Origin of the sequence: Sphingomonas sp. C3-2, from assembly GCF_033025475.1 — a bacterium.
In the GTDB taxonomy this organism is placed as follows: domain Bacteria; phylum Pseudomonadota; class Alphaproteobacteria; order Sphingomonadales; family Sphingomonadaceae; genus Sphingobium_A.
In genome coordinates, this window is sequence record NZ_CP130322.1 from 1,300,720 (window position 1) to 1,356,951 (window position 56,232).

The window sequence follows — 56,232 nt, forward strand, 5'->3', positions numbered from 1 at the left end:
GCCCGCCCGTGCGGCACGGTCCGTCGCCCGCTCTATCGCGACCGGCTGCTCTTGAACTTCTGCGACTTGCCGAAGCGCGTCTTGCGCGTCCCCGGCTTGCCCTCGTTCGACCGGCCCATGCTCGGCGCCTTGTGCTCGGTATCGGGCAATCCCAGTTCCTCGCGTTCGAGCGCGCGGATCTCGTCGCGCAGCCGTCCCGCTTCCTCGAATTCGAGATCGGCGGCGGCCTTGCGCATCCTGGCTTCGAGTTCCTCGATATAGGCGCGCAGATTATGGCCCACCATGTGCTGCTTGTCGTCGTCGATCGGCACGGTCACCTGATCCTGCGACGCGACATGCGCGATGATGTCACCGATATGCTTGCGCACCGTCTGCGGCGTGATGCCGTGTTCCGCGTTATAGGCGAGTTGCTTGTCGCGGCGGCGATCGGTCTCGCGCATCGCGCGCTCCATCGACCCCGTGATCCGGTCGGCATACAGGATCACGCGCCCGTCGACGTTGCGCGCGGCGCGGCCGATCGTCTGGATGAGCGAGGTTTCGGACCGCAGAAACCCTTCCTTGTCGGCGTCGAGGATCGCGACCAGCCCGCATTCGGGAATGTCGAGCCCCTCGCGCAACAGGTTGATCCCGATCAGCACGTCATAGACGCCCAGCCGCAAGTCGCGGATCAGCTCGATACGCTCCAGCGTTTCGATGTCCGAGTGCATGTAACGGACCTTCAGCCCCGCTTCGTGCAGATATTCGGTCAGGTCCTCCGCCATCCGCTTGGTGAGCGTGGTCACCAGCGTGCGATAGCCCCGGCCCGTCGTCTCGCGCACCTCGTTGATCAGGTCGTCCACCTGATCCTCGACCGGGCGCACCTCGACCGGCGGGTCGATGAGCCCGGTGGGGCGGATCACCTGTTCGGTGAACACGCCGCCGGTCTGCTCCATCTCCCACCCGCCCGGCGTGGCCGAGACATAGACCGACTGGGGCCGCATCGCGTCCCACTCGTTGAAGCGAAGCGGGCGGTTGTCGATCGCGCTCGGCAGGCGAAAGCCATATTCGGCGAGCGTCAACTTGCGACGATGGTCCCCGCGCGACATGCCGTTGATCTGGCCGATGGTGACATGGCTTTCATCGACGAACAAAAGCGCGTTTTCGGGCAGATATTCGAACAAGGTCGGCGGCGGCTCGCCGGGCAGGCGCCCGGTCAGGAAGCGGCTGTAATTCTCGATCCCCGCGCAACTCCCCGTCGCCGCGATCATCTCAAGATCGAAATTGGTCCGCTGCTCCAGCCGCTGCGCTTCCAACAGCTTGCCCTCGCCCACCAGCTCCTTCAGCCGCTCGGCCAGTTCGAGCTTGATCGCCTCCATCGCCTGTTTCAGCGTCGGCCCCGGCGTCACATAGTGGCTGTTCGCAAAGACGCGGACATGATCGAGGCTCGCCACCTTCTTGCCGGTCAGCGGATCGAACTCGATAATCTCCTCGATCTCGTCGCCGAAAAAGCTGATCCGCCAGGCGGTATCCTCATAGTGCGACGGGAAAAGTTCCAGATTGTCGCCGCGCACGCGGAAGCTGCCGCGCACGAACGCCGCCTCGTTGCGCTTATACTGCAGCGCCACCAGCTTGCGGACGATCTCGCGCTGGTCGACCGTCTGGCCCTTGTGCAGATCGAAGATCATCGCCGAATAGGTTTCGACCGAACCGATACCATAGAGGCACGACACGCTCGCCACGATCAGCACATCGTCGCGCTCGAGCAGCGCGCGCGTGGCCGAATGGCGCATCCGGTCGATCGCCTCGTTGATCGAGCTTTCCTTCTCGATATAGGTGTCCGACCGCGCGACATAGGCTTCGGGCTGGTAATAATCGTAATAGCTTACGAAATATTCGACCGCATTGTCCGGAAAGAAGCTCTTGAACTCGCCGTAGAGCTGCGCAGCGAGGATCTTGTTGGGCGCCAGCACCAACGCGGGGCGCTGCAGCTTCTCGATCACCTGCGCCATGGTGAAGGTCTTGCCCGAACCCGTCACCCCCAACAGCACCTGATCGCGCTCGCCCTCGGCCGCCTGCGCCACCAGTTCGGCGATCGCGCCCGGCTGGTCGCCCGAAGGCTCGTAATCCGAAACGATACGAAACGGCCGCCCGCCCTCCAGCTTGGGGGGGCGTTCGGGGCGGTGCGGGACAAAGCTCTGTCCGGTTTCGGGCTCGTCGAGCGTGGTACGAATATGGATTGCCATTGGCCGTGAATATGGGTGATGCCGGTCGCGGGCGCAACGACCGCCCACGGAATCAGAGACTTTCGAAGGTCCAAAGGAGAGACAATGATCGGATATGTCACGCTCGGCGCCAATGATCTGGAAACCGCCCGCACTTTCTACAGCCAGGTGCTCGGCCTGATGGGCGCCGCTGAGATCATGCGCATGCCCAATGGCTACACCATGTACGGCACCGATTTCGGTACCAAGCCCGCGCTCGCCGTGACGCACCCGCACAACCAGCAGCCCGCCACCTATGGCAATGGCACGATGATCTCGCTTCAGGCCGACAGCCGCGATCAGGTGGACGCGGTGTACGGCAAGGCGCTCGAACTGGGCGGATCGTGCGAGGGCAAGCCCGGCCTGCGCGGCGATGAAGGCCCGCAGGCATTCTACGCCGCCTATTTCCGCGATCCCGAAGGCAACAAGCTCTGCGCCTTCCGCATCGGCGGCGCCTGAAAAGCCTAACCATCTTAAGCGCATGAAACCGGCTGTACCTGCGCGCGCGTGCGGGTACAGTCACCCCCCTGATCACCAATATATCTCAGGGGGATGAAGGATATGCGTCTTCGTTATTGCCTGCTTGCGGCGGCCGCCATGCTCGCCGCACCCGCCCAGGCCGAACCCGATTATGCGACCGCCGTCCGCGCGGATTACAAGGCGCAGCTCGGCAGCCTGTTCGACGAATTTCACCGCAATCCCGAACTCTCCTTTCAGGAAACCCGCACCGCCGCGCGCATGGCGGCCGAACTGCGCAAGGCCGGCGCCACCGTGACCGAGCGCGTGGGCGGCACCGGCGTCGTCGGCATCATGCGCAACGGCGACGGCCCCGTCGTGCTCGTCCGCGCCGATATGGACGGGCTTCCGGTCGAGGAACGCTCAGGCCTCGCCAACGCCTCCAAGGCCCGCCAGACGGGTGCCGACGGCGTCGACTATCCGGTGATGCACGCCTGCGGCCACGACGTGCACATCACGTCGATGGTGGGCACCGCCAACAGGCTCGCCGCGATGAAGGACCGGTGGAAGGGCACCGTGCTTTTCGTCGTCCAGCCCGCCGAGGAACGCGTGGGCGGCGCCAAGGCGATGATCGCCGACGGGCTCTATACCCGCTTTCCCAAGCCCGATTACGCGCTCGCCTTCCACGTCGCCGCGCAATTGCCGAGCGGCATGGTCAGCGCGTCGGACGGCATCCAATATTCCTCGTCCGACAGCCTCGATCTCACGGTATTCGGCGTCGGCACGCACGGCGCCGCGCCGCATATGGGCAAGGACCCGGTCTATATCGCGTCGCAGATCGTCGTCGGGCTCCAGTCGATCGTCAGCCGCGAGGTTGGCCCGCTCTCGCCCGCGGTGATCACCGTCGGCTCGTTCCATTCGGGCTCGAAGCACAACATCATCTCGGACCGTGCCGACCTGCAGATCACCGTCCGCGCCAATGACGAGACGACCCGCGCGCAGCTGATTGCCGCGATCGAGCGCGTGGCAAAGAATGTCGCCCGCGCGCACGGCGTGGCCGAAGATCGCCTGCCGAGCGTGAAGGTGATCGAGGGCACGCCCACCACGATCAACGACGCAGCCCTTGCCAAGCGGCTCAACGCCACGCTCGTCGAAACGCTCGGCGCCGATGCGTTCATGCCCTATCAGCAGGATTCGATGGGGGCGGAGGACTTCGCCTATTTCGTCCAGCCCGATACCGGCGTGCGCGGTTATTATTTCGCGGTCGGCGGCACGCCAAAGGCGGCGATCGACGCGGCGAAGGCGGGCGGTCCGCCCGTCGCCTCGCACCATTCGCCGCTGTTCAGGATCGATCCCGAACCGTCGGTGACGACGGGGACGATCGGGATGACGGCGGCCGTGCTCGAGCTGCTCAAGCCCGGCCAGGCCACCGCCGCTCAATAAGCGATCAGCCCCGGGGGGTGAGCTTCAGCAGCCTCCCGGTGGCGCCCTTCTGCCCGTCTTCCAGCAGCCAGAGCGCGCCGTCTGGCCCCTGCGTCACCGCGCGGATGCGCTGCCCCATGTCAAAGCGTTCGGCCTCGCGCGCCGACACGCCGTCAAACGCGATGCGCACCAGCGCCTTGGACGAAAGCCCGCCGATAAAGGCGCTGCCCTTCCATGCCGGGAACATGTCCCCCGAATAGAAAATGAGGCTCGACGGCGAGATCACCGGCGTCCACGAAATCACAGGCGCGGCGAATTCGGGCCGGGTGTCGTGGTCGGGGATCGGCTTGCCATCATAATGATCGCCGTTGGACACGATGGGATAGCCGTAATTGGCGCGGGGTTCGACGCGGTTGAGCTCGTCGCCGCCCTTGGGGCCCATTTCGACGTCCCAGAGCTGGCCGGTCGCATCGAACGCCAGCCCCAGCGGATTGCGGTGGCCGAGCGACCAGATCTGCGCCGTCACCCCGCCTTCGGCCGCAAAGGGATTGTCGGCGGGCACCGAGCCATCGTCGTTGAGGCGCACCACCTTGCCCAGATTGGACTTCATGTCGTGCGCCGGATCGAAATTCTGCCGCTCGCCCGAGGCGATGAACAAATGGCCGTCGGGGGCAAAGGCAATGCGGTGCGCATAATGCCCGCCGCCGTCCAGCTTGGGGACCTGCCGCCAGATCACCTTCAGCCCATCGAGCCGCGCGCCCTTGGCATCCTGCACCAGCCGCGCGCGCGCCACGGCGGCCCCGCGTGTCGCGCCCTCGCCCGGCTCAGCATAGCTCAGATACACCATGCCGTTCTCGGCGAATTTCGGGTGGAGGACGATATCCCCCAGACCGCCCTGTCCGCCATAGGCAACCGCGGGCACGCCGGCCACCTCCACCGTCTGCCCACCCAGCGTGAACAGCTTCAGCTTGCCGGCCTTTTCGGTCACCAGCAGCTGCGTGCCGCCGGGCAGAAACGCCATCGCCCAGGGTTCGACGAACACGCCCTGCTCGGTCGCAACGAAGGGCACGGGGTCAACCGCCGTGATCGCAGGCACGGCATTTCCTTGCGCGTTCGAATTGTCGGCGGCCGAACAGGCGGCCATCGCGGCGATCAGGGCCACGGAAAGGGTAAGGCGGATCATCGAGGGCGGCTCCGTCGTCAAAGGGGTGGATTGCGGCCGAATATGCGTCAGCCGCGTCCCCCGGGTCCACCCCAAAGCTGTAACGAATTCTTGCCGGTGCGCGCCCGAAGCCTGTCCGTTCAACGATTTGCGAACAGCCACACGCGAATGGCGCTGCCCAGATTGGGCGGCTCGTCGGCGAGGATGCGTTCGGAATCGATCCGCGCGATGAGCGCGTTCACCGGAATGTCGAGCCGTTCGGCATGCGCGCGCAGCGCCTCCCAGAAAATCGGCTCAAGGCTTATCGATGTCTGGTGCCCGGCGATGGTGACCGATCGCTTGATCGGTCCGCGCCAGATAGGGTCCTGCGTCGTCATGTCGGGGAAAAGCGCGTGCGGCGCGGCGCGGGGCACAAGCCCCGGCCGCGCCGACACCGATCCTTAGTACATGTGCTGGCCACCATTGATCGACAGCGTCGATCCGGTGACGAAGCCCGCGTCTTCCGAGCAGAGGAACGCCACGCCGCGCGCAATTTCCTCGGCATGGCCCAGCCGGCCGACGGGGATTTTCGCGACGATCTTGGTCAGCACGTCCGCCGGCACCGCCGCCACCATGTCGGTGTCGATATAGCCGGGGGCGATCGCGTTGACGGTCACGCCGAAACGCGCGCCCTCCTGCGCCAGCGCCTTGGTGAACCCATGGATGCCCGATTTCGCTGCGGCATAATTCACCTGGCCATATTGGCCCGCCTGGCCGTTGATCGATCCGATGTTGACGATGCGGCCCCACCCGCGATCGCGCATCCCCGGAAAGCTCGCCTTGGCCATGTTGAAACAGCCGCCGAGATTGGTGTCGATCACGGCCTTCCAGTCGTCATAGCTCATCTTGAGCAGCGTGCCGTCGCGCGTGATGCCCGCATTGTTGACCACCACATCGACATCGCCCACCTCGGCACCGACACGGCTCACCCCGTCCTGACAGGCGTCATAGTCGGAAACGTCCCATTTATAGGCGCGAATGCCCGTGCGCTCGGTAAATTCCCGCGCCCGGTCATCATTTCCGGCATAGTTCGCGACCACTGTCATTCCGATATTCTTGAGCGCGAGACTGATGGCCTCACCAATACCACGGGTCCCACCAGTCACGATCGCTACTCTGGTCATAAAATGGTCTCCCTGAAGAATGACAGATCGATGCTATGCGGAGCGTTGCCATCCCGCAAGTTCGCGTCCGATAATTTGATTGAGCATTGTGACGCCTTCGGGACTGTCATTGAGGCAGCGCAGATACGCAAAATGCGTACCGCCCGCGCCAAGGAAATCCTCGCGCCCGCGCAGCGCGATTTCCTCAAGCGTCTCAACGCAATCGGCCGAAAATCCGGGGGCGATCACCGCCACCTTGCGTACGCCCTTTGCGGGCAGGCCCTTCAGCACGACATCGGTCGCCGGCTCCAGCCATTTGGCGCGGCCGAAACGCGACTGAAAGGCCAGTTCGAGCGGCCGGCCGAGCGCCTCGCCCAAAAGCCGCGCGGTCTTCACGCAGTGGCAATGATAGGGATCGCCCAGATGGAGCGTGCGTTCGGGCATGCCGTGAAAGCTCGCGACGATCTCATCGGGCACGAAATCGAGGCCGGCCACCCCCTGCTCCACCGATTGGCGCAGCGCGTCGATATAGGCGGGGTCGTCGTAATAAGGCGGCAGCGTGCGCAGCGCCGGTTGCCAGCGCATCGCGCCCAGCGTCTCGAACACCGCGTCATTGGCGGTCGCCGTCGTCGCGCCGCTATATTGCGGATAGAGCGGGGCGAACAGGATGCGGTCGCACCCCGCCTCGCGCAGCGCCGCCATCCGCGCGCCGATCGATGGATTGCCGTAGCGCATCGCATAATCGACGATCACGTCGGGGCCAAAGGCACCGCGCAGCGCCGCCGCCTGATCGGCGGTGATCGCGGCCAGCGGCGAACCCGTGTCGGTCCACACCTGTGCATAGGCATGCGCCGATTTCTTGGGGCGCAGCGGCAGGATGATCCCGTGCAGGATCGGCTTCCACAGGATCGCGGGTATCTCGATCACGCGCGGGTCCGACAGGAACTGCTTCAGATAGCGCCGCACCGCCTTGGGCTCGGGCGCGTCGGGTGTCCCGAGGTTGACGAGGAGAACGCCGATCCTTGAGGCGGGCAGCGCAACATGGTCTTGGGGCTTGGGCATCAGGAGGTTCCGGAACTAAAAGGGCAGGCTGCGCGGGCGGCGGCCATTCGCCGCGAACAGCGCATTGGCGATGGCGGGGGCAACGGGGGGCAATGCAATCTCGCTCACCCCGCCGGGGTCGGCCTGGCTGCGGATAAGCTGGACCGTGATTTCGGGCATGTCCGCCAGCTTCGGAAAAGCGAGCTGCGCGAAGTTGCGCGGCACCGCCATGCCGCCCTGCATGTCAATGGGCGCGCCCAGCGCCGCCGCGACGCCGAAACATATCCCGCCCTCGATCTGCTGCTTCACCAGATCGGGATGGATCACCCGGCCGCAATCGACGACCGCCGCGATCCGGTAGACGCGTATCCGGTCTCCCTCGATCCCCGCCTCGGCCATCAGCGCGACATGGCTTCCCGCCATCGAATGACAGGCCAGCCCCTGCCCCGTGCCAGGCCCGCCGCCTTCCCAGCCGCCCATGCTCGCCACCGTCGTCAAACAGCGCGCCAGACGGACATTGTTGCCCAGCAGCTGCATGCGAAAGGACAGCGGCTCGACACTCGCGGCATGGGCCAGCTCGTCGATGAAGCTTTCGGTGAAAAAGGCGGTGTAGCCATGCGCCCCGCCGCGCCAATAACCGGTCGGCACGCCGATATCGGCGGGGTGGTGATCGATCGCATAGGCCGGCAGCGCATAGCTGGGCAGCGCGCCCGCCACTTCATTGTCGCTGCCGCCGCCGAACAGGGTGAGGATATGCTCACCCGTGCGGTTGTCGGCGAACATCCGTTCCATCTGCGCCTGGGTGGACAGGGGAGAGGCGATCCGCGCCTGCCAGCCCTGGATCAGCCCGGTCGGCCCCAGCTTGGCGCTCATCCGCGCCAGCGCGGGCGGGCGGAACGGATCGTGGATGATATCCTCCGCGCGCGACCAGCTGAGCTGCACCGGCCGCTTCATCCGCGCCGCGAGCACCGCCACCTGCGCCGCCGCCTCATTTTCCAGCCGGCGGCCGAACGATCCGCCGCCCATCATCTGGTGGAGCGTGACGTCGCTTTCGCGGATGTTGAGCGCCGCCGCCGCCGCCCGCCGCGCGAGCGCGGGGGTTTGCGACGCGATCCACAGCTCGAGCCGCCCGCCGCGAAGCCGCGCGGTGGCAGACATGGTTTCCATCGGCGCATGCGCGGCCAGCCCCGCGCTATACGCGCCGACATGGACGCTCTGGTTGGCATAGACCGCGCCCAGATCACCCTTGCCCGCCACGCGCACGCCGTCCCCGGCCAGCGCGGCGTCCAGCGCCTTGGCGATGCTCTGGCTCGTCGGGCGTGCGCCGTCGACCGCAAAGCGCGGTTTCATCTTGTCGAGCGCCGTGTTCGCGGCCCACCAGTTATTGGCCACCGCCGCCACCCAGGCGGGGGTGTCGACGATCGCGAGCACGCCGCGCACCGCATCGGCCGCCTTGCGATCGAAATCGAGCAGCTGGCCCGTGCCCGCCGGCGCCTGCCGGATCGCCGCGAACACCATGTCGGGCAGGCGGATATCCCCGGCAAACTGCGCAGAGCCGTCGATCTTCGCGGGCAGGTCGAGCCGGGGCAGGCTCTGCCCGGTCAGCCGGTTCTCCGCGCCGGTGCGCAGCGGCACCGGATCGGGGATCTTGAAGGCGGGCGCCTCGGCCACCAGCTCGCCGAAACGGATCTTTTCCTCGCCGCGCACGACAAAGCCCTCGGCGGTGTCGCAGGCGAGCCAGTCCGCCTCCCAGCGCCGCGCCGCCGCCTTGCACAACAGCACGCGCGCGCCCGCGCCCGCTTCGCGCAGCGGCTGTTCGAACGCACGCACCGAACTGGAAAAGCCCGAAATCATCAGCGTGTCGCGCGTCGCATATTCCTGCGCCGCCCAACGCGTCACGCCCTGCAGAAATGCGGGTGCATCGTCCGCCGCCCAGTCGCCCGCGAGCACGCGGTTGGCGTAAAGCGGGCTGACGGGTGCGGCCTCCACCGCAATCGTCCGCCAGTCCGCGCCCAGTTCGTCGGCCAGGATCTGGGGCAGCGCGGTATAGCTGCCCTGCCCGAATTCGGCCTGCGGCACGGCGATGGTCACGCGCCCGTCGACGGCGATCTTCAGAAAGGCGTTGAAGACCGTTTCATCGGCCTCGACGACCAGCGCGGGCCGGTAGCTGCGCGGCCAGACCGTCCAGCCGATGACCAGCCCCGCACCAATGCCGCCGCCCACCAATAGCTGGCGGCGGCTGATCCCCTGCCCCCGTCGCTGACTGCTCTCGTTTTTCGCCATGGCCCCCTGATAGGCAGGCGCTTTCGCTCAGTCCACCGCCTGCAACGCGGCAAGGGAACGGTATTTCTCGCGAATGGACACCTTGTCGATCTTTTCGGTCCCCAGCCTAGGCAGCGGATCATCGACGAACCAGTATCGGCAGGGCAATTTGAACGCCGCCAGCCGCTCGCCCAGAAAGCCCTTCAGCCCATCGTCGGTCAGCACCCGGCCGGCATGGAGGTGGATCACCGCGCCGGGCACCTCGCCAAAGCGCGCATCGGCCAGCCCGAACACCGCCGCCTCGGCCACATCGGGATGCGCATAGATGGCGGCTTCGACTTCCTGGCAGGAAATATTCTCGCCGCCCCGGATGATGATGTCCTTCTTGCGGTCGACGATGAAGAGATAGCCGTCCGCGTCGAGATAGCCGATATCGCCGGTGCGGAAATAGCCGTCCGCCGTCATGCACGCGCGCGTCGCGGGCTCGTTCTTCCAATAACCGCGGAAATTGCAGATCGATCGGATCGAAACCTCGCCGCGCATGCCCTGCGGCACCGGGCGCCCGTCATCGTCGAGAATGGCGAGATCGACGAGCGGCTTGGCCGCCGGCCCCGTACTTTCGGGCTTGGCAAGGTAATTCTCGTTCACATTGCCGCAGCCGACCGCGTTGGTTTCGGTGAGGCCATAGCCCAGCAACGGCTTGCCGCCGCCCATTTCATCATTCAGCCGCTTCACATGCTCGGGCGGCCGGGGGGCGCCGCCCGCAGCGAAGGACGCGACCGTCGAAAGGTCATAATTGCCGCGCTTGGGATGGGTCAGCATCTCATAGCTCATCAGTGGCACGCCGACAAAATAGGTCACCTTTTCCTGTTCCATCAGCCGCATCGCCTCTTCGGCGTCCCATTTGGGCATCAGCACCAGCTTGCGCCCCATCGCAAAGCTCTGGAGGAAAACCGGCACCTCGGCGGTGACATGAAACAGCGGCACGTTGAGCAAGGTCGCGGGCTGCAGCGTCGGCGGCGTCCCGTCCTGCGTCATGATGTCGAGCATGGCGAGCGTCTGGACGAGATAGTTGAACGCCCCCTGGATCACGCCGCGATGGTCGGAATAGGCGCCCTTGCACTGGCCGGTCGATCCCGATGTGAACAGGATCGTCGCCAGATCGTCGCCGCTGAGCTGCGGCAATTCGCCCCTGATGCCGCCCTCGATCAGCGGCGCGATCGCCGCGCCGATCGGCTGGTTGACGTCGAGCGGGATCACGCTCGCCCCGTGCGCGTCGGCATGGGCGGCCAGCCGCTCGGTGCGCAGCGGATCGGCAAGCACCAGCCGCGTGCCGGTCGAGGCTATCCCCTCAGCCAGTTCGTTGCCCTGCCACCAGCCGTTGAGCAGCGTGGCGACGCCCCCCGCCATCAGCACGCCCATATAGCAGACGATCCAGGACGGGCAGTTGCGCATCGCAATCCCCACCCGGTCGCCGCGCGCGACGCCGAACCGGCCGACCAGCGCGTGCGCCACATCCTGCGCGGCGGCGTAGATGGCGGCGAAACTCAGCCGCTCCTCGCCCGCCACCAGAAAGTCCTTTTCGGCGTGCAGTGCGCAGAAATGCGCGAAATAATGCGACAGCGCGGGCGGCGCTGCCGCGATCATCGGCAGCGTCTGCCCATCGCGCTCGAAGCTGGTGAGCGGCAGCCGTCCTTCGGGGCCGGTGATCCGGCCGACAGCTTCCTGGATTCGACGATCAAGCACGGACGGCATCAGGCTGCTCTCCTCTTGGTCTAGTCTGTTTCACGCTATATGAAGGCCACGAACATCAGGGGTAAAGAGCTTGTTTCTAACCTATTCGGCTGCCGCTACGGCATACTTGCATTTCGACAGCCTCGGTCTTTCACCGATTGCGCTCGACCTCGGATTTTTCAAGATTCGCTGGTATTCGCTCGCCTATATCGCCGGCATCGTCATTGGCTGGTGGTACCTTCTGAAATTGCTGGCCCAGCCCGGCGCCCCGATGGCGCGGCGCCATGCCGATGATCTTGTTTTCTACGCAACGCTTGGCATCATCCTCGGTGGGCGTATCGCCTATGTGCTCTTTTACCAACCGTCGATCCTTGCCAATCCACTAGACGTGCTGAAGCTGTGGGAAGGGGGAATGTCCTTCCATGGCGGTGCCATAGGCGTTGCGCTCGCGATCATCTACCTCGCCCGCAAGAACGGCCTCAACTGGCTGCGTATCCATGATTATGTCGCGTGCTGCGTACCGTTCGGGCTGTTCTTCGGGCGGCTGGCGAACTTCGTGAACGGCGAATTGTGGGGCCGCCCGACCGATGTGCCCTGGGCGATCATCTTCCCCGCCACCGGCGCCGATGTGCCGCGCCATCCCAGCCAGCTCTACGAAGCCGGGCTCGAAGGCCTCCTCCTCTTCGCGGTGCTCTGGTTCATGTTCTGGAAGACCAAGGCGCGCTACGAACCCGGTAAGCTCGTCGGCACCTTCCTGCTCGGCTATGGCCTCAGCCGCTTCCTTGTCGAAATGGTCCGCCAGCCCGATCGCGGACTCGAGCATCTGGCCTGGGGCCTCACCATGGGGCAGACGCTGACGCTGCCGATGATCCTCGGCGGGCTCTATCTGATCCTGACCGCCAAGGGCCGGCGCCAGCGCGTGGAGCCTGTCGCCGGAGACGAAAGCATCGCGTAACATGACGCTGCTCGCCGAAAAGCTCGCCCGCGCCATCGATCATGGCGGGCCCATGCCCGTGGCGCAGTTCATGGCGCAGGCGAACGCGCATTATTATGCGACGCGCGATCCGCTGGGCGCGGCGGGCGATTTCACCACCGCGCCCGAAATCAGCCAGATGTTCGGCGAGCTGATCGGGCTGTGGCTGACCGATCTCTGGCTGCGCGCCGGGGCCCCGGCCAACGCCGTCTATGTCGAGCTTGGCCCCGGACGCGGCACGCTGGCCGCCGATGCGCTCAGAGCCATGCGCGCGGCGGGGCTCAAGCCGCCGGTCCATTTCGTCGAAACCAGCCCGGTGCTCCGCGCCGCGCAGGCCGAACGGGTGCCCGGCGCCAGCTGGCACGAAACGCTCGACAGCCTGCCCACCCATGGCCCGCTGCTCATCGTCGCCAATGAATTTTTCGATGCATTGCCGATCCGGCAGGTGATCGCCACCCCTGCGGGCTGGCGCGAACGGGTCGTGATCCGCGACGGCGATCGCTTCGCCGCCGTCCCCGGCCCGCTGCCGATGGACGCCGCCGTGCCCGATGCGCTGCGCCATGCGCCGCCGGGCACGATCATCGAAAGCTCCCCCGCCACGACCGCGATCGCCGCCGATCTCGCGGCGCGCGTCGCCGATCAGGGCGGCGCGGCGCTGCTCATCGACTATGGCTATATGGGCCCGGCCATCGGCGAGACGCTGCAGGCGGTGAAGGCGCATCAATATGCCGATATCTTCGACGAGCCGGGCGAGCGCGACCTGACCGCGCATGTCGATTTCGCCGCGCTGGTCGATGAAGGCCGCGGCGCCGGGCTCCATGTCCACGGCCCCGCGCAGCAGGGCGACTGGCTGATCCAGCTCGGCCTCGCCGCGCGCGCCGCCTCGCTGGTGAAAGCCGCGCCCGAACGTGCCGAGGAAATCGCCGCCGCGCGCGATCGCCTCTCCTCCCCCAAGCAGATGGGCCAGCTGTTCAAGGTGCTCGGCTTCGTCTCCCCCGAATGGCCCCAACCCGAAGGATTTTGATGACCCAGGTCGACGTCACCCGCGCCCGGCTGCTCGGCGCCGTGCCCCATGGCTTTCTCGGCCGGCGGGGCGGCGTGTCAGAGGGCGTGCTCGCCGGGCTCAATGTCGGGCTGGGCAGCGAAGATGAACCTGCGGTCGTATCCGAAAACCGCCGCCGCGCCGCCGAGGCGGTTCTCCCCGGCGCCGCGCTCACCACGGTATATCAGGTTCACAGTCCCGATGTCGTCATCGCCGATCATGCCTGGCCCGACGCCGATCGCCCCCATGCCGATGCGCTCGTCACCAACCGCCCCGGGCTGCTGCTCGGCATCGTCACCGCCGATTGCGTCCCCGTGCTCTTCGCCGATGCCGCAGCGGGTGTCGTCGGCGCGGCGCATGCCGGCTGGAAGGGTGCGATCGCGGGCGTGACCGACAACAGCATCGCCGCGATGGAAAGCCTCGGCGCCGATCGCAGCCGCATCGTCGCCGCCATCGGCCCGTGCATCGCGCGCGCTTCCTATGAGGTGAGCGACGCGTTCGTGAAAACCTTCGACGACGCCGATCCCGCCAATGAGCGCTTCTTCACCGCCGGGCGTGCCGGCCATCACCAGTTCGATATCGAGGCCTATGTCGTCGCGCGGCTGGCGGCGGCGGCGATCACGCAGGTCGAGGCGCTTGGGCTCGACACCTATGCCGATGCCGATCGCTTCTACAGCTATCGCCGCTCGTGCCACCGCGGCGAACCCGGCTATGGCCGCCAGATCTCGCTGATCGGCCTGCCCGGATAGGCCCAGGCCAAATCGGCCATGGATTCTCGGCTGCAATGGGCTAATGTCTAGTCATAATAGCGGCTTTTGGAGAGGCCCTGCATGACTGACGAGACCGACAAGCCTGATATCAGCGGCACCACCCCGCGCCGTCGTTCCAAGCCCGATATTCTCGAAATCGGCGGGCGGCCGCTCAAGCCGTCGACGCTGATGATGGGGCATGGCTTCGATCCGATGCTGTCCGAAGGCTCGCTGAAGCCGCCGATCTTCCTCACCTCCACCTTCGTCTTCGAAAGCGCCGCCGCCGGCAAGCGCCATTTCGAAGGCGTCACCGGCAAGCGTCCCGGCGGTGCCGAGGGGCTCGTCTATTCGCGCTTCAACGGCCCCAATCAGGAAATCGCCGAAGACCGGCTGGGCGTGTGGGAAAATGCCGAGGAAGCGCTCACCTTCTCCAGCGGCATGTCCGCCATCGCCACGGTGCTGCTCACCTTTGTGAAGCCGGGCGACGTCATCGTCCATTCGGCCCCGCTCTACGCCGCCACCGAAACGCTGATCGGCCGCATCCTCGGCAAGTTCGGCGTGTCCTGGGTCGATTTCCCGGCGGGCGCCACCCCCGATGAGATCGACGCCGTGGTCGACAAGGCCAAGGCGATGGGCCGGGTGGCGATGATCTATCTCGAAAGCCCCGCCAACCCCACCAATGTGCTCGTCGATGTCGAGGCCGTGAGCACTGTCCGCGACACGCATTTCGGCACCGGCGAGGATCGCCCGCCGATCGTGATCGACAACACCTTTCTCGGCCCCCTCTGGCACCATCCACTCAAGCACGGCGCCGATATCGTCGTCTATTCGCTCACCAAATATGCGGGCGGGCATAGCGATCTGGTGGCGGGCGGCGCGCTAGGCACCAAGGCGCACATGACGATGGTCCGCGCAATGCGCAACACGATCGGCACCATCCTCGATCCGCACAGCGCATGGATGCTGGTGCGCAGCCTCGAAACGCTCGAACTGCGCATGGAACGCGCGGGGCAGAATGCCGAAAAGATCTGCACCTGGCTGCGCGATCAGCCAAAGGTCGAAAAGGTCGTCTATCTGGGCTTTCCCGAAACCGAGCGGCAGGCCGATATCTATCGGCGCCATTGCCACGGCGCAGGATCGACCTTTTCGCTCTATCTGAAGGGCGGTGAAAAGGAGGCCTTCGCCTTTCTCGATGCGCTCCGCATCGCCAAGCTCGCGGTCAGCCTTGGCGGCACCGAAACGCTGGCGAGCCACCCGGCGGCGATGACACACCTGTCGGTCCCCGACGAACGCAAAAAGGCGCTCGCGATCAGCGACAATATGGTCCGCATCTCGATCGGCGTGGAAGACGCCGACGATCTAATCGCCGATTTCGAACAGGCCCTCGCCGCGATCTGACCAAAGGGCCGCCCCTTCCCGCTCAGGCGAGGCGGGGGTGGCCGCTCCCACAAACAGCTGGTCGATCAGGCCGGCTGGGGCGTGCAGTCGAAACCGAATAATTGCCGGACGCTATCCGGAATGCGCATTGGCCGCCCCGTGCCGAGGTCGACATGGACATGCACCAGCTCGATCCGCGCGCGCAGATCGGGGCCGTCCGCCCCGTGCAGTTCGATGATCGTCGTCATGCTGCTGTTGCCGATGGCGGCGACATGCGCAAAGGCATCCACCTCCTCATCGGCACGCAGCGGGCGGGCATAGTCCACCAATGCCCGCACCACGTGGAATTCCAGCGCCGCCTCACCCGCGATCGGCAGGCCGATGGTGCGCCAGAATTCCGTGATCACCAGATCGGCATATTCGAGATAGCGGGAATTGAAGACGACCCGCTGCGAATCCACCTCCGCGTAACGCACGCGGAACCGGCAGATCAGCTCGCCCGTCTTCTTCGCCGTCTCGAACATGGGATCAGCCCGCCTTGGCCGGCGTGTTGACCCCCATGGACTGGAGATATTTCTTCACGTTGCGCGCCGCCTGGCGGATGCGCTGTTCGTTCTCGACCATCGCGATACGGACGAAACCTTCGCCGTCCTCGCCGTAGCCGACGCCCGGCGCCACGGCGACGCCGGCATGGGTCAGCAACTGCTTCGAGAATTCGAGGCTGCCCATATCCTTCAGCGCAGGCGGCAACGGCGCCCAGGCGAACATCGATGCGCGCGGCGGCGGAATGTCCCATCCCGCACGGCCAAACGCCTCGACCATCACGTCGCGGCGCTTGTGATACAGCGCGCGGTTCATCTCGACGATGTCCTGCGGACCGTTGAGCGCGGCGCAGGCTGCCGCCTGAATCGGCGTGAACGCGCCGTAATCGAGATAGGACTTCACCCGCGTCATCGCCGCGATCAGCTGCTTGTTGCCCACCGCGAAACCGATGCGCCAGCCCGCCATCGAATAGGTCTTGGACAGCGAGGTGAACTCGATCGCCACGTCCTTCGCGCCCGGCACCTGCAGGATCGAGGGGGTCGGCTGGCCGTCATAATAAAGCTCGGAATAGGCCAGATCGCTGAGGATCCAGACCTTGTTCTCCTTCGCCCAGGCGACAAGGCGCTCGTAAAAGGCCAGGTCCACGGTCTCGGCCGTCGGGTTCGACGGATAGTTGACGACCAGGATGCTCGGGCGCGGCACGGTGAAGGCCATCGCGCGGTCGAGCGAGCGGAAATAATTCTCGTCGGGCGTCGTCGGCACCGCGCGGATCGTCGCGCCCGCGATGATGAAGCCGAAGGTGTGGATCGGATAGCTGGGGTTGGGTGCCAGCACCACATCGCCCGGCGCGGTGATCGCGGTGGCAAGGCTGGCCAGCCCTTCCTTCGACCCCATCGTCACGACGACTTCGGTTTCAGGATCGACGTCGACGCCGAAACGGCGGCCATAATAATTCGCCTGGGCGCGGCGCAGGCCAGGAATCCCCTTCGATGCCGAATAGCCGTGCGCATCGGGCTTGCGCGCCACTTCGCACAGCTTGTCGATCACGTGCTGCGGAGGGGGCAGGTCGGGATTGCCCATGCCAAGATCAATGATGTCTTCGCCTGCCGCGCGCGCCGCCGCTCGCATCGCGTTGACTTCGGCGATGACATAAGGCGGCAAGCGTTTGATGCGGTAGAACTCTTCAGTCATTGAACTTTCCTTTTATGGATGCACCATGTGAGTCCCGATAGGACATCGCCACAGCACCGTTTGCCGCTATAACCTTACGCACGCGGGCTTGCCAACGCAGACAAGTGGGGATTCGCGAACTTTGCATCGGGTATCGAGGGGAAGATCTGGCGATGAATGACACCGGGACCACGCAGCAACACGCTCTTCCGTCGCTGGCCGACATGCAGCAATGGACCTGGGTGATCGGTCGCGCCCAGCAAATGATGCTCGAATTCTCGATGGATGCGGTGAAACAGGCCGCCTCCCCCGCCACCGCCGCCATCCCCGGTCTCGCCGAAACCGCACAGGCACAGCAGGATTTCTGGGCCAGCAACCTCGCCTTGTGGCAGCGTTTTCTGCCGGGTGCGGAAAGCGCGGCCGCGCCCGAATCCGATCGCCGCTTCGCCGCGCCACAATGGCGTGACAATCCGATGTTCGATCTCATCCGGCAAAGCTATCAGCTGGTCTGCAATCACCTCCTGAAAAGCGTCGACCAGCTGGATTCGGTCGACCCCAAGCAGAAGGAACAGCTTCGGTTCGCAACGCAGGGGATGCTCGACGCGCTCAGCCCCTCGAACTTCGCCTTCACCAACCCGGTCGTGCTCGAAAAGGTGATCGAGACCGGCGGTCAGAACCTCGTCCGCGGGCTGGAGAACATGCTCCGCGATCTCGCCAAGGGGCAGCTCACCCATACCGATCCGGACGCGTTCGAGGTGGGCCGCAATATCGCCGTCACCCCCGGCAAGGTCGTCAAGGAAACCCCGCTCTATCAGCTGATCCAGTACAGCCCGACCACCGAGACGGTGTATCGCACCCCGCTCGTGATCTTCCCGCCATGGATCAACCGTTTCTACATCCTCGATCTCAACCCGCAGAAAAGCTTCGTGCGCTGGGCGGTTGAACAAGGCCTCACCGTGTTCGTCGTGTCGTGGAAATCGGCCGATGCCAGCATGAAGGACACCGTGTGGGACGATTATGTCGTGCGCGGGCAGATCGACGCGATCGACACCGTCCGCGATCTGCTGGATGTGCCCGCGGTCCATGCCATCGGGTATTGCGTCGCGGGCACCACGCTCGCCGCCTCGCTCGCCTGGCTGGCCGCCAATGGGCGCGCCGATGCGGTGAGGAGCGCCACCTTCTTCACCACCCAGGTCGATTTCACCCGCGCGGGCGATCTCAACCTGTTCATCAGCGATGATTATATCGCGCTCATCGAGGCGCTGTCGGCGCCCGGCTATCTCGACGGCCGCTATATGGCCGCGACCTTCAACCTGCTGCGCGGGCGCGATCTGATCTGGAGCTATGTCCAGAACAACTATCTGCTCGGCCAGGATTATGCGCCGTTCGACCTGCTCCACTGGAACGGCGATACGACCAACCTGCCCGCCAAATGGCACAAGGCCTATCTGAGCGATCTCTACCGCGACAACCGCCTCGTCCAGCCGGGCTCGATCGCGATCGACGGTACGCCCATCGATCTCGGCCGGATCACCACGCCCGCCTATGTGCAGGCGGGACGCGAGGATCATATCGCCCCGCCCGAAAGCGTGTGGAAACTGACCGAGCATCTTGCCGGCCCCGTCCAGTTCGTGCTCGCGGGCTCGGGGCATATCGCCGGGGTGGTGAACCCGCCCGCCGCGCGCAAATATCAATATTGGCTCAACGATGCCGCTGTCGGCTCGCTCGACGAGTTTTCCGCCGGCGCGCGGGAGATCGCGGGCAGCTGGTGGCCGCATTGGCTCGGCTGGCTCGAATCGCACGAGGCCGAGCGCGTCGAGGCCACCGGCGCGCGCATTCCGGGCGCGGGCAAGCTCAAGGCGATCGAGGATGCACCGGGGCGCTACGTTCGCGGCCAATAGAAAACGGTCCGTTTTCTGCCCTTTTTCCAGATGATGTGACAAATTTGTTGCACTGCACAATTTGCTTGCGCAGGCGCTGGGAAATGCTATTGTGCATTGCAACATTATGGAACAGGGGACGTTCAATGAGCGCCACCACGACCACGCCGAAGGCACGCGCGATCAAGACTGGTCCGGATGAGAGCAAAAGCCTGAAAAGCGTACCCGAGGCGGCCCCCGCCGCCGCGATCGATGAAGGGAAAAGCGAAATGACCGACACCGTCAAGGAAAGCGTGAAGGAAACGACTGCCGCCGCTTCGACGATGTTCAACGAATTCAACGAGCGCGCCAAGGCCGCCGTGGAAAAGAGCCAGAAGCTCGCCGAAGAGCTGGTCGAATTCCACAAGGGCAATGTCGAGGCGATCGTGAGCTCGGGCAAGCTTGCTGCCAAGAGCTTCGAAACCATCGGCCAGGACGCCGCCGAACTCGGCCGCAAGAATTTCGAGAGCGCGCAGGCCGCGTTCAAGGGCTTTTCCGCTGCCAAGTCGCCCACCGAACTGCTCAAGCTCCAGAGCGATTATGCCAAGTCGTCGTTCGACTCGATGGTCGCGCAGACCTCGAAGAACACCGAAGCGACGCTGAAGCTCTTCGGTGAGATCTTCCAGCCGATCTCGAACCGCTTTGCCGTGGCAGCCGATCGTTTCAAATCGGCGATGTAAGCCGTCAGTGCGTACCGCGTAACAACGGCCGCCCCTCACCGGGCGGCCGTTTGCATTGTGGACACCTACGCCGTCCACATGGCGCCTTTGTACCGGCGCCCCCTTGCCCCCGGCTCGGGGAATGCCATATCGTGTCGATGATCATGAAGCAGGCGATGACAAACAGGGGCGCAGGCCCGGTGGGCCCAGTGATGGCTGGTCGCAAGGAGAGCGACGACGACGATAGCGGCATCGGCGTCGCCACCCGCACACGTACCCAGACCAAGAAGCCGGCGCTTTACAAGGTGCTGATGCTGAACGACGATTATACGCCGATGGAATTCGTCGTGCTGTGCCTTCAGCGCTTCTTCCGCATGGATATGGAAGACGCGACTCGCGTGATGCTGCATGTCCATCAAAAGGGCGTCGGCGTATGCGGCATCTTTACCTATGAGGTCGCCGAGACCAAGGTCAGCCAGGTGATCGACTTCGCCCGCCAGAACCAGCACCCGCTTCAATGCACGCTGGAAAAGGCCTGATCGCTCAGGCCCCGATTGCTATGTCGAAGCGCCCTTCCGGGCCTTCATCCCCCGCCAGTTCCACCGCTTCGCGGCCATGCACGCAGGTCCGCCCCCGGCCATTGCGCTTGGCGCGGTAAAGCGCGGCGTCGGCGCCCGCCAGCAGATCGTCGAAATTCTCACCGGCGCGCGCCGCCATGATCCCCGCGCTGAACCGGACACGGAAATCCGCGTCGAATTCGAAACGCTCGCTGTCCAGCGCGGCGCGGAGCGCTTCGATCAGATCGAACGCCTTACCGGCCCCCACGCCCGGCAAGGTGACGAGAAACTCCTCGCCGCCCCAACGCCCGATAATGTCAGAGGGCTGTAGCAAAGCCGACGCCCTGTCGGAAAAACGGCGCAGCACCATGTCGCCGGCAGCATGGCCGTGAACATCGTTGATCCGCTTGAAATGATCGAGATCGATCAGGACGATGGCGAGTTCGGCGCGGACAAGCCCAGCGATCACCGCCTTGCTCAAATCCGCCGCCTTGCCGCGATTGTAGAGTCCCGTCAGCGCATCGCGGCTGGCAACCTGCTCCAGAGCACGGCGGTGCCGGCGACCGATAACCAGCGCAAAGCCAAGCCAGGCGATCGCGCCCGCCGCCAGCGCCAGCAAAAACGCGCCGCGGATCAACTGTTCGCGGCGGGCATCCTCGGCCATTTGCAGCTCATGCGCCAGCATGTCGCTGCGCTTCACCTCGCGCTCCATCTCGAACTCGGCACGCACCGCGATCATCTGGCGGTTGCGCTCGGTGTCGGAGAAAAGTTCCATCCGCCGCTGATGTTCCAGCAGATCCGCATAGGCGCTTTCGACGTCCCCCAGTGCCGCATGCGCGGCCGCCCGCAGCTTGTAGGCGAGCGCGGTGCTGACCAGCACGGAATCAGCATCGGCGGCGTCCAGCGTCGCGTCGAGCAACGATAGCGCCTTGGACGGCTTTTGTTGCCGCAAGGCGATATCGGCGAGGCGGATGCGCACCTCTCCCAAAGATACATCCCTGCCCCTGGCGAAAACGGTTGCCGCGCCGCTGCACAGCCCCCGCGCCTCATTCAACCGGTTCAGCTCGATCAACGCCATGCATTGTTCAAGATCGACATAGGCGTCGCCGATATCGTCATCGAACGGCGCGCTCAGCTCGCGTGCCTCGGTATAGCGTTGCAGCGCATCCTCGTGCCGCCCCGCCAGCCGCAAAAAGCGCCCGGCATAATATTGATCGGCGCTCAGCGCATGCGCATGGCCGTTGCGACGATCCCAGGCGATGCGTTCCTGCAACAGGTTGAGCGCCTGCAGATAATCACCCGCATAGCGCATGAAAAAGGCAAGGTTCATCGCGGCATAGGCGCGCTGCTGGGCAAATTCCGGCTTACGGCTGGCAAGATAGGACTGGCGCAAATTGACGATCGCGGGCTCGATCGCATCGGTCTGGCGCTGGATATCGCCGATCGCCGATTGCAGGCAGATATCCTCCGCCGACCCCAGAGGCTGCGCCTTGCGCGCCACCTCCAGCGGCGCAATTGCCGAACGCAGCGCCTCCGGCCGGAAATCCGCGAGCATCTTCTGGATCAGAAGCTGCACATAGACCGGCGCGCGCTGATCAGGCGCAAGCGCAAGCCCGGATGCTGCGGCCTGCTTCGCCTCATTCTCGCGCGAGAGCGCCCAATAGGCCGCCGACTGGACCGCATAGAGCCAGGCCCGCCGCTCGGGCGCGATGCTCCTATCGTCAACGCGCGGCGCCACCGCCGTCAATGCCGAACCGGGATTTTGCCCGACAAGGCGCGCATATCGATCGATTTCCGCGTCGGGCGAAGTAACGCACAGCGGGCTTGCCCCAGCCGCGATCGGCGACAACAGGGCACACAATGCCAATGCGGGCCAGCAAAGGCGGCGCAATCGCCAACGCCTCTTCCCGGACAATCCAGCCCCGCACTTCACAAACAGCCCCCCGGCCCCATCATCGATCATCCGGCCATAGGCCAAATATCCTTAGCGCAAGGTTATCGCTAACGGCTCCAATCGACAATCAACCAGCCCCGCCCCTTGGCAAGCCGGGCCAATTTGGGGCTCGGATTCACGGCAATGGGCACATCCGCCCAGTCGAGCACAGGTGCATCGGACACGTGATCCGAATAGAAGCGCACCGTGCAATCGCGCCGTTCAAGGCCGTGGACCGCAAGCCATGTGTTGATCTTCCGAAGCTTGGCATCGCCGTAGCAATTTTCGCCGTCGATCTGCGCGCGGATGCGGCCATCGACCAGACTGACGCTATCGGTCGCAATCACATCGTCAAAGCCCAGCCGATCGGCGATCGCGCGGACATAGATACGGTAGGATGCCGTCGCCATGACGAGCCGGTGCCCGTTGGCCCGGTCGGTTTCGATCTGCCGCAACGCGCCGGGATAAATGTTCCGGGCAAGCACCTTCTGCGCATAGGATTGCGCCAGCGGTTCCAGCGCGTCCGGGGCGATATGGCGCCCGATCAGCAGCGTCTGGTTGATCTCCTTCAACCGCGACCGACTGATCAGTTTCAGCGCATAGGCGAGCATGACGAGCGGCACCAAAGGCGCCAGCACCAGCCGCCACGGTGCACGGCGCAGCGCAAGGTGCACGAGAAAGGGCGTATAGGTTCCGGACCGCGTAATCGTCCGATCCATGTCATAAATTGCGAGCATCGCCATAATTCGGATCGCTTGCCGTGAGAGCGATTATGCCGCAAGGATTAAGTGCATGACTGCACAAGCCGAATTTACCGAGGAGCATACAGGCTCCGGACGCACCCTGCGTTTTTCAGGGCGGCTGGCCATTGCCGAACTGGGCGACGTGCCCAATCGCCTGGAGGCGATTGACGGGCCCATCGAAGAAATCCGCATCGACGATGTCGAGCATATCGACACGATCGGGGCCTGGGTCATCTATCGGCTGGCGCGCGATCACGATGCCGCAATTCACGGTGCCGATCCGGATGCGCAGCGTCTGTTCGATTATCTGGCAAGCACCGAGCGCACCGAAAGCAATCAGGTTCGGCGCACTGTCATCCCGCCTTTCCAGCGGGTTATGGGAGAGGTCGGTGACGCCACGCTCACCTCGCTCCAGACGCTTCTTGGCCTTGTCGGCTTTTTCGGTGCGACATGCGTTGCCATCTGGAACGTGATCCGGAACCCGGCACGTTTCCGCGTCAACGCCGTCGTCCAGCGGTTCGAGGTCGTCGGCGTCGCCGCGCTCGGCATCATCGGCTTGATGAGCTTTTTGATCGGGATCGTCATCGCGCAACAGGGTGCGGTGCAGCTTCGCCAATTTGGCGCGGAAATGTTCACGATCAACCTGATCGGTCGTCTCACCTTCCGCGAACTTGGCGTGTTGATGACCGCGATCATGGTCGCTGGCAGATCGGGCAGCGCCTTTGCCGCGCAACTGGGCACCATGAAGCTGACCGAGGAAGTCGACGCGATGCGCACGATCGGCGTTTCGCCGATGGAGGCGCTGGTCCTGCCGCGCCTTCTGGCCGCCGTCGTCATGATGCCGCTTCTCGGCTTTTATGCCTCGATCGTCGCCATCATCGGCGGCGGCATGTGGTGCTGGATCGAGCTTGGCATTCCACCGGTCACCTTCGTCCAGCGCCTGCGTGAAGTGGTGCCGCTGACCGATCTCTATGTCGGGCTGGTCAAGGCCCCCGTCTTCGGCACGATCATCGCGATGTCGGGCTGCTATCAGGGCATGCAGGTCAAGGCCAATGCCGAGGAGGTCGGTACCCGGACGACATCGGCCGTGGTGCAGGCAATCTTCCTCGTCATCGTCCTCGACGCCTTCTTTGCCGTCTTCTTCACTTCGGTCGGCTGGGTATGAGCATCGATCCCGACATGGCCGATGAGGCTCTGCCCGATATTCCGCTCGGCGAACCAATCATCCGCGTCAGCAACCTGAAAAACGCCTTTGGCAAGCAGGTGGTGCATGAAGGGCTGAACCTTGATGTGCGCCGGGGCGAAATTATCGGCATCGTCGGCGGATCGGGTACCGGCAAATCGGTCCTCATGCGTTCGATCATCGGGCTGCAGACGCCGGTAGAGGGCGAGATCACGGTCTTCGGTACACCAATGATCGGCCGCGACGATGACGAGGCGATTGCCATCCGCAAGCGCTGGGGCGTCCTGTTTCAGGGCGGCGCGCTGTTTTCCACCCTATCGGTGGCCGAGAATATCCAGGTCCCGCTCCGCGAATTTTACGGCAGGCAGTTCAATCAGGACCTGCTCGACGAAATTGCCGCGTACAAGGTGGTGATGAGCGGGTTGCCGATCGACGCTGCCCCCAAATATCCGTCCGAGCTGTCGGGCGGGATGAAGAAGCGTGCAGGGCTGGCCCGCGCGCTGGCGCTCGATCCGGAACTGCTGTTTCTCGACGAACCCACCGCCGGGCTCGACCCGATCGGCGCGGCGGCGTTCGACGAACTCACCCTCAAGCTCCAGAAGATACTGGGATTGACGGTATTTCTAATTACGCATGATCTCGATACGCTTTATGCTATCTGCGACCGCGTGGCCGTGCTCGCGGACAAGCAGGTGATCGCGGTTGGCACGATCGACGAATTATTGGCGACCGACCATCCGTGGATCCAGGAATATTTCAACGGCCCGCGCGGACGTGCGGCAGTAGCCTCGGCAAAGTCCGACGGCGGACAGGACTGAAAGGCGCGATGGAAACTCGTTCGAACCATGTGCTGGTAGGCGGCGTAGTGCTTGGTCTGCTCGTCGCGCTTGCCGCCTTCACCGCGTGGATCGCACAACTCGGCGGCGGCGGTGAGAAGCATTACGACATCTTCTTCAAACAGTCGGTCGAGGGGCTGGCCAAGGGGTCGTCGGTCAGTTTTTCGGGTGTTCCGTCGGGCCAGATCGATGAAATCGCATTGTGGCCGAAAGACCCCGAATTTGTTCGCGTCCGTATCCGTGTGAAGGAAGACACCCCGATCCTGCAGGGGACAACGGCGACGATCTCGGGCGTCGGCTTTACCGGCGTATCGCAGATCACGCTGGACGGCGCGGTCAAAGGCGCGCCGCCGATCACCGATATCGGCCCGGCGGGCAAACCCGTCATCCCCACCAAGCCGGGCGCGCTGGGCGAATTGCTGTCAAACGCCCCGCAGCTTCTGGAACGGCTGACCACCCTCACCGAGCGGCTGACCGAACTTCTGGGCGACAAGAACCAGAATTCGATCGCCGGCATCCTTGCCAATGTGAACCGCCTGTCCGATGCGCTGGCCGATCGCGGCCCCGAAATCGCCGCCACGCTCGCCCAAACGCGGGTGACGATCGAACAGGCGGGCAATGCGGTCGAGGAAATCGGCAAGCTTGCGGGCACGACCAACGAATTGCTCGACACGCAAGGGCGGCCGCTGATGGCGGATCTGCGCAAGACCGTCCAGTCGGCGGACAAGAGCATGCAGGCGCTCGACGCGGTCCTGAACGACGCCCGCCCGGGCATGCAGGCCTTTTCGCGCCAGACGATCCCCGAGGTCGGTCAGTTGGTCCATGACCTGCGTGAAATGTCCGAGGCAATGACCGCTGTCGCCTCCAAGCTCGATCGTGGCGGCGCGAGCGCGCTGGTCGGATCGAGCAAACTTCCCGATTATGATCCAAAGGGCCGCTGATGACGCTGCTTTTCAAAATTCGCACCCTTTCCTGCATCGCGGCGGCGCTGGCGCTGGGCGGGTGCATCAGCATCGGCAGCAAGCCGCCTGCATCGCTGCTCACCCTCACCTCCGATGCAGTGGCACCCGCCGGGGCCGCGCGCACGGTTGCGCCGGGCCAAGCAATCACCGTCCTGCCACCGCGCGTGCCCGCCGCGCTCGCCAATAACCGCATCCCGGTTCAGGCCGATGCAACGAGCATCGCCTATGTGAAGGATGCGCAGTGGGTGGACAGCCCCAACCGGCTGTTCCGCGCGCTGCTGTCCGAAACCATCGCGGCAAAGACCGGCCGCACCGTCCTCGATCCGCGCCAGTTCGGCGCCGATCCGGGTGTGCGCCTGTCGGGCGAACTCACCAACTTCGGCGTCGATGCGACGCGGATGGAAGCGGTCGTCACTTATGACGCAACCCGCACCATCCCTAATTCGCCTGCGGTGGAAACGCGGCGCTTCGAAGCGCGCGTTCCGGTTGTCGAGATCAAGGTCGGGCCGGTCGGCGTTGCGCTGAACCGTGCGGCCAATCAGGTGGCGGAACAGGTTTCCGGCTGGATAGCCGGCTAAGGAACAAAACCGATTTCAGAACAGACAGGGCACCCTGGCCGATGGGCCGGGCGTGTCTTCAATTGGATTTAACATGCGCTATTTTCTCGATACCGAGTTCAACGGCTTTGGCGGGCAATTGATGAGCGTCGCCCTTACGCCCGAATTCGGCAATCACGAATTCTATGCCGTCCTGCCGCTTCCCGAGATGATCGAGCCATGGGTGGAGCGCAACGTCGTCCCCTATCTGCACATGGTGCCCGATACGCTCGACTTGCGTGTAGACCCGGTTACCGCCGCGCACGAGGTGGCCGCCTATCTCTCCACCGATGACGATCCCGTGATCGTCGCGGACTGGCCCGAGGATATCGCCCTTTTCTGCCGCCTGTTGATGCCGGGACCGGCCGAGATCGTCGAACTGCGCGGCCTGCGTTTCGAACTGCTGCGGACGCCGGGGTTCAGCACCGCCCGCAACAGCAAGGTTCCGCACAACGCGCTGCACGATGCCCGCGCGCTGCGCGATTTCGTGCTCGACGGAGAAGGCATATGAGCGTCGCCTTCCGGCGCGATGTCGACGAGGAACATCTCGAGCCGCGCCCCGAACTGCCCATTCCCCCCGGCCCCAATCTGGTCACGGACCGCGGACTGGCGCTGATCTTCGACCGCATTGCCCAGCTGGAAGCCGATCTTGAAGCGGTGGCGGGTAAGGAGGAAGAAACCAAGGCAGTGGAACGCGACCTGCGTTACTGGCGTGCCCGCCGGTCGACCGCGCAAATCACGGTCTTTCCGGGTGGCGATACGGTGCGCTTCGGCGCGCGCGTCCGCTATGCCGATGCCGACGCGCAGGAACATGTCGTGGAGATCGTCGGCGCGGACGAGGCCGATCCCGCCCAAGGACGGATCGCCTTCACCGCCCCGCTCGCCCGCGCGCTGATCGGCGCCGGAGAGGGTGACATGATCGATTTCGCCGGAAAACCGGAGGCGATCGAGATACTGGAAGTCGGCCCGCTCAGCGCCTGAGCCGGGCCGATAGTTCAGCAATCAGACGAGGCTTTTCGACGCCTGCTCGTACACGTCCTTCGACAGCCCGGGCGTGTCGACGATCCGCTGCAAAGCCTGCCGCATCAGCGCGGCGCGGCCTTCGCCAAAGCGGCGCCAGCGCCCGAGCGGCGGCACCAGCCGCGCCGCCGTCTGCGGGTTGATCCGGTCCAGCGCGACGATGATGTCGGCCAGGAAAGCATAGCCCCGGCCATCCTCGGTATGGAAAGCGCGCTGGTTGACCGCAAACGCCCCGGCAAGCGCACGCACGCGATTGGGATTGGCCAGCGTGAAATCGGCATGTTTGGACAGTGCGATCACCTGATCGAGCGTATCGTCACGCAGAGACAGCGCCTGCGTGCTGAACCATTTGTCGAGCACGAGCGCGTTGTCGCGGTAGCGATCGTAAAAAGCGCCAAGCGCCGTAAGCCGCTCAGCGCTGTCGCCATTGGCAAGCGTGCCGAGCGCGCCCTGCCGATCGGTCATGTTATCCGCCGTTTCAAACTGCCCGAATGCCAGCGCCGCCGCATCCGGCGCATCGCTGACGGCGATATAGCCCAGCGCCACCGAGCGCAGCCGCCGCGCGCCCTTTGCTTTGGACGAATATTCGAAACGATTGGCCTGACAATCCGCATAGGCGGCGCGCCATTCAGCCATGAGGCCGGTCGCGATCTCACGGCGCAGCGCCTCGCGTGCAGCATGGATCGCGTCGGGATCGACCACGAGCATATGATCGCCGATAAAACCTTCTGACGGGAGCAGAACCGCCTCGGCGACGAACGCCTTGTCGAGTGCGGGGTCCGCCAGCGTATTGCGGATAGCGGCGATCACCGGCGCATGATCGGGCGTACCACCAGCAATCGCGCCGACAAGCGTATCGAGCATCAGCTGCTGCATCGCCTCGTACCGGGCGAAGGGATCGTCATCATGCGCCGAAAGGAAGGCAAGATCGGAAGGCGTACGGTTGGTCTCAACCGTGACGGGTGCGGAAAAGCCACGATTGATCGACAGCACCGCCCGGTCGGCGACATTTTCGAACACCACCGTCTGCTCGGCCACCGTCATCACGACAAGGCGCTCCTCGCCCAGCGGTTCGCCGCTGCGTTCGTTGAACAGCCGGACGCGGAGCGGCAGCACCATCGGCTGCTTGTCCGGCTGCCCCGGCGTGGCGGCGAGCTGCTGTTCGAGCCGAAGGCTGACCGTGCTGCCCTTTTGCGTGAGCGTCGCCGTGACGCGCGGGGTGCCCGCCTGTTCATACCAGCGGCGGAACTGCCCGAGGTCGAGCCCGGCGCCCTCTTCCATCGCCGCGATAAAATCGTCGCAGGTTGCCGCCTGCCCGTCATGGCGTTCGAAATAGAGATCGGTACCACGGCGGAAGCGTTCAGGACCCGCCATGACCGCCATCATGCGGATCACTTCGGCACCCTTGTTGTAGATCGTCGCGGTGTAGAAATTCGAAATCTCGATATAGGAATCGGGACGGATCGGGTGCGCAAGCGGACCGGCATCCTCGGGGAACTGCGCCGCGCGGAGCATGCGGACATCCTCGATCCGCTTCACCGCAGCCGAGCCCTGATCGGCCGAGAAGCACTGATCGCGGTAGACGGTGAAGCCTTCCTTCAGGCTGAGCTGGAACCAGTCGCGGCAGGTGACGCGGTTGCCCGACCAGTTGTGGAAATATTCGTGCGCAACGACGCCGGCCACCGCGTCATAATCCGCATCGGTCGCCGTATCGGGATCGGCGAGGATGTAGCGCGAATTGAAGATATTGAGGCCCTTATTCTCCATCGCGCCGAAGTTGAAATCGGAAACGGCAACGATGTTGAACACGTCGAGATCATATTCGCGGCCATAGACCTGCTCATCCCAAGCCATCGAGGCCTTGAGCGCCGCCATGGCATGATCGGTCTTGGGCAGATCATCCTTGCGGACCCAGATGCCCAGTTCAACCACCCGCCCCGAGCGCGTGGTGAACTCGCTGCGATTGACCTCAAGATCACCTGCTACAAGGGCAAAGAGATAAGAGGGCTTGGGATAGGGATCATGCCATTGCGCCCAGTGGCGGCCATCCGCCAGTTCGCCCGTGCCCACCGGATCGCCGTTTGAAAGGAGCACCGGATAGCGCGCGCGATCCGCCTCCATCCGCACCGTGTAACGGCTGAGAACATCGGGACGATCAGGGAAGAAGGTGATGCGGCGAAAGCCTTCCGCCTCGCACTGCGTGCACAGCAACCCGCCCGACGCGTAAAGCCCCATCAGTTGGGTGTTGAGTTCGGGAGACAGGAGCACCTCTGTCTCAACCCGGTGCTGGCTCCCCGGGAGCGGAACGACAAGCCTGCCGTCATCAAGCGACCATGCATCGCCGCCCAGCGTCACGCCATCGACGCGCACCAGTTCCGGCGTGATATCGTCGCCATCGAGCGTCAGTGGACGCCGATGATCGCCATTGCGCTCGACCTGCAGAACCGCACGCACACGGGACTTTACACCGTCCAGCGTGAAATCGAGTTCGATCTCGGGAACAAGCCAGTCAGGCGGACGATAATCCTGACGACGAATGACGGACGGCGCGGCGGCGGACAGGGCATCAAGCATGAAAGTGCCTTACGCCGGGCCGCCCAAGGGCGCAATCAGACCCGGCTCGGATGCGGCACATATACCTCCATCGCGCCTTGCGACTGAACCATAAGCAGCCCTATGCCCGGCGACATGCATGGGGAGCGTATATGATGGTCCGCCTTTTCATTTTCGGTCTCGGCTATAGCAGCGGCTATATCGCGGCGGCGGTCCGGCAATCGGGCGGCGAGGTGTTCGGCTGCACACGCGATGGGCGGGACGGCAGCCTGCGCTTCGATGATGCCGAGGCCTTACGCCACGCCATTGCGACATCGACGCATATCCTGTCGAGCGTGCCGCCGGGCGAGGACGGCGATCCGGTGCTCGAGGTCTATGGCGATGCGCTGCGGGGCGCGTCTGCGCGATGGATCGGCTATCTTTCCTCCACAGGTGTTTATGGCGACACGCGCGGCGCATGGGTGGACGAGACGGCGCCGATCGGCCTTGGCCGGCGATCGGCGCGCGCGGCCGCCGATATCGCCTGGCAGGCGCTTCGGGACGATGTTCGCGTGTTTCGCCTGCCGGGTATCTATGGGCCGGGGCGATCGGCGCTGGAGCGCGTTAGGACAGGCAAAGCGCACCGCATCGATGCCAAGGGGCAGATGTTCAGCCGGATCCATGTCGATGACATTGCGAGCGGCGTGATCGCGTCGTTCGACGGCTCGGCCGGCGTCTATAATTTGGCGGACGATAAGCCGGCGCCGGGGCATATTGTCACCGAATATGCGGCCACGCTGCTGGGTGTGGCCCCACCCCCACTGCAGACGCTTGAAGAGGCCGGGCTGTCGGAGCCTGCGCGCGCATTTTACAGCGAGAGCCGCCGGGTCGCGAACGGCAGGGCCAAGCGACAGCTTGGCTGGCACCCCGCCTATCCCGATTACCGTGCGGGGCTTCGCGCCCTCATGGCCACGACAAGCCCGCCAAGCGCCAGCGCACAGCCCGAGGCGGCGAGCAGCGACCAGTCATAGCCTTCGAACAGCGTGGACAAGAGCATGGCGATGATCGGCACGAGGACGCTCGAATAGGCGGCCTTGGCGGGTCCGATCTCGCGGATGATACCGAAATAGAGCGTGAAGGCGACCGCCGAGGCGACGACGCCTAGATAGAAAAGCCCCGCGACATAGCCGAGCCGCATCTCGAAAACCGGCGGGCCGACCGTGGCCCAGGCATAGGCAGCGTCGATCAACGAGCCGATGAGCATCGCCCAGGCGAGCATCGACGCCATGGGATAACGCCGCGACCGCTCGGTGGCCTGCATGACATTGGCGGTCGACGCACTGAGCACGCCCAACAGCGAGAGCCCCAGCCCAAGCGCCAGTGTTTCAACACCGCCGGCGCCGGCATGGGCTTCGTGAACGAAGAGCAGGCCAAGCCCGACCAGCGCGATGACCGATCCGACAATGAAACCGCGCGTCACCCTTTGCCCCAGAAAGAGGAAGCCGAAGAGCGCATTGGGCACCACGAGCAGCGCGTAGATCACCGCGACGATGCCCGAGGTGATGTACATTTCCGCGCGGTAGACGAAGTTGAAGTTGAGCACGAACTGCGACAGCCCGAGCCCGAGCGCGAAGAGGAAGCCCGCGCGGTCGAGCCGGAGCGAATGCCGCCGCACCACCGCGAAGGCGAGCATGGTGAGCCCGGCGATGAGGAAGCGATAGGCCACCGACCAGCTTGCCGGAACCACGCCCAATTGGTCACGGATGACGAGCCAGGTCGAGCCCCAGATGCAGGTTACCGCGATGAAGCCGAGGATGACGCCGCGGTGGCCGGCACCGCTTTCGGATACCGCAGTCACAGCGCGGCAATCGCATCGGCGAGCGGCGCGATGGCGGCGGCATCCTGATCCCAGCTGGTCACCAGCCGCGCCTCCCCAACGCCCCAGTCGTAGAAATCGAAACCGAGCGCGCGCAGCTTTGCGGCTTCGTCCGCGCGCAGCCGCAGGAACACTTCATTGGCCTCGACCGGATAGACCAGCCGATCGCCGGCGGCCCTGGCCAATAGCTGCGCCCCGGCATTGGCGGTGCGCGCATTGGCGAGCCAGACGTCATCGTCCAGCATCGCCAGCAGCTGGGCCGCGAGATAGCGCCCCTTGGACAAGAGGTGCCCCGCGCGCTTGCGCCGATAGCGCGAGGCGACGGCGAGATCGGGCCGGAAGAACACAAGCGCCTCGGCGTTCATGCCGCCATTTTTGGTGAAGCCGAAACTGAGGGCATCCACCCCCGCGCGCCAGGTGACGTCCGCCGGGCTGCATCCGAGATGCGCCACCGCATTGGCGAAGCGGGCACCGTCCATATGAAAGCCGAGGCCATGATCGCGGGCGATCGCGCCCAGCGCGGCCACCTGATCAGGCGAATAGACCGCGCCATATTCGGTGGCGTTGGTGATCGACAGCGCGTGCGGCTGGACCTGATGCACGTCGTTGCGGATGCCCGCCAGCAGGCCCCGTACCGTGTCCGGTTCCAGCCGCGCGGCCGCCCCGCCCGCCAGCATCAGCTTGGCCCCGTGGGTGAAGAATTCGGGGGCGCCGCATTCATCGACCTGGATATGTGCCTGATCATGACAGATCACGCCGCCATGCGGCGGGCACAGCGCGGCGAGCGCCAGCGCATTGGCCGCCGTGCCGGTGGACACCCAGAGCACGCTGACCGGGGTTTCGAAGAGTTCGGAAAAGCGCGCGTCGAGCGCCGCGCTCCAGCGATCGCCGTTATAGGCGGTGTCGAGCGTGTTGGCGGCCAGCATCGCATCGAGGACGGGCGGGCAGACGGCGGCGGCATTATCCGAGAAAAAGCGCATGGCGCCATGCTTTGCGGTGCGGCGCGACCGCCGTCAACGCCGGACGATGCTGGCCCGAATGCGACCAATCGTTGGAATGTAACAAATTATGGCTCGTCTTCGGCCAACGCACATCCTAAACCGATATATAACGAGCATATAAACGAGCCGAACAACAAGGTCGCGCGTGAACGAGTGTTCCGATCCACAGTCTGCCGATGACGGAGCGATGGCCCCCGCCGTGCGCGAACCGCGTACGGGGCGGCTTTTCATCGCCCAACTCGCGCTGGAAAACGGCACGGTGGTGAAAATCCGCATCCGCAACATTTCATCGGGCGGGATGGGCGGGATCAGCGAACCACCCCTTTCGCCGGGACAAAGGGGACATGTGCTGCTGGCCGGTGTCGGCTTGGTCACCGGCCGTGTCGCCTGGACGCGCGGGCCCAATTTCGGGGTGCAGTTCGACGCGCGGATCGAGGCGGAGCATGCACGGATGACGCCCGCCGCGATCGCCCCTGCGCCCAGTTCGGACTTTGTGGTGGCCGATCGTTTCCGCCCGGTGCACGATCACAAGCGGCCGGGCTTCAAACGCTGAACCCGGCTTAGCCGCGTCCGGCTTCGAGCATCTTGATGATGCCCGAAAAATCGCGGCCGCCCTCACCGTCATCGGCGAATTTCTGGTAAAGTTCGGCGGCCTTTTCCCCCATCGGCACATCAGCCGAGACGCTGCCCGCGGCTTCCATCGCAAGGCGCAGATCCTTGAGCATCAGCGCTGTGGCGAAACCGCCCTGATAATCGTGATCGGCGGGGGTTTCCGGACCCACACCTGGTACCGGACAGTAACTTGTCATCGACCAGCACTGACCCGAAGCGCGCGAGGCGATATCGAAGAAGGTCTGCGCATCGAGACCGAGCTTGTTGGCCAGATTGAACGTCTCGCAGGTGGCGACCATCGACGCGCCGAGGAGCATGTTGTTGCAGATCTTGGCGGCCTGCCCCGCACCATTGCCGCCGGCATGGATCACCGCCTTGCCCATGGCGGAAAGGAACGGTTCGGCGCGCGCAAAGGCATCGTCGGCGCCGCCCACCATGAAGGTGAGCGTGCCGCCCGCCGCCGCCGCGATGCCGCCCGAGACCGGTGCATCGACCGCGGCGAGCCCGCGCGCGGCGGCCGCCGCCGCGACGCGGCGCGCGGTATCGACATCGATGGTCGAGCAATCGAGCAGCAGCGCGCCCGGCGCGGCATGGGCGAAGACATCGCCTTCATAGACCTGTTCGACATGACGGCCGGCGGGCAGCATGGTGACGACGGCATCGGCCCCCGCCACCGCTTCGGCCGCGCTGGCCGCCGCCTGGCATCCGGCTGCCACGGCACGATCGAGCGCATCGGTCGACAGATCGAAGGCACGAACATCATGCCCCTTTGCGGCCAGATTGGCGGCCATGCCGCCGCCCATATTGCCAAGCCCGATAAACGCGATGCGTGCCATGTCAGATCTTCTCCTGCCGTGAATGCCGGGCCGGCGATGCGGCCCGGCTGTGTTTCCGACCGGACGTGGGGCGCTTAACGCCCAGTCCAGTTCCCCGGCCGCTTCTCGACGAATGCGGCCATGCCTTCCTTCTGGTCCTCGGTGCCGAACAACCCGTTGAACAGGCGCCGTTCGAACTGGACCCCCATCTGCAAATTGGTTTCGAACGCCGCGTTGACCATTTCCTTGTTGGCCTTGACCGCGAGCGGCGCCATTCCGGCGATGGTGGTCGCGGTCTTCACCGCATCCTCGACCAGATCGGCGACCGGCACGATGCGCGAGACGAGCCCCGCACGTTCGGCCTCGGCGGCGTCCATCATCCGGCCTGTGAGGCACATTTCCATCGCCTTGGCCTTGCCCACCGCGCGGGTCAGGCGCTGCGAGCCGCCCATGCCGGGCGCCACGCCCAGCTTGATTTCGGGTTGGCCGAACTTGGCATTGTCGCCCGCGATGATGAAATCGCACATCATCGCCACTTCGCACCCGCCGCCGAGCGCGAAGCCCGCGACCGCCGCGATGACCGGCTTGCGCGTGGCGGTGACCCGGTCATAGCCCGCGAAGAAATTGGTGCCGAACATATGGGCAAAGCCCTTGTCGGCCATTTCCTTGATGTCGGCGCCCGCCGCGAACGCCTTTTCGCTGCCGGTGATGACCGCACAGCCCTGGGTATCGTCGGCATCGAACGCTTCGAGCGCGGCGATCAGATCGGCGAGCACCTGGCTGTTGAGTGCGTTGAGCGCCTGGGGGCGGTTGAGCGTGATCAGCGTGACCGGGCCGCGGGTTTCGACAAGCAGGGTTTCGTAGGTCATCTTCGTCCTTTTCGTCATCGAGCCCCGACAGGGGCCATGAAATTGCACATGCGCCCTGCGCCGTCCGCCTTCATGGCGCGCGGGTCAACCCCGCTAGCCGATATTGGCCGCAGCCCCGGTTCAGGCCGGGGTCCAGGCATCCGCTTCGGGAAGCGGCGCAAAGATCGTATCGATCAGATGATCGCTGACCTCTTCGGGGGTGGCCGGGTTCCATTTGGGTGCATTGTCCTTGTCGACAATCACCGCGCGGACGCCCTCGATGAAATCATGACGCTGCACGACATGCGCGCCCACGGCATATTCCTGCCGCATCTCGGCGCCGAAATCGGCCATTTTCGCGCCATCGCGGAGCAAGCGGAGCGAGACCTTCATCGTCTGGGGCGACTTGGTCTTGAGCACCGCCAACTGCTGCAGCGCCCATTCGCCGCCATCGGCCGCAAGATCGGCATGAATATCTTCGAGCCGGTCCGACGCGAACAGCCGGTCGATATCGTCGCGGTGCGCATCGAGCCGCGCGGGCGGCGCGGCGACCGCGCGTTCGCGCAGAATTTCCGAAGCGCGCTGCGGATCGGCGGCGATTTCGGCCTTTACCGCCGCAAGCTCTTCAGACGCCAGATAATGGGTGGCGAGCCCGAGCGAGAGGCATTCGGCCCCGTCGATCCGTGCGCCGGTGAGCGCGAGATACTGCCCCACCCGGCCGGGCAGGCGCGACAGATACCAGCCGCCGCCGACATCGGGAAACAGCCCGATCCCGGTTTCGGGCATGGCGAACCGGGTATTTTCGGTCGCGACGCGATATTTGCAGGGGAGCGCAATGCCCACGCCGCCGCCCATGGTGATGCCATCCATGAAGGCGACAACGGGCTTGGCATAGGTGAACAGCCGGTGGTTCATCCGATATTCGGTGAAGAAGAAGCGGCGCGCCTCGACACCGTCGCCAGCGCCCGATTCAGCAAGCATGCGGATATCGCCGCCGGCGCAGAAACCGCGCCCCTCGGCATGGTCGACCATGAGCAGTTCGACCTCGTCATCCTCGCGCCACTCTTCGAGCGCAGCGAGGATGGCGACGCACATATCGGTGGTGAGCGCGTGGATGGCGCCGGGCCGGTTGAGGCTGATGATGCCGGCGCGCCCTGCGGTGCGGGTGAGGATCTGGTCGGTCATTGGCGGGTAAGCTCCCGTCCCACGATCATGCGCATGATCTGGTTCGTACCTTCGAGGATGGAATGGACGCGCAGATCGCGCCAGAAGCGTTCGATCGGATAATCCTGCAGGAAGCCGTAGCCGCCGTGCAGCTGAAGCGCGTCGTTGACGACCTTCGATCCGGTGTCGGTGGCAAGGCGCTTGGCCATGGCGGCGAACTTGGTCTTGTCGGGCGCGTTCGCGGTGACCTTGGCAGCCGCGATGTAGAGCAGCGCACGCGCGGCCTGAAGCTCGGTTTCCATGTCCGCGAGCATGAACTGGGTGTTCTGGAAATCGGCGATGGCCTTGCCGAACTGCTTGCGATCCTTGGTATAGCCGATCGCTTCATCGAGGCAGCGCTGCGCGCCGCCCAGCGAACAGGCGCCGATATTGAGGCGGCCGCCATCGAGCCCCATCATCGCGATGCGAAAGCCCTCCCCCTCGGCCCCGACAAGATTTTCGACGGGCACACGGACGCCGTCGAAATTGACCTGCGCGGTCGGCTGCGAATGCCAGCCGAGCTTCTTTTCGTTCGCGCCGAAGCTGACGCCGGGCATGTCCTTTTCGATGACGAGGCACGAAATGCCCTTGGGGCCTTCCTCACCCGTGCGGACCATGGTGACGTAGATCTCGTTCTCGCCACCGCCCGAGATGAACGCCTTGGACCCGGTGACGACATAATGATCGCCGTCGCGCACCGCCTTGGTCTTCAATGCCGCCGCGTCCGATCCCGAGCCGGGTTCGGTGAGGCAATAGCTGGCGATCTTGTCCATCGTGACGAGCTGGGGGAGATATTTCTCCTTCACCGCCGCCGCACCGAAGCGGTCGATCATCCAGCTCGCCATATTGTGGATCGAGATGAAGGCGCTGGTCGACGGGCAGCCATAGGCCATCGCCTCCATGATCAGCGCGGCTTCGAGCCGGCCAAGGCCGATCCCGCCCATTTCCTCGGACACATAGATCGAGGCGAAGCCAAGCTCGGCGGCAGCCTTGATCGTTTCGCGCGGGAAGATGTGCTTTTCATCCCATTCGGCGGCGAAGGGGGTGATCGCGTCGGCGGTGAACTTGCGCGCCATTTCCTGAATGGCACGCTGGTCGTCGGTGAGGTCGAACTGGTTGGTCATCATCTCGCTCTATCGTCATGCTGAACTTGATTCAGCATCCATGAACACGGCATCGTCAGAAAATGGAGCGCCTGCCCTTCGTCTATATCCTGAGCAGCGGACGACACGGAACGCTTTATGTTGGCGTGACGTCCGATCTGCTCAAACGGCTCCATCAACACCGGAACGGCACAACGGGTGGCTTTACGAAAGCCTATCACGTCCACCGCCTCGTTCACTTCGAACAATTCGACGACATGCCTGCCGCCATCGCACGCGAGAAACAACTCAAGGCGTGGCGGCGAGACTGGAAGGTCGCCTTAATCGAGCGCGGCAATCCGGAATGGGCCGATCTCGCGATCGGTTTCGGCTTCGAACCCATCCGATAGCGTCCATGTTCATGGATGCTGACTTTCGTCAGCATGACGGCCCCTGCCACGTTCATCCCATCGTCGGAATGACGAAGGCGTTGCTGCCATCGGGCGAGCCGTCGGGCCAGCGCTGGGTGACCGTCTTGGTCTTGGTCCAGAAGCGGATGCCTTCCATGCCGTGCTGGTTGATGTCGCCAAAGGCCGAACGCTTCCAGCCGCCAAAGCTGTGATAGGCGACGGGCACGGGGATCGGCACGTTGATGCCGACCATGCCGACATTGACCCGGCCCGCAAATTCGCGTGCGGCATGGCCGTTGCGCGTGAAGATGGCGACGCCGTTGCCGTACTGATGCTCGCTGGGAAGGCGCAGTGCCTCCTCGAAATCGGCGGCGCGCACGATCTGGAGCACGGGGCCGAAAATCTCTTCCTTGTAGCTTTCCATCGTCGGCTTGACGTGATCGAACAGCGACGGGCCGATGAAGAAGCCTTCCTCATGCCCCTGCAGCGTGAAGCCGCGGCCGTCGACGACGAGTTCGGCGCCTTCGTCCACGCCCTTCTGGATCCAGTTTTCGACGCGCTGCTTGTGCGCGGCGTTGACGACAGGGCCGTAATGCGCGTCGGCATCGGTCGACACGCCGATCCGCAGACCGTCGATCGCGGGGAGCAGCGCCTCGCGCAGCTCGTTCGCGGTCTTTTCACCGACGGGGACGACGACCGGGAGCGCCATGCAGCGTTCGCCCGCCGAACCATAAGCCGCGCCCGTCAGATCCTTGACGACCTGATCGATATCGGCGTCGGGCATGACGATGCCGTGGTTCTTCGCGCCGCCCATCGCCTGGACGCGCTTGCCGGCGGCGACGCCGCGCGAATAGACATAATGGGCGATATCCGACGAGCCGACAAAGCTGACCGCCGAGATCGCGGGATGATCGAGGATCGCATCGACCATTTCCTTGTCGCCGTGGACGACCTGGAGAATGCCTTCGGGCGCGCCCGCCTCGAGCATCAGTTCGGCGAGGCGCACGGGCACCGAGGGATCGCGCTCGGACGGCTTGAGGATGAAGGCGTTGCCGACCGCGATCGCGACGCCGAACATCCACATCGGGATCATCGCCGGGAAATTGAACGGGGTGATGCCGGCACCGATGCCGAGCGGCAGGCGCATCGAATAGACGTCGATCCCCGGCCCTGCGCCCTGGGTATATTCACCCTTCAGCGCATGCGGGATGCCGCAGCAGAATTCGATGACTTCAAGCCCGCGCTGGATATCGCCCTTGGCATCGGCGATCACCTTGCCATGTTCGGACGAGAGCAGGAGCGCCAGCTCGTCCATATGCGCCTCGACCAACTCCTTGAAGCGGAACATGACGCGGGCGCGGCGCTGCGGGTTGGTGGCGGCCCAGGCGGGCTGCGCCTTTTGTGCGGCGGCGATGGCGGCATCAAGCACCGCCTGATCGCCGAGCGCGACACGCGCCTGGATCTGCCCGGTATTGGGATCGAAGACATCGCCGTAACGGGCGACTTCGGTGGGGTTCGGCACGGCGAGCTTATGGGCGATCTGGCGCATTATGGCATCCTCTCCCAGGATCTGGAAATTCTGTGAGGGCCATTGTTCGCCAATGTGATTTTGCATGCAATAGGACAATCTTGCATTGCAATGATGCATTTTTGCAGCAATCTGCCGCGATGTTCGATTGGGATGACCTGCGCCTTTTCCTTACCGTGGCACGCGCGCGGCGGATTGCCCCGGCGGCGCGCCAGCTGGGGATTGATCCGACCACGATCGGACGGCGGCTGACCCGGCTTTCCGAGCAGCTGGGAGCGCAATTGTTCGAGACGATCGGCGGCGAACGCCAGCTGACCGAGCATGGCCAGACGCTGTTCGCGCGCGCCGAGGCGATGGAAAGCGCGGCGCTGGCGGCGCTGGGCGAGGTGACCGGCGATTCGCGCAGCCTGGCCGGGCAGGTGCGGTTGAGCGTGGCCGAGGGGTTTGCGACCTGGATCCTCGCCCCGGCGCTGCCGACGTTCCACCGCAGCCATCCCGATATCCAGCTCGACATCATCACCGCCTCGGGCTTTCTCAACCCCTCGAAGCGCGAGGCCGATCTGGCGGTGATGCTGGCGCGCCCGCGCACCGGGCGGCTGGTGGCCACCAAGCTCGGCAATTACCGGCTGAAGCTGTACGGCGCGGCGGACTATCTGGCGGCGCGCGGGACGCCGCAGCGGATCGAGGCGCTCAAGGAGCACAGCCTGATCGGCTATGTCCCCGAATTCATCTATTCGCCCGAGCTCGATTATCTGGGCGAAATCGGCGCGGGGCTGGAGCCGCGGCTGCGCAGCACGAGCATCAACATCCAGCACCGGCTGATCGCGGGGGGCGCGGGGATCGGCGTGCTGCCCGCCTTTATCGGCGACCGCGACCCGACGCTTATCCCCGTCCTGGCCGAGGACCGGCAGATCCTGCGCAGCTTCTGGCTGGTGGCGCATGCCGATACGCGCGGACTGGCGCGGATCGAGGCGGTGATCCAGCTGCTGAAGGACTGCACCGGCGTGCTGGCCTGACCCAAAACGCCTATTTGCCAAGTCCCGAGTCGCTGGCATAGCTAGCGCCCCCGCGCCCGTTGCGCGGCCCCCGGGAGTATTAATGTTCACGCGTTTTGGAATGGAAGATCGTGCCGCCTGGCAGCAGGAGGCGCGCACGACGCTGATGCTTGCGCTGCCGCTGATTCTGGGCAACCTCGCCTGGGCGGCGATCCACGCGACCGACCTGATCCTGATCGGCCGGCTGGGCGCCGACGCGCTGGCCGCCGGGGCGCTGGGCGTGAACCTGTACAACGCCTTTCTGATTTTCGGCATGGGGCTGATGACCGCGGCGGCGCCGTTGATCGCGAGCGAACGCGGACGCCGGCTGCATTCGGTGCGCGACATCCGCCGGACGGTGCGCCAGACGATGTGGGCGGCGGCGACGATCTGCCTGCCAATCTGGGCGGTGCTGTGGAATGGCGAGCGCATCCTGATCGCCATGGGGCAGGACCCGGTGCTCGCCGCCAATGCCGGCACCTTCCTGCACGGGCTGCAATGGGCGCTGCTGCCCTTTTTGATGCACCTGGCGCTGCGCAACTATATCTCGGCGCTGGAACGCCCGCTCTGGGGCCTGGTGGTCGTGGCCGCCACGGTCGGCTTCAACGCGCTGGCGGCGTGGATCCTCATTTTCGGCAAGTTCGGCGCGCCCGCGCTCGGCCTGTTCGGCGCGGGGCTCGCCAGTTCCTTGTCCGGCCTGTTCATGTTCCTCGGCATGGTCGCGGTGGTGTCCTTCGACCGCACTTTCCGGCGCTATCAGCTGTTCGGCCGCTTCTGGGTGCCCGACTGGCCGCGGTACCGCGCGGTGTGGCGGATCGGGCTGCCGATCGCGATCACGATGGCGTTCGAGGCGACGGTGTTCAACGCGGCGGTGTTCCTGATGGGGCTGATCGACAAGCCCTCGCTCGCCGCGCACGCGATCGCGATCCAGATCGCCGCCTTCACCTTCATGGTGCCGCTGGGCATCGCGCAGGCGGGCACGGTGCGCGTGGGGCTGGGCCATGGGCGGCGCGATCCGATGCTGATCAAGCGCGCAGGGTGGATCGCGCTTATAATGGGCGTCGGGTTCATGACGCTGACCGCCGTGCTGATGCTCGTCGCGCCAAAGCTGCTGATCGGCATTTTCCTCGACACAAGCGACGCCGCCAATGCGCAGGTGATTGCACTGGCCGTGTCGTTCCTCGCGGTGGCGGCGCTGTTCCAGATCGTCGACGGCGCGCAGGTGGTGGGCGCGGGCATTTTGCGCGGGCTTCAGGATACGCGCGTGCCGATGATCTATGCCGGGATCGGTTACTGGGTGATCGGGATCGGCGTGGGCACCGTGCTCGCCTTCCCGCTCGGCATGAACGGCGTCGGCATCTGGCTGGGGCTGGCGAGCGGGCTGGCCGTGGTTTCGGTGCTGATGGTGCGGCGCTGGGCCCGGCGCGAGCGGCTGGGGCTGATTCCGCATGAGGTGTCCGCCCGCGCCTGACGTTGTGCGGGCCGGTCAGCCCTTATAGACGACGACCCGGTTCCGGCCCGCATGTTTGGCGTGATAGAGCGCCGTGTCCGCCATCCGCAGCAAGGCCCCCAGCCCCTGTTCGGGCAAAACGGTGCGGTGGACGATGCCGATGCTGATCGTGGTTCCATCCATATCAGGATAGAGCGGCGGCAGAGCCTCGACCGCGCGGCGGCATTGCTGGGCGAGTTCGGCCGCGTCCTCCGCCCGGATATCGAGCAGCAGCACGGCAAACTCCTCGCCGCCCAGCCGGCCGAACGCATCATCGGCGCGCAGCGTGTCGCGAATGCGCCGGGTGACGGCGACCAGCGTCTCATCCCCCATCGCATGGCCATGATGGTCGTTGATCGCCTTGAAATGATCGATGTCGATCATGAGCAGCGCCACGCCGATCCGCCCCGTGCTGCGCCAGCGCGCGAGCGCCGCCGCCCCCCGTTCCAGAAAGGCGCGGCGCGCGAGGATACCGGTCAGGCCATCGGTGGTGGCGACATGATCGAGACGTTCGAGCAGCGCGCGCTGTGAGGCGGTGATGCTGGCGACCGTGAGCGGCCCGAGTGCAAGCAGCGCAACGCCCAGCCGGAAGGACACGATGCCATCGACAAAATCATAGGTGTCGATCGGGAAGACCAGACCAATGGCCTCGATGCTCATCATCGCCAGGCAATAGAGCGAGACGAGAAGCGCCGTGAGTGGCAGGCTGTAGCTGAGCGAGCACCAGAGCAGCGCGGGGACGGCGAAACCAATCGAACCCGGCCCCCCGATGACGACCGTCATCAGGAAGGAAAGGCAAAGTGCCGCCCCCGGCAACAGTCGCCGGGGGCGGGTGACAAGTGCGCCAAGCACCTCATGCACCGTGCTTTGCCGCCAATGATCCGGCACCGTCAGCATGACGGGCAACATGATCATATAATTGGTGAGTTCGCTGGTGAACCAGAGCGGAATGCCGTTCAGTTCGGCACGCTGGAAGAGCGCCGGCGCCACCGCGCTACCCGTGACGGCTGCGGATGCAGACGCGATCATGACAATCAGGAAAAGCTGCAGCACGCCCGATGGGGTACGCAGGCGCCGATGCTCGCGGTCGAGCAACCGGAACAACCCGTAGCCGACCGCGACGCCGCTGATATTGGCGGTGGTGAGCCATAGATTTTTGGCAAGCGTATCGCCAGCCAATTGCCCGGCGAGCAGATAGCCGGCGATGGCGGCGAACCAACCGGCCGGCCCCGCCAACGACGGCCGCATCACGAGCAGGCCGAGAAGCACGGCATTGGCGGGCCATATCGCCGCGAGAAACCCCAGCGGCCGGCTGTAAATTCCGACAAGCGAGACGCAGCAGATGAGCGCGCCCAGCAGGATCACGGGCACATAGGCGCCCTTCGTGCCCAAGGGTCTGTTGGCCACCAATTCGGTCATTCCTCCCCCCATCGCCGTGCAGGATAGGGAAGATGGGGGGCGGCACCAGCCCCCCAAATGTCAATCAATGTGCAGCGCTGGTATCCACATCCTTGCGCGGGCGCGGGGCAAGCCAGATGACGAGTGCGGCAAAGGCGAAGATGCACGCCGCGAGCGCGAAGATGTGGGTCGTCGCGATCGCGGTCGCCTGCTGTTCCACCAGGTTGGAGATGAGCTGGCGGGTCTGTTCGAGCGAGAAGCCTTGCCCCGCCATGCTGTCGAGCACCGGCGCGGTGTTGAGACTGCCGACCAGATCGCTCTGCGTGACCCGTGCGCTATTGTCCCAGCTGGTGGTGACGATCGAGGTGCCGATCGCCGCCGACATGGTGCGCAGGAAGCTCATCAACCCGGCGGCCGAGGCGGTTTCGTCGGGATCGACCGCGCCGAGCGCCAGCGTCGTCACCGCGACGAAGAAGAACGGCATGCCGAACCCCTGCACAAGCTGGGGCAGCGAGAGCGTCCAGAAATCGGCATCGCTGGGCCAGGCCGCGCGCATCAGCGAGGTAAGGCCAAGCCACAACACCCCGAAGCAGACGAGCGCGCGCGCATCGAAGCGGCCAAGCATCTTGGCGACGATCGGCGACATGAACACCGCCGCCACGCCCATGAACGCCATCACATAGCCCGACCAGGTGGCGGTATAGCCCTGCGCGCCCTGCAGCCAGAGCGGGATGATGACGATGGTCGAGAAGAAGGTGCCAAAGGCCAGCGAGGTTGTGAGCACCGCGGCGGAAAAGCCCCTGTGCCGGAACACCCGGAGATCGACGATCGGATTATCCTCGGTCAGTTCCCAGATGATGAAGGCGATGAAGCCGACCGCCGCGACGATCGCGAGCCCGAGAATGAACGGATCAGAGAACCAGTCATGTTCGCGGCCGAGATCGAGCATGATCTGGAGCGCCGAAATCCACAGCAGCATCAGCGCGAGCCCGATCGTATCGATCGGGACGCTACGCGTGGGGGTTTCGATACGCTTGAGCACGAACATCGCACCGGCGGCGCAGCCAAGCGCCACGGGAATGTTGATGAAGAAGATCCAGTGCCACGACCAGTTGTCGCTGATCACACCGCCCAGAATGGGGCCGAGGATCGGCGCGGTGACCGTGGTCATCGCCCAGATGCCCATCGCCTGGGCGTGTTTTTCCTTGGGGAAGATGCGCAGCAGCAGCGTTTGCGACAGCGGCATCAGCGGGCCGCCGCACAGCCCCTGCCCGACGCGGCAGGCGACGAGCATGCCAAGCGTGGTCGACACCCCGCATAGGAAGGAGAAGACGCCAAAGCCGATCATGCCGAAGGCGAAGGTACGCACCGCGCCGAAGCGCTGGGCCAGCCAGCCGGTAAGCGGGACGGAGACCGCCTCCGCCACGGCATAGGAGGTGATGACCCAGGTGCCCTGGCTCGACGAAATGCCGAGCCCGCCCGCGATATGCGGCACGGAGACGTTGGCGATCGTCGTATCGAGCACCACCATGAAGTTGGTGATCGCGAGCACGATGCAGGCGATCACCAGCGCCGCGCCGGTCAGTGGCGCGGAGATCTCGGCTTTGGCAGACATGCGATTTCCCGTCAGCGGCCGGAAATGTCGATTTCGGCTTCCATCGAGAGGCCGACGCGCAGCGGATGCTCCTTGAGCTGCTGGGGCTCAAGCGCAATCCGCACGGGCAGGCGCTGGACCACCTTCACCCAGTTGCCCGTCGCGTTCTGCGCGGGGATGAGCGCGAAGGACGATCCGGTGCCGCCCGAAAAGCCGATGACCTTGCCTTTGTAGACGACACCCGAGCCGTAGAGATCGGAGACCAGCTCGACCGGCTGGCCGACCTTGACGTTCTGCAGCTGGCCTTCCTTGAAGTTCGCATCGACATAGACCTGGCCGATCGGGACGACCATCATCACGACCGCGCCGGGCGCGACGCGCTGGCCGAGCTGGACCTGGCGGCGGGTGACGACGCCGTCGACGGGCGCGCGCACCACGGTGCGGTCGAGATCGAGCCGGGCCTTGTCCACCCGCGCCTTGGCGGCGAGGACATCGGGGTTGGTTTCCACCGTCGTGCCCGCGATGATTGCGTCGTTCGCGGCGAGGTTGCCGGCGGCGGCGCTGCGGGTGGACCCGGCCTGCGCCAAGCCGGCCTCGGCCAGCTTGAGATTGGCGCGCGCGGCGGCGAGCGCGTTGGTGGCGCTGGTCAGTTCATCGCCCGAAACCGCGCCCGAGGGCGCCAGCTTGGCGCGGCGATCGAAATCGACCTGCGCCTTGGCGAAATCGGCGCGGGCCGAGGCGAGCTGCGCTTCGGCGCGGGCGATATCGGCGTTGCGCGCATCGACCTGTGCCGAGAGCGCGCCGCTGTTCGCGCTCGTCTGCCCGAACTGACGCCGTGCCCGGGCGAGATCGGCCTCGGCCTCAGCAAGCGCGATGCGCGCATCGCTGTCATCGAGCCTAAGGAGCACGTCGCCGCGCTTGACGACATGCGTGTCGGACACGGGCACATCGATCACCTGCCCGGCGACGAGCGGCGTGATCTGCGCGGTTTCGGCATTCACATAGGCGTTGTCGGTGCTGACATAGTTGCGCCCGATGAGCAGATGATAGCCGCCAAAGCCGACGCCAGCGACAAGGAGCAGCCCGGCAAAGCCGGTGAGCAGCTTCTTGCGGAGCGCCTTGCGTTCGGGATGGGCGGGTGCGTCAACCGACTCTGCGGCCTCGAGGGTACGGGGATCGGCTTCAGCCATGGGTTTCATCCTTGGACATATTCTGGTTTGCGGCGGTCAGCCCGCCGCCAAGGGCGCGCACAAGCGCCACGTCGAGCGTGAAGGCGCGCGTCTGGAGGGTGGCGACCGCACGGCGGGCCTGAAGCACGCGGTCTTCGGCGGTCAGCACATCGAGGAAGGTCGACAAGCCGCCTTCATAGCGCATCTGCGCCACGCTGTGCGCCTGTTCGGCCGCGCTGAGCGCCTCCGCAGAATCCGCCAGACGCACGGCGAGCATGCGGCGGCTGGTGACCGCATCGGCGACCTCGTTATACGCTTGGACCACGATCTGGTCATAACCGGCGACCGCCGCGTCATAATCGGCGCGCGCGCCCTTATATTGCGCGCGCAGCGCACCGCCCTGGAAGATCGGCAGGGTGATGGCAGGACGGACGCTGCCGATCGCCGATCCGCTGTCGAACAGATTGTCGAGCCCGAGCGACTGGACGCCGATCAGCGCGGAAAGGTTGATCGCGGGATAGAAATCGGCGCGCGCCACCTTGATCCGGCTCGCCGCTGCCTCGACCCGCGCGCGCGCCGCCGCGATGTCGGGGCGGCGCCCGATCAGATCGGTGGTGGCATCGGCAGGCAGAAGATGCGGCTGGAGCGACTGCGCGACCGGGCGGGTGATCGCCAGGCCGCGATCGGGCCCGGCGCCGAGCAGCGCGGCGATGCGGTTTCGCGTGAGGGCGATCGCCTCTTCATTCGCGGCGAGATCGGCGCGCGCGGCGGGCACGGCGGATTCGGCTTGCTTCACCTCGGCCTGGGTATCGAGCCCGGTGGCGTAGCGATTGCTGACGAGCCGGAAGGTCTTGCTGCGCACGGCGAGCGCGGATTCGAGCACGTCGCGTTCGGCATGGAGGCGCGCGAGATCGGTATAGGCGGCGGCGATGTTGGTCGACAGCACGAGCCGGGCCTGGGCGAGCTCGATCGCGGCGGCCTCCGCCTCGGACGTGGCGGCGGCGGTGGCGGCGCGGTTGCGGCCCCAAAGATCGGGATCAAAGGACAGGTTGAGCGCGGCGCGGCCGCCGTCATTCCAGCCCCTGGGGACGAACTGCGCGGGAATGCCGTTATTATAGCTCTGCTTGTCCCAGCCGCCCGCGGCCTCGGCGACAAGGCTTGGCAGCTGCGCGGCACCCGCCTGATCGGCATAGGCCGCGGCCTTGCGCAGCCGCGCAGCCGCAGCGGCGAGATCGGGCGCGCTGGCCAGCCCCTCGGCAATCAGCGCCGAAAGCTGGGGATCGCCATATGCCGACCACCAGTCGGTGGCGGGCCAATTACCCTGTTCGGAGGCGAGGCTGGTGGCCGAGGCGATGCTTTGCGCGGCGCGCGGTTCCGGACGGGCGCCAAGCTGCGGCACGGGCGCGCACGCAGCCACGAGCGCGGTGCCCGCAAGCAAGACCGCCATCGCGGAATAACGGGAAAGAATCATACGCATTTTGAAAAACCGTACCAATGAGTACGGCGCCACTGAACCTCGGAGACAAGCTTGTCAATCCAAAACCGTACTCTATAGTACGGCTATGTCCCCTACCCCCATCACTGCACGGGCCGCGCGCAAGCAGGACAAAAGCGCGACAATTCTGAAACTGGCTGCCGCGTCGTTCCTGCAAAAGGGATATGCGGCGACGTCGATGTCGGCGATCGCCGCCGAACTGGGCGGATCGAAAGGCACGCTGTGGAGCTATTTCCCGTCCAAAGAAGCCTTGTTCGAGGCGGTGCTCGACAATGAGACCGCGGCGTACCGACAGAAGCTGTCCGACCTGCTAGAATCCTGCGGCGATATCCGCGCCACGCTCACGCGCTTTTGCGAGGGCTTTCTGGAAAAGGTGAATTCACCCGAGGCGCTGGCGCTGCACCGGCTGGTCGAGGCGGAAACAATCCGCTTTCCCGAAGTGGGACGGATTTTCTACGAACGCGCACCGCGCCTGACCTATCAGATGCTCGGACGCTATCTGGAACAATGGATGGATGCCGGGCGCATCCGCCGCGACGATCCCGAACGGCTGGCGCGCCGGATCATCGCGCTGTGCATGTCGGGCGTACATCAGGGACTGGTTCTGGGCCTTGTCGAGCGCACGAGCGAGGAAGAGCTGCGCCACGATATCGAGGATAGCGTCGACATCATCATGCGCGCCTACGCGCTCTGACGCCCGCTTCAGTGCGGGCCCGAGGGCCCGCCCCGAAGGGCGTTTTCCATCTTCCGATTTTCTGGGAGAATGGTGCTGCCGGTGAGGATTGAACTCACGACCTCAGCCTTACCAAGGATGCGCTCTACCACTGAGCTACGGCAGCATGTTCAGCAACTGCGAACAGGAGCGCGCCTATGGCCAATGAACCGGCCCCCGTCAAGGCGGGTTGCGCACTTTTCTGCGATCTGCTTGGAAAAAATTCATGAGCAAGCAGGAAGAAGCCCGTGCCCAACGGCTCGCAGAGGCGTTGAGGCAAAATCTGAAAAGACGCAAAGCGCAGGCGCGTGGCGATGAAACAACGCCCGCCGAAAAGGAAACGCCCGAATCAAAGGACTAAGGCGAATCACGCGCCCCCGCGGATGACCCTGCGGAGGCGCGATTCGAACCGCCGATGCCCGATCAGGGCACCGACGGGGGTTCAGGCGATCAGAGCGGCGCGCACTGCGCGGTGAGCCATGCCTTGTCGTCGCCGTCGAGTTGCGGGCCGACGATGTCGACCACCTTGGCGTGATACGCGTCGACCCATTGGCGTTCGGCGGGCGACAGCATCGAGACATCAATGAGGCGGCGTTCGATCGGCACGAAGGTCAGCGTCTCGAAACCAAGCACGGGCTTTTCGGCGCCGGGGATGTCCCGTTCGACGACGAGCACCAGATTTTCGATCCGGATGCCGTATTCGCCCGCCTTGTAATAGCCGGGCTCGTTGGAAAGGATCATGCCCGCACGCAGCGGTTCGTCGGTACCCGCCTGGCCGCCCGCCGACATGGCGATGCGCTGCGGCCCTTCATGGACCGACAGGAAGCTGCCGACGCCATGCCCGGTGCCGTGCGCATAATCGAGCCCGACTTCCCAGAGATATTGCCGCGCCAGCGTATCGAGCTGGCCACCGCGCGTGCCGGCGGGAAAATGCGCACGCGCCAGCGCGATATGCCCCTTGAGGACGCGGGTGAAGCGATCGCGCATTTCCTGCGTCGGCTCACCAACGGGCACGGTGCGCGTGATGTCGGTGGTGCCGTCGCGATACTGCCCGCCCGAATCAACGAGATAGAGCGAGTTCATCTCGATCGGCAGATTGCTTTCCTCGCTCACGCGGTAATGGCAGATTGCGCCATTGGGCCCCGCGCCCGAGATCGTGTCGAACGACAGATCCTGAAGCAGGCCGGTTTCCTCGCGAAAGGCGAGCAGCTTGTCCTGCGCCGAAATCTCGGTCTGGCCGCCCTTGGGCGCCGCGACCGACAGCCAGCGGAGAAACTTGCTGACCGCCGCACCGTCGCGCGCCTGCGCGGCGCGGTGGCCGGCGATCTCGACCGGGTTCTTGATCGCCTTGGCGAGCACCACGGGTTCGCGCATGGCGTGGACGATCGCGCCCGCCGCCTCGAGCCCCGCAAAGATCGCGGAGACCGCGCGTTCGGGATCGACGACGACATGCTTGCCCTTCAGCGCCGCCAAATCGCGGGCAAAGGCCGCACGGTCATGCACGCGCACCGCATTGCCGAGATGCTTGGCGACATCGTCGGCCATTTTTTCGGGCGCGACGTAGAAATCGGCGGTGCCGTCCTTGTGGACCACCGCATAAGCGAGCGCGACAGGGGTGCGCTCAACATCCTTGCCGCGGATGTTGAAGGTCCATGCGATCGAATCGAGCGCCGACAGCACGACCGCATCGGCATTCTTCTCCTGCAGCCAATCGGCAATCTCCTGGCGCTTGTCGTGCGCGTTGCGCCCGGCCAGTTCCTCAGGGTGGACGACGAGCTTGGCCTTGCTCGGCTCGGGCTGGTCGGGCCAGATCTTGTCGACGGGGTTGGTATCCACCGCCACCAGTTCGGCGCCGCGTTCGGCGAGCGCCTTTTTCGCCTGTTCGACCCAGGACTTGGTGTGCAGCCAGGGATCATAGCCGATCCGCCCACCCTGGGGCGCGTTGTGGCTCAGCCATTCGGCGACGCTGGTTTGCGGGACGCTTTGATATTGCCAGAGATTGCCGTCGACCTGATCGCGCACCTGCAGCGTATAGCGGCCATCGACGAAGATCGCCGCATCCTCGGGCAGGATCGCGGCCGAACCCGCCGACCCTTCAAAGCCGGTGAGCCAGGCAAGACGCTGCGCATAGGCGCCGACATATTCGCTCATATGCTCGTCGCAGATCGGCACGACGAAGCCGTCGAGGCGATCGGCTTTCAGTTGTTCGCGCAGCGCCTGGAGGCGTGCTTCATGGGTGGACATTGGGTATTCCTTGATTTCTAGTGCTGGGGATCAACATAGGGGCTTGGCCGAAACCATGCCAGCCTGAGCCGGGAGCGAACGCGCCGCCATGCGCCAGATTTTGAACGCCGCAATCGGGCTTCTGCGTCCCAATTCCCTGTCCGCACAGAAAGATACCATGACCGAACTCCCCGCGCCGCCGCGCGCAGAACAGCGTCCCCATGAATATACCCGCCACGGCGTTACCATCGCGGATCCCTATTTCTGGCTGAAGGACCAGAGCTATCCCGAGGTGAACGACACCGATGTGCTCGATTACGTAAAGGCGGAAAACGCCTATTTCGAAGCCGCGATGAAGCCGCGCCGCAAGCTGGTCGACACGCTGTTCAAGGAAATGAAGGCGCGCATCAAGGAAGACGATGCCAGCGTGCCGCAAAAGGACGGCGACTGGCTCTACTGGTATGCCTATGCCACCGGTGCGCAATATCCGGTCCATTACCGCAAGCCCGTGGCCGGCGGCGCGGACGAGATCCTGTTCGACGAGCCCGGCGAGGCCAAGGGGCTGGACTATTTCCAGCTCGGCATCCTCGAGGTGAGCCCCGATGGCCGTCTGCTCGCCTATGCCACCGACACCAACGGCGCCGAACGCTACACGCTGAAGGTGCGCGAGATCGCGACCGGCCGCGAGATCGAGACGATCAGCAGCGTGGTGAACGGCGACGTGATCTGGGCCGCGGATTCGCAGAGCCTCGTCTATACCGAGGTGAACGACCAATGGCGCAGCTACCGCGCGCTGCACCATATTCTGGGTACCGATCCGGCGGGCGACCGGGTGATCTATGAGGAAACCGAAAATCCGGGTTTCCAGGTGGGTGTCGGCGACACGCAGGACCAGCATTGGATCGTGATCGCCACGGGCGACAACCAGACCAGCGAGATCCGCCTGCTCCCCGCAGCGGACCCGACAGCGGAGCCGATCCTGGTTTCCGCGCGCCGCGAGAAGCACGAATATTCGGTCGATTCTGCGCATGGCAAGCTGTGGATCCTGACCAATGACGAGCATGTGAATTTCCGCCTCGTCAGCGCCGAGCATAGCGCGCCGGGCGTGTGGACCACGGTGATCCCCGGATCGGACAATGTGTATCTGACGGGTGCATCGAGCTTTAAGAACCACCTTGTCATCACCGAGCGCGTCGACGGGCTCGATCAGATCCTGCTGCGCTCCTATGACGGCGAAACCCGCCGCGTGCCCTTTGGCGAGGCGAGCTATTCGGCGGGGCTTTCGACCAATCCCGAATTTGATCCCGAGGTTTACCGGCTGAGCTATTCGTCGATGGTGACGCCGCGCACCACCTATGAGTTCGATCCCGCGACCGAGGCGCTGACGGTGCTCAAGGTCCAGGAAATCCCCTCGGGCTATGACGCCAGCCAATATGCGACCGAGCGGCTGATGATCACCGCGCGCGACGGTGCGCGCGTGCCGGTTTCGGTGGTGTACAAAAAGGGGTTCGAGAAGGACGGGAACGGCAAGCTGTTCCTCTATGCCTACGGCGCCTATGGCCATGCCATCGCACCGAGCTTTTCGACGGTGCGGCTGTCGCTGCTCGACCGCGGCTGGGCCTATGCGATCGCGCATATCCGCGGCGGCGACGATCTTGGCTATAACTGGTATCTGCAGGGCAAGGCCGAGCAGCGCTGGAACACCTTCACCGATTTCACCGATGTGGCGAAGGGGCTGGTGGCGGAGAAGTTCACCCGCCCCGGCCGGATCGCGATCAATGGCGGATCGGCCGGTGGCGAGCTGATGGGCGTGGTTGCCAATACCGACCCCGAACTGTGGGGCGCGGTGGTGGCGGACGTGCCCTTTGTCGACGTGCTCAACACCATGCTCGATGAAAGCCTGCCGCTGACGCCGGGCGAATGGCCCGAATGGGGCAATCCGATCACCGACAAGGCGGCGTTCGAACTGATCCGTTCCTATTCGCCCTACGACAATGTCGCCGCCAAGGACTATCCGCCGATGCTGATCACCGGCGGCCTCAACGATCCGCGCGTCACCTATTGGGAGCCCGCCAAATGGGCCGCAAAGCTGCGCGCGACCAAGACCGACGACAATATCCTGCTGCTCAAAACCAATATGGGCGCGGGGCACGGCGGCAAATCGGGCCGTTTCGACAGCCTTGAGGAAGATGCCGAGGCCTTTGCCTTCGTGCTCTGGCAATTGGGAGACGAATGACCCCGGCTTTCGAGCGGACAATCACCGCCGGGCCCGACGATATCGACGGGCTCGGCCATGTGAACAATGCGGTGTGGGTGCGCTGGATACAGGACATGGCCACGGCGCACTGGCAGGCCGTGGCCGAGGCGGCGGATATCGACGCCTATATCTGGGTCGTGGTGCGCCATGAGATTGATTATCTCGGCAATGTCGGCCCCGGCGAGACGATCAATGCACGCACCTGGGTTGACCCGGCCGGGCCGAAAGGGGCACGCTTCGACCGGCATGTCGAATTCAAGGGACAGGATGGTAAGGTGAAGGTCCGCGCGAAGACGACCTGGGCGATCATCGACCGGCTGAACGGCCGGGTGATCCGGGTGCCGCAGAGCGTTGCCATGCCCTTTCTGAAAGGAGGCGAGCGATGATCATCGTGACCGGCGCCATCCGCTGCAACGCGGACAGTTTCGGCAAGCTGCTCGCCAAGAGCCTGGAACATTGCGAGCGGATGCGCGGCGAGCCGGGCTGTCTGGGCAGCAATGTGCATGTCGATTGCGAGGACCAGCACCGGCTGGTCTTTCTCGAATTCTGGCGCGACGAGGCCGCCGTGCGCGCGCATTTCCTGTCGCGCGGCGCCAAGAATTTCGGCGCCTATATCCACGCCCATGCCGAGGAAGTACCCGAAATCTGCGTGTTCAGCGGAAACCGGCTGACGGTGTGAGCGCGGGCGCGTCCCCAAAGATCGGCTGAAGCCGCGCGGCCAGGAAATCGACGAGTTCCTTGGCCGGGGCATCGACCGGAACGTCATCGCGCGCGATGATCCACAGATCGATGCCGAGCGCGGGATCGACCGGCGCCACCTCCACCAGATGCGGGCAGCGTTCGGGGACGAAGGTCCAGATGAACGCCGCGCCCATCGCGCAATCGACCGCCTGGCGCATCGCCTGCCAGCTGTCGACATAGGCGGCGACGCGCACATCGTTGCAGAATATATCGTCCCAGGGCCGCAGCGCCTGCGCCTGCGACCAGCCCGAAAAACGCACCCATTCATAGTCCTGCGGGGCCAGCCCCTCCCCCCGCAGCGCAAGATAATCGCGCGCCGCATAGCCCGCCTGGCGCAGCCGCCCGAGCCGCCGCGCGCGCAGATGATCGGGCTGGCGGGTGCCCAGACTTAACCCGATATCGCTGCGGCGGCGCAGGACATTGTCCGCCGGATCGGCGGCGGACTGGATGACGAGATCGATATGCGGATGGCTTTCGGAAAAGGCCGCGAGATCGGGCATCAGTTCGAAGCCGAGTTCGGCGGCCACCGCTAGGCGCACCTGCCGCCCCGCCGCCTGTGGCATGCCCCGAAGTTCGGCGACGAGCCCTTCCATCAGCCGGGCGATTTCATCGGCCACCTCGAGCGTGCGCTTGCCCGCCGGGGTGGGGTGATAGCCATCCTCCCCCTGTTCAAAGACCGAGACGCCGAGCTGATGTTCGAGCCGTTCGAGCCGGCGGCCGACCGTGGTGCGATCGATCCGCAGCCGCCGCGCCGCCGCCGTATAATTCCCTGCGCGCACCGCAGTGAGGAATATCCTGAGATTGTCCCAATCGACCATGGCGCGCGAGACTAGCGCATCGGCCCATAAGGTCACGTGCAAAAATGCACATATGCTGGGCGATGTGCGGTCTTGTTCGACAGCGCCGGCAGGACGATCCTGCACCCAACGAAAACACAGCGATCGGAGAGGCCTGACATGGCGGGAACGCAGGATTACAAGCTCGGCAGCCACATTTTTCCTCGTGGCTGGTTCATGATCGGCGATGCATCCAAAATGGGTGCGGAGCCGACCACGGTGCATTTTTTCGGCAAGGACATGGTGTTTTACCGCGGCGCGAGCGGCAAGGCGCACCTCGTCCACGCCTATTGCCCGCATATGGGCGCGCATCTGGGGCGCAACAACACCTCGTATATCGTCCGCGACAATGAGCGCGTCGAAGGCGAGGCGATCCGGTGCCCCTTCCATGGCTGGCGCTTCAACGAAACCGGCCAGTGCGACGACATTCCCTATTCGCCCGACTTCATCCCCAAGGCCGCCTGCCTCAAGACCTATACGGTCATCGAGCGCGCGGGCGCGATCTGGATGTGGCACGACCCCGAAGACGGCGCACCGACGCACGACCTGCCCGCCTTTGACTGCTGGGACAAGGAAGAGGAAGGCTGGGTCCGCTGGGTGATGGACGATTTCGGCATCCTCGACCTCCACCCGCTCGAGATCGTCGATAACATGGCCGATTTCGGCCATATGACGCCAATCCATGGCAGCCGCGACCTCGTCTATTTCGACAACAGCTTCGAGGACCATGTCTGCGTCCAGCGCTTTGACGCGGGGCACCGCACGCTGACCGGCAACGGCGCCGAGGTGCTGTCGCTCGACACCTGGTATGAGGGCCCGTCGATCCTGCAGGCCAAGATGTACGGCGCGCACCCTTCGCACATGCTGATCGCGCACACGCCGATCGAGGACGGGCGCGTGCAGGTGTGGCATGCGCTGATGGTGAAGCTGCCCTTCGACGCGCCGCAGGAAGAACGCGTGGCGACCGCGCGCGCCTATCAGAAGACGAGCTTCGATGCCTTTGCGCAGGATGTCGACATCTGGTCGAACAAGGAAGCCTGTTTCAACCCGATGCAAATTCCCGCCGACGGACCTTACGGCAAGGTGCGGATCTGGTATCGCCAGTTCTACAACCCGCGGGCGGAGGCCGAAACCTTCCAGAAGCGCGTCAACGGCACGGTTGTCACTTACGGCACCGAGCGCCCGGCGGAACTGGTTGAGGCCTGAGGAGAGCGTTCGGAATGATCGACCTGTATGGGATGGGGAGTCCCAATGTTCACAAGATCGCCATCATGCTGGAGGAGCTCGGCCTACCGTACCGCTTCCACCATGTCGAGGTGATCAACGGCCAGCAGTTCGAACCGGACTTCGTGGCGATGTCCCCCAACAGCAAGGTGCCGGTGCTTGTCGACCATGACACACCGGACGGGCCGGTGAGCGTGTTCGAATCGGGTGCGATCCTGATCTATCTCGCGGAAAAAGGGGGGCGCTTGCTGCCCCCCGCCGGCAAGGCGCGCGCCGACGCGCTGCAATGGCTGATGTGGCAGACGTGCAGCCTTGGCCCGATGCTGGGCCAGCTCAACCACTTCCTGTTCGCGGCGCCCAAGGACAATGACTATTCCAAGAGCCGTTACCAGCGTGAGGCGGCGCGGCTTTACCGCGTGCTCGATGAGCGGA

52 protein-coding genes and 1 tRNA gene (1 of these 53 only partly in view) are annotated in these 56,232 nt (G+C 64.8%); 27 read left to right on the forward strand and 26 right to left on the reverse strand.

Features of this window, described 5'->3' with window-relative positions:
* Positions 1 to 32 precede the first annotated feature (32 nt).
* On the reverse strand, positions 33 to 2,222 hold the full coding sequence (uvrB, locus tag QYC26_RS06355) for an excinuclease ABC subunit UvrB (protein WP_317514559.1): 2,190 nt from the start codon (positions 2,220 to 2,222) through the stop codon (positions 33 to 35).
* 84 nt (positions 2,223 to 2,306) lie between these two features.
* Between uvrB and QYC26_RS06360 the strand changes: the two genes are divergently transcribed.
* Together QYC26_RS06360 and QYC26_RS06365 are read left to right on the forward strand one after the other, a co-directional pair.
* Complete coding sequence (locus QYC26_RS06360; RefSeq protein WP_317514560.1) at positions 2,307 to 2,699, forward strand: VOC family protein; 393 nt, start codon at positions 2,307 to 2,309, stop codon at positions 2,697 to 2,699.
* A 102-nt stretch (positions 2,700 to 2,801) separates the two neighbouring features.
* Entirely contained in the window at positions 2,802 to 4,139 is a 1,338-nt protein-coding gene (locus QYC26_RS06365) for an amidohydrolase (RefSeq protein WP_317514561.1), read from the forward strand.
* A gap of 4 nt (positions 4,140 to 4,143) precedes the next feature.
* Here QYC26_RS06365 and QYC26_RS06370 read toward each other — a convergent pair whose 3' ends face one another.
* The 6 genes from QYC26_RS06370 to QYC26_RS06395 all read right to left on the reverse strand — a co-directional run bounded on the left by QYC26_RS06370 (position 4,144) and on the right by QYC26_RS06395 (position 11,480).
* Entirely contained in the window at positions 4,144 to 5,301 is a 1,158-nt protein-coding gene (locus tag QYC26_RS06370) for a PQQ-dependent sugar dehydrogenase (RefSeq protein ID WP_317514562.1), read from the reverse strand.
* A gap of 119 nt (positions 5,302 to 5,420) precedes the next feature.
* On the reverse strand, positions 5,421 to 5,657 hold the full coding sequence (locus QYC26_RS06375; protein ID WP_317515006.1) for a ribbon-helix-helix domain-containing protein: 237 nt from the start codon (positions 5,655 to 5,657) through the stop codon (positions 5,421 to 5,423).
* A gap of 63 nt (positions 5,658 to 5,720) precedes the next feature.
* Complete coding sequence (gene phbB, locus QYC26_RS06380) at positions 5,721 to 6,443, reverse strand: acetoacetyl-CoA reductase (protein ID WP_317514563.1); 723 nt, start codon at positions 6,441 to 6,443, stop codon at positions 5,721 to 5,723.
* 33 nt (positions 6,444 to 6,476) lie between these two features.
* A complete protein-coding gene (gene hemH, locus QYC26_RS06385; RefSeq protein ID WP_317514564.1) occupies positions 6,477 to 7,484 on the reverse strand; it encodes a ferrochelatase in 1,008 nt (335 codons plus the stop codon).
* Between the two features lie 15 nt (positions 7,485 to 7,499).
* Positions 7,500 to 9,746, reverse strand: a complete 2,247-nt coding sequence (locus QYC26_RS06390) for a xanthine dehydrogenase family protein molybdopterin-binding subunit (protein WP_317514565.1) — start codon at positions 9,744 to 9,746, stop codon at positions 7,500 to 7,502.
* A 27-nt stretch (positions 9,747 to 9,773) separates the two neighbouring features.
* A complete protein-coding gene (locus QYC26_RS06395; RefSeq protein WP_317514566.1) occupies positions 9,774 to 11,480 on the reverse strand; it encodes a class I adenylate-forming enzyme family protein in 1,707 nt (568 codons plus the stop codon).
* A 70-nt stretch (positions 11,481 to 11,550) separates the two neighbouring features.
* On the opposite strand from QYC26_RS06395, the gene lgt reads away from it, so the two are divergent.
* The 4 genes from lgt to QYC26_RS06415 all read left to right on the forward strand — a co-directional run bounded on the left by lgt (position 11,551) and on the right by QYC26_RS06415 (position 15,621).
* Positions 11,551 to 12,414, forward strand: coding sequence for a prolipoprotein diacylglyceryl transferase (lgt, locus tag QYC26_RS06400; RefSeq protein WP_317514567.1), 864 nt, complete (start codon positions 11,551 to 11,553; stop codon positions 12,412 to 12,414).
* Position 12,415: 1 nt separating this feature from the next.
* On the forward strand, positions 12,416 to 13,456 hold the full coding sequence (locus QYC26_RS06405; protein ID WP_317514568.1) for a class I SAM-dependent methyltransferase: 1,041 nt from the start codon (positions 12,416 to 12,418) through the stop codon (positions 13,454 to 13,456).
* A complete protein-coding gene (gene pgeF / locus QYC26_RS06410) occupies positions 13,456 to 14,223 on the forward strand; it encodes a peptidoglycan editing factor PgeF (protein ID WP_317514569.1) in 768 nt (255 codons plus the stop codon). Before QYC26_RS06405 ends, pgeF begins: the two co-directional genes overlap by 1 nt.
* Positions 14,224 to 14,304: 81 nt before the next feature.
* A complete protein-coding gene (locus QYC26_RS06415; RefSeq protein WP_317514571.1) occupies positions 14,305 to 15,621 on the forward strand; it encodes a cystathionine gamma-synthase family protein in 1,317 nt (438 codons plus the stop codon).
* A 65-nt stretch (positions 15,622 to 15,686) separates the two neighbouring features.
* Here the strand turns inward: QYC26_RS06415 and QYC26_RS06420 are convergent, their stop codons facing one another.
* The gene (locus tag QYC26_RS06420; protein WP_317514572.1) at positions 15,687 to 16,124 is read right to left on the reverse strand and encodes a thioesterase family protein; all 438 of its coding nucleotides are present in this window, start codon (positions 16,122 to 16,124) and stop codon (positions 15,687 to 15,689) included.
* Between the two features lie 4 nt (positions 16,125 to 16,128).
* Positions 16,129 to 17,334 (reverse strand): LL-diaminopimelate aminotransferase, encoded by a 1,206-nt coding sequence (locus QYC26_RS06425; protein WP_317514573.1) that lies wholly within the window; start codon positions 17,332 to 17,334, stop codon positions 16,129 to 16,131.
* A 152-nt stretch (positions 17,335 to 17,486) separates the two neighbouring features.
* On the opposite strand from QYC26_RS06425, the gene QYC26_RS06430 reads away from it, so the two are divergent.
* From QYC26_RS06430 to clpS, 3 genes are all read left to right on the forward strand, one after another.
* Positions 17,487 to 19,214: a class I poly(R)-hydroxyalkanoic acid synthase gene (locus QYC26_RS06430; RefSeq protein ID WP_317514574.1), complete on the forward strand. Its 1,728-nt coding sequence runs from the start codon at positions 17,487 to 17,489 to the stop codon at positions 19,212 to 19,214.
* Between the two features lie 125 nt (positions 19,215 to 19,339).
* On the forward strand, positions 19,340 to 19,912 hold the full coding sequence (locus QYC26_RS06435) for a phasin family protein (protein WP_317514575.1): 573 nt from the start codon (positions 19,340 to 19,342) through the stop codon (positions 19,910 to 19,912).
* A gap of 191 nt (positions 19,913 to 20,103) precedes the next feature.
* Entirely contained in the window at positions 20,104 to 20,430 is a 327-nt protein-coding gene (gene clpS, locus QYC26_RS06440; protein ID WP_317514576.1) for an ATP-dependent Clp protease adapter ClpS, read from the forward strand.
* 4 nt (positions 20,431 to 20,434) lie between these two features.
* On the opposite strand, the gene QYC26_RS06445 is transcribed toward clpS, so the two are convergent.
* Both QYC26_RS06445 and QYC26_RS06450 read right to left on the reverse strand, forming a co-directional pair.
* Positions 20,435 to 22,297, reverse strand: coding sequence for a tetratricopeptide repeat-containing diguanylate cyclase (locus QYC26_RS06445; protein ID WP_317514577.1), 1,863 nt, complete (start codon positions 22,295 to 22,297; stop codon positions 20,435 to 20,437).
* Between the two features lie 152 nt (positions 22,298 to 22,449).
* Positions 22,450 to 23,124 carry an HAD-IB family hydrolase gene (locus QYC26_RS06450; RefSeq protein ID WP_317514578.1) on the reverse strand — a complete coding sequence of 225 codons (675 nt, stop codon included), beginning with the start codon at positions 23,122 to 23,124 and terminating at the stop codon, positions 22,450 to 22,452.
* Between the two features lie 49 nt (positions 23,125 to 23,173).
* On the opposite strand from QYC26_RS06450, the gene QYC26_RS06455 reads away from it, so the two are divergent.
* The 6 genes from QYC26_RS06455 (at position 23,174) to QYC26_RS06480 (ending at position 27,682) form a co-directional block, all read left to right on the forward strand.
* On the forward strand, positions 23,174 to 24,289 hold the full coding sequence (locus QYC26_RS06455; RefSeq protein ID WP_317514579.1) for an ABC transporter permease: 1,116 nt from the start codon (positions 23,174 to 23,176) through the stop codon (positions 24,287 to 24,289).
* Positions 24,290 to 24,303: 14 nt separating this feature from the next.
* Positions 24,304 to 25,125: an ABC transporter ATP-binding protein gene (locus QYC26_RS06460; RefSeq protein ID WP_317515007.1), complete on the forward strand. Its 822-nt coding sequence runs from the start codon at positions 24,304 to 24,306 to the stop codon at positions 25,123 to 25,125.
* Between the two features lie 8 nt (positions 25,126 to 25,133).
* Positions 25,134 to 26,084, forward strand: a complete 951-nt coding sequence (locus QYC26_RS06465; RefSeq protein ID WP_317514580.1) for an MlaD family protein — start codon at positions 25,134 to 25,136, stop codon at positions 26,082 to 26,084.
* Positions 26,084 to 26,683, forward strand: coding sequence for an ABC-type transport auxiliary lipoprotein family protein (locus QYC26_RS06470; protein ID WP_317514581.1), 600 nt, complete (start codon positions 26,084 to 26,086; stop codon positions 26,681 to 26,683). Before QYC26_RS06465 ends, QYC26_RS06470 begins: the two co-directional genes overlap by 1 nt.
* Positions 26,684 to 26,756: 73 nt before the next feature.
* The gene (locus tag QYC26_RS06475; protein WP_317514582.1) at positions 26,757 to 27,212 is read left to right on the forward strand and encodes a hypothetical protein; all 456 of its coding nucleotides are present in this window, start codon (positions 26,757 to 26,759) and stop codon (positions 27,210 to 27,212) included.
* Positions 27,209 to 27,682: a GreA/GreB family elongation factor gene (locus QYC26_RS06480; protein ID WP_317514583.1), complete on the forward strand. Its 474-nt coding sequence runs from the start codon at positions 27,209 to 27,211 to the stop codon at positions 27,680 to 27,682. Before QYC26_RS06475 ends, QYC26_RS06480 begins: the two co-directional genes overlap by 4 nt.
* A gap of 21 nt (positions 27,683 to 27,703) precedes the next feature.
* On the opposite strand, the gene pepN is transcribed toward QYC26_RS06480, so the two are convergent.
* Positions 27,704 to 30,295, reverse strand: a complete 2,592-nt coding sequence (gene pepN, locus QYC26_RS06485) for an aminopeptidase N (protein ID WP_317514584.1) — start codon at positions 30,293 to 30,295, stop codon at positions 27,704 to 27,706.
* Positions 30,296 to 30,429: 134 nt separating this feature from the next.
* On the opposite strand from pepN, the gene QYC26_RS06490 reads away from it, so the two are divergent.
* Positions 30,430 to 31,284 carry an SDR family NAD(P)-dependent oxidoreductase gene (locus QYC26_RS06490; RefSeq protein WP_317515008.1) on the forward strand — a complete coding sequence of 285 codons (855 nt, stop codon included), beginning with the start codon at positions 30,430 to 30,432 and terminating at the stop codon, positions 31,282 to 31,284.
* Here QYC26_RS06490 and QYC26_RS06495 read toward each other — a convergent pair.
* Together QYC26_RS06495 and QYC26_RS06500 are read right to left on the reverse strand one after the other, a co-directional pair.
* The gene (locus QYC26_RS06495; protein ID WP_317514585.1) at positions 31,194 to 32,111 is read right to left on the reverse strand and encodes a DMT family transporter; all 918 of its coding nucleotides are present in this window, start codon (positions 32,109 to 32,111) and stop codon (positions 31,194 to 31,196) included. The genes QYC26_RS06490 and QYC26_RS06495 overlap by 91 nt on opposite strands.
* Positions 32,108 to 33,109, reverse strand: a complete 1,002-nt coding sequence (locus tag QYC26_RS06500) for a threonine aldolase family protein (RefSeq protein WP_317514586.1) — start codon at positions 33,107 to 33,109, stop codon at positions 32,108 to 32,110. The genes QYC26_RS06495 and QYC26_RS06500 overlap by 4 nt, the downstream gene beginning before the upstream one ends.
* Positions 33,110 to 33,275: 166 nt before the next feature.
* Between QYC26_RS06500 and QYC26_RS06505 the strand changes: the two genes are divergently transcribed.
* On the forward strand, positions 33,276 to 33,683 hold the full coding sequence (locus tag QYC26_RS06505) for a PilZ domain-containing protein (RefSeq protein WP_317514587.1): 408 nt from the start codon (positions 33,276 to 33,278) through the stop codon (positions 33,681 to 33,683).
* A 7-nt stretch (positions 33,684 to 33,690) separates the two neighbouring features.
* On the opposite strand, the gene mmsB is transcribed toward QYC26_RS06505, so the two are convergent.
* The 4 genes from mmsB to QYC26_RS06525 form a co-directional block, all read right to left on the reverse strand.
* Positions 33,691 to 34,578 (reverse strand): 3-hydroxyisobutyrate dehydrogenase, encoded by an 888-nt coding sequence (gene mmsB / locus QYC26_RS06510; RefSeq protein WP_317514588.1) that lies wholly within the window; start codon positions 34,576 to 34,578, stop codon positions 33,691 to 33,693.
* Between the two features lie 74 nt (positions 34,579 to 34,652).
* Entirely contained in the window at positions 34,653 to 35,426 is a 774-nt protein-coding gene (locus QYC26_RS06515; protein ID WP_317514589.1) for an enoyl-CoA hydratase, read from the reverse strand.
* A gap of 120 nt (positions 35,427 to 35,546) precedes the next feature.
* A complete protein-coding gene (locus QYC26_RS06520) occupies positions 35,547 to 36,590 on the reverse strand; it encodes an enoyl-CoA hydratase/isomerase family protein (protein WP_317514590.1) in 1,044 nt (347 codons plus the stop codon).
* Entirely contained in the window at positions 36,587 to 37,732 is a 1,146-nt protein-coding gene (locus QYC26_RS06525; protein ID WP_317515009.1) for an acyl-CoA dehydrogenase family protein, read from the reverse strand. Before QYC26_RS06525 ends, QYC26_RS06520 begins: the two co-directional genes overlap by 4 nt.
* A 62-nt stretch (positions 37,733 to 37,794) precedes the next feature.
* Here QYC26_RS06525 and QYC26_RS06530 point away from each other — a divergent pair, with 62 nt between their 5' ends.
* Positions 37,795 to 38,100 carry a GIY-YIG nuclease family protein gene (locus QYC26_RS06530; RefSeq protein ID WP_317514591.1) on the forward strand — a complete coding sequence of 102 codons (306 nt, stop codon included), beginning with the start codon at positions 37,795 to 37,797 and terminating at the stop codon, positions 38,098 to 38,100.
* A gap of 52 nt (positions 38,101 to 38,152) precedes the next feature.
* Here QYC26_RS06530 and QYC26_RS06535 read toward each other — a convergent pair whose 3' ends face one another.
* Complete coding sequence (locus QYC26_RS06535) at positions 38,153 to 39,649, reverse strand: CoA-acylating methylmalonate-semialdehyde dehydrogenase (protein WP_317514592.1); 1,497 nt, start codon at positions 39,647 to 39,649, stop codon at positions 38,153 to 38,155.
* Between the two features lie 119 nt (positions 39,650 to 39,768).
* On the opposite strand from QYC26_RS06535, the gene QYC26_RS06540 reads away from it, so the two are divergent.
* Together QYC26_RS06540 and QYC26_RS06545 are read left to right on the forward strand one after the other, a co-directional pair.
* The gene (locus QYC26_RS06540; RefSeq protein WP_317515010.1) at positions 39,769 to 40,644 is read left to right on the forward strand and encodes a LysR family transcriptional regulator; all 876 of its coding nucleotides are present in this window, start codon (positions 39,769 to 39,771) and stop codon (positions 40,642 to 40,644) included.
* An 82-nt stretch (positions 40,645 to 40,726) separates the two neighbouring features.
* Positions 40,727 to 42,133 carry an MATE family efflux transporter gene (locus QYC26_RS06545; RefSeq protein ID WP_411197631.1) on the forward strand — a complete coding sequence of 469 codons (1,407 nt, stop codon included), beginning with the start codon at positions 40,727 to 40,729 and terminating at the stop codon, positions 42,131 to 42,133.
* Positions 42,134 to 42,148: 15 nt separating this feature from the next.
* Here the strand turns inward: QYC26_RS06545 and QYC26_RS06550 are convergent, their stop codons facing one another.
* The 4 genes from QYC26_RS06550 to QYC26_RS06565 form a co-directional block, all read right to left on the reverse strand.
* Positions 42,149 to 43,570 carry a diguanylate cyclase gene (locus QYC26_RS06550; RefSeq protein ID WP_317514593.1) on the reverse strand — a complete coding sequence of 474 codons (1,422 nt, stop codon included), beginning with the start codon at positions 43,568 to 43,570 and terminating at the stop codon, positions 42,149 to 42,151.
* Between the two features lie 64 nt (positions 43,571 to 43,634).
* Positions 43,635 to 45,164, reverse strand: a complete 1,530-nt coding sequence (locus tag QYC26_RS06555; RefSeq protein ID WP_317514594.1) for a DHA2 family efflux MFS transporter permease subunit — start codon at positions 45,162 to 45,164, stop codon at positions 43,635 to 43,637.
* Between the two features lie 11 nt (positions 45,165 to 45,175).
* Positions 45,176 to 46,333 carry an HlyD family efflux transporter periplasmic adaptor subunit gene (locus QYC26_RS06560; protein WP_317514595.1) on the reverse strand — a complete coding sequence of 386 codons (1,158 nt, stop codon included), beginning with the start codon at positions 46,331 to 46,333 and terminating at the stop codon, positions 45,176 to 45,178.
* Positions 46,326 to 47,789, reverse strand: coding sequence for an efflux transporter outer membrane subunit (locus QYC26_RS06565; protein ID WP_411197632.1), 1,464 nt, complete (start codon positions 47,787 to 47,789; stop codon positions 46,326 to 46,328). The genes QYC26_RS06560 and QYC26_RS06565 overlap by 8 nt, the downstream gene beginning before the upstream one ends.
* A gap of 85 nt (positions 47,790 to 47,874) precedes the next feature.
* Here QYC26_RS06565 and QYC26_RS06570 point away from each other — a divergent pair, with 85 nt between their 5' ends.
* Positions 47,875 to 48,501 (forward strand): TetR/AcrR family transcriptional regulator, encoded by a 627-nt coding sequence (locus tag QYC26_RS06570; RefSeq protein WP_317514596.1) that lies wholly within the window; start codon positions 47,875 to 47,877, stop codon positions 48,499 to 48,501.
* Between the two features lie 70 nt (positions 48,502 to 48,571).
* Here the strand turns inward: QYC26_RS06570 and QYC26_RS06575 are convergent.
* Positions 48,572 to 48,646 (reverse strand) — tRNA-Thr (locus QYC26_RS06575).
* 99 nt (positions 48,647 to 48,745) lie between these two features.
* Between QYC26_RS06575 and QYC26_RS06580 the strand changes: the two genes are divergently transcribed.
* Positions 48,746 to 48,880 (forward strand): hypothetical protein, encoded by a 135-nt coding sequence (locus QYC26_RS06580; protein ID WP_317514597.1) that lies wholly within the window; start codon positions 48,746 to 48,748, stop codon positions 48,878 to 48,880.
* Between the two features lie 89 nt (positions 48,881 to 48,969).
* Here QYC26_RS06580 and QYC26_RS06585 read toward each other — a convergent pair whose 3' ends face one another.
* Entirely contained in the window at positions 48,970 to 50,763 is a 1,794-nt protein-coding gene (locus tag QYC26_RS06585; RefSeq protein ID WP_317514598.1) for an aminopeptidase P family protein, read from the reverse strand.
* Positions 50,764 to 50,920: 157 nt separating this feature from the next.
* Here QYC26_RS06585 and QYC26_RS06590 point away from each other — a divergent pair, with 157 nt between their 5' ends.
* The 3 genes from QYC26_RS06590 to QYC26_RS06600 are packed head-to-tail and all read left to right on the forward strand — an operon-like array spanning position 50,921 to position 53,678.
* Positions 50,921 to 52,978 (forward strand): S9 family peptidase, encoded by a 2,058-nt coding sequence (locus QYC26_RS06590; RefSeq protein ID WP_317514599.1) that lies wholly within the window; start codon positions 50,921 to 50,923, stop codon positions 52,976 to 52,978.
* Complete coding sequence (locus QYC26_RS06595; RefSeq protein WP_317514600.1) at positions 52,975 to 53,385, forward strand: acyl-CoA thioesterase; 411 nt, start codon at positions 52,975 to 52,977, stop codon at positions 53,383 to 53,385. Before QYC26_RS06590 ends, QYC26_RS06595 begins: the two co-directional genes overlap by 4 nt.
* Positions 53,382 to 53,678, forward strand: coding sequence for a putative quinol monooxygenase (locus QYC26_RS06600; protein ID WP_317514601.1), 297 nt, complete (start codon positions 53,382 to 53,384; stop codon positions 53,676 to 53,678). The genes QYC26_RS06595 and QYC26_RS06600 overlap by 4 nt, the downstream gene beginning before the upstream one ends.
* Here QYC26_RS06600 and QYC26_RS06605 read toward each other — a convergent pair.
* Positions 53,653 to 54,594, reverse strand: coding sequence for a LysR family transcriptional regulator (locus QYC26_RS06605; protein ID WP_317515013.1), 942 nt, complete (start codon positions 54,592 to 54,594; stop codon positions 53,653 to 53,655). The two genes, QYC26_RS06600 and QYC26_RS06605, sit on opposite strands and share 26 nt — an antisense overlap.
* Before the next feature lie 102 nt (positions 54,595 to 54,696).
* On the opposite strand from QYC26_RS06605, the gene QYC26_RS06610 reads away from it, so the two are divergent.
* A complete protein-coding gene (locus QYC26_RS06610) occupies positions 54,697 to 55,782 on the forward strand; it encodes a Rieske 2Fe-2S domain-containing protein (protein WP_317514602.1) in 1,086 nt (361 codons plus the stop codon).
* Positions 55,783 to 55,796: 14 nt separating this feature from the next.
* Positions 55,797 to 56,232: the 5' portion of a glutathione S-transferase family protein gene (locus tag QYC26_RS06615; RefSeq protein ID WP_317514603.1), read on the forward strand. The gene runs 257 nt beyond the window's last position; the window shows 436 of its 693 coding nt (coding positions 1–436); it begins with the start codon at positions 55,797 to 55,799; the stop codon falls past the right edge of the window.

Excerpts from the sequence above, each read along its gene's own strand:
- hemH (WP_317514564.1), bottom strand. The coding sequence starts at position 7,484 with ATGCCCAAGCCCCAAGACCATGTTGCGCTGCCCGCCTCAAGGATCGGC.
- QYC26_RS06390 (WP_317514565.1), bottom strand. The coding sequence starts at position 9,746 with ATGGCGAAAAACGAGAGCAGTCAGCGACGGGGGCAGGGGATCAGCCGC.
- QYC26_RS06430 (WP_317514574.1), top strand. The coding sequence starts at position 17,487 with ATGAATGACACCGGGACCACGCAGCAACACGCTCTTCCGTCGCTGGCC.
- QYC26_RS06570 (WP_317514596.1), top strand. The coding sequence starts at position 47,875 with ATGTCCCCTACCCCCATCACTGCACGGGCCGCGCGCAAGCAGGACAAA.
- pepN (WP_317514584.1), bottom strand. The coding sequence starts at position 30,295 with ATGCTTGATGCCCTGTCCGCCGCCGCGCCGTCCGTCATTCGTCGTCAG.
- QYC26_RS06550 (WP_317514593.1), bottom strand. The coding sequence starts at position 43,570 with ATGACCGAATTGGTGGCCAACAGACCCTTGGGCACGAAGGGCGCCTAT.
- mmsB (WP_317514588.1), bottom strand. The coding sequence starts at position 34,578 with ATGGCACGCATCGCGTTTATCGGGCTTGGCAATATGGGCGGCGGCATG.
- QYC26_RS06515 (WP_317514589.1), bottom strand. The coding sequence starts at position 35,426 with ATGACCTACGAAACCCTGCTTGTCGAAACCCGCGGCCCGGTCACGCTG.
- QYC26_RS06450 (WP_317514578.1), bottom strand. The coding sequence starts at position 23,124 with ATGGCGATGCTCGCAATTTATGACATGGATCGGACGATTACGCGGTCC.
- QYC26_RS06525 (WP_317515009.1), bottom strand. The coding sequence starts at position 37,732 with ATGACCAACCAGTTCGACCTCACCGACGACCAGCGTGCCATTCAGGAA.
- QYC26_RS06425 (WP_317514573.1), bottom strand. The coding sequence starts at position 17,334 with ATGACTGAAGAGTTCTACCGCATCAAACGCTTGCCGCCTTATGTCATC.
- QYC26_RS06565 (WP_411197632.1), bottom strand. The coding sequence starts at position 47,789 with ATGCGTATGATTCTTTCCCGTTATTCCGCGATGGCGGTCTTGCTTGCG.
- QYC26_RS06360 (WP_317514560.1), top strand. The coding sequence starts at position 2,307 with ATGATCGGATATGTCACGCTCGGCGCCAATGATCTGGAAACCGCCCGC.
- QYC26_RS06595 (WP_317514600.1), top strand. The coding sequence starts at position 52,975 with ATGACCCCGGCTTTCGAGCGGACAATCACCGCCGGGCCCGACGATATC.
- QYC26_RS06580 (WP_317514597.1), top strand. The coding sequence starts at position 48,746 with ATGAGCAAGCAGGAAGAAGCCCGTGCCCAACGGCTCGCAGAGGCGTTG.
- QYC26_RS06540 (WP_317515010.1), top strand. The coding sequence starts at position 39,769 with ATGTTCGATTGGGATGACCTGCGCCTTTTCCTTACCGTGGCACGCGCG.
- QYC26_RS06535 (WP_317514592.1), bottom strand. The coding sequence starts at position 39,649 with ATGCGCCAGATCGCCCATAAGCTCGCCGTGCCGAACCCCACCGAAGTC.
- QYC26_RS06375 (WP_317515006.1), bottom strand. The coding sequence starts at position 5,657 with ATGACGACGCAGGACCCTATCTGGCGCGGACCGATCAAGCGATCGGTC.
- QYC26_RS06560 (WP_317514595.1), bottom strand. The coding sequence starts at position 46,333 with ATGGCTGAAGCCGATCCCCGTACCCTCGAGGCCGCAGAGTCGGTTGAC.
- QYC26_RS06455 (WP_317514579.1), top strand. The coding sequence starts at position 23,174 with ATGACTGCACAAGCCGAATTTACCGAGGAGCATACAGGCTCCGGACGC.
- QYC26_RS06480 (WP_317514583.1), top strand. The coding sequence starts at position 27,209 with ATGAGCGTCGCCTTCCGGCGCGATGTCGACGAGGAACATCTCGAGCCG.
- QYC26_RS06365 (WP_317514561.1), top strand. The coding sequence starts at position 2,802 with ATGCGTCTTCGTTATTGCCTGCTTGCGGCGGCCGCCATGCTCGCCGCA.
- QYC26_RS06395 (WP_317514566.1), bottom strand. The coding sequence starts at position 11,480 with ATGCCGTCCGTGCTTGATCGTCGAATCCAGGAAGCTGTCGGCCGGATC.
- QYC26_RS06600 (WP_317514601.1), top strand. The coding sequence starts at position 53,382 with ATGATCATCGTGACCGGCGCCATCCGCTGCAACGCGGACAGTTTCGGC.
- QYC26_RS06420 (WP_317514572.1), bottom strand. The coding sequence starts at position 16,124 with ATGTTCGAGACGGCGAAGAAGACGGGCGAGCTGATCTGCCGGTTCCGC.
- QYC26_RS06520 (WP_317514590.1), bottom strand. The coding sequence starts at position 36,590 with ATGACCGACCAGATCCTCACCCGCACCGCAGGGCGCGCCGGCATCATC.
- QYC26_RS06610 (WP_317514602.1), top strand. The coding sequence starts at position 54,697 with ATGGCGGGAACGCAGGATTACAAGCTCGGCAGCCACATTTTTCCTCGT.
- QYC26_RS06530 (WP_317514591.1), top strand. The coding sequence starts at position 37,795 with ATGGAGCGCCTGCCCTTCGTCTATATCCTGAGCAGCGGACGACACGGA.
- QYC26_RS06415 (WP_317514571.1), top strand. The coding sequence starts at position 14,305 with ATGACTGACGAGACCGACAAGCCTGATATCAGCGGCACCACCCCGCGC.
- uvrB (WP_317514559.1), bottom strand. The coding sequence starts at position 2,222 with ATGGCAATCCATATTCGTACCACGCTCGACGAGCCCGAAACCGGACAG.
- QYC26_RS06435 (WP_317514575.1), top strand. The coding sequence starts at position 19,340 with ATGAGCGCCACCACGACCACGCCGAAGGCACGCGCGATCAAGACTGGT.
- QYC26_RS06370 (WP_317514562.1), bottom strand. The coding sequence starts at position 5,301 with ATGATCCGCCTTACCCTTTCCGTGGCCCTGATCGCCGCGATGGCCGCC.
- QYC26_RS06475 (WP_317514582.1), top strand. The coding sequence starts at position 26,757 with ATGCGCTATTTTCTCGATACCGAGTTCAACGGCTTTGGCGGGCAATTG.
- QYC26_RS06490 (WP_317515008.1), top strand. The coding sequence starts at position 30,430 with ATGGTCCGCCTTTTCATTTTCGGTCTCGGCTATAGCAGCGGCTATATC.
- QYC26_RS06405 (WP_317514568.1), top strand. The coding sequence starts at position 12,416 with ATGACGCTGCTCGCCGAAAAGCTCGCCCGCGCCATCGATCATGGCGGG.
- QYC26_RS06460 (WP_317515007.1), top strand. The coding sequence starts at position 24,304 with ATGGCCGATGAGGCTCTGCCCGATATTCCGCTCGGCGAACCAATCATC.
- clpS (WP_317514576.1), top strand. The coding sequence starts at position 20,104 with ATGGCTGGTCGCAAGGAGAGCGACGACGACGATAGCGGCATCGGCGTC.
- QYC26_RS06500 (WP_317514586.1), bottom strand. The coding sequence starts at position 33,109 with ATGCGCTTTTTCTCGGATAATGCCGCCGCCGTCTGCCCGCCCGTCCTC.
- QYC26_RS06555 (WP_317514594.1), bottom strand. The coding sequence starts at position 45,164 with ATGTCTGCCAAAGCCGAGATCTCCGCGCCACTGACCGGCGCGGCGCTG.
- QYC26_RS06470 (WP_317514581.1), top strand. The coding sequence starts at position 26,084 with ATGACGCTGCTTTTCAAAATTCGCACCCTTTCCTGCATCGCGGCGGCG.
- QYC26_RS06585 (WP_317514598.1), bottom strand. The coding sequence starts at position 50,763 with ATGTCCACCCATGAAGCACGCCTCCAGGCGCTGCGCGAACAACTGAAA.
- QYC26_RS06545 (WP_411197631.1), top strand. The coding sequence starts at position 40,727 with ATGTTCACGCGTTTTGGAATGGAAGATCGTGCCGCCTGGCAGCAGGAG.
- phbB (WP_317514563.1), bottom strand. The coding sequence starts at position 6,443 with ATGACCAGAGTAGCGATCGTGACTGGTGGGACCCGTGGTATTGGTGAG.
- QYC26_RS06465 (WP_317514580.1), top strand. The coding sequence starts at position 25,134 with ATGGAAACTCGTTCGAACCATGTGCTGGTAGGCGGCGTAGTGCTTGGT.
- pgeF (WP_317514569.1), top strand. The coding sequence starts at position 13,456 with ATGACCCAGGTCGACGTCACCCGCGCCCGGCTGCTCGGCGCCGTGCCC.
- QYC26_RS06590 (WP_317514599.1), top strand. The coding sequence starts at position 50,921 with ATGACCGAACTCCCCGCGCCGCCGCGCGCAGAACAGCGTCCCCATGAA.